Source organism: Ruegeria sp. BF8 (assembly GCF_056538625.1).
On record NZ_JBQFTL010000002.1, the window covers coordinates 389,879 to 445,397 of the forward strand.

At 61.6% G+C, this 55,519-nt stretch carries 60 protein-coding genes and 1 riboswitch (2 of these 61 cut by a window edge); of the genes, 25 read left to right on the forward strand and 35 right to left on the reverse strand.

Translation table 11 applies throughout. From position 1 onward, the window contains the following. Positions 1-1,516, reverse strand: the 5' portion of a protein-coding gene (locus tag ACR0LD_RS09480; RefSeq protein WP_480636612.1) for an adenosylcobalamin-dependent ribonucleoside-diphosphate reductase. It extends 767 nt beyond the left edge of the window; only the first 1,516 of its 2,283 coding nucleotides appear in the window; its start codon is at positions 1,514-1,516; its stop codon lies beyond the left edge, outside the window. Positions 1,517-1,645: 129 nt separating this feature from the next. Here ACR0LD_RS09480 and ACR0LD_RS09485 point away from each other — a divergent pair, with 129 nt between their 5' ends. Further along, entirely contained in the window at positions 1,646-2,077 is a 432-nt protein-coding gene (locus tag ACR0LD_RS09485) for a DUF1489 family protein (protein ID WP_170365387.1), read from the forward strand. A gap of 2 nt (positions 2,078-2,079) precedes the next feature. Here the strand turns inward: ACR0LD_RS09485 and hisG are convergent, their stop codons facing one another. From hisG to hisS, 3 genes are read right to left on the reverse strand one after another with little or no spacing between them, the layout of a single operon-like run. Further along, entirely contained in the window at positions 2,080-2,769 is a 690-nt protein-coding gene (gene hisG, locus ACR0LD_RS09490; protein WP_480636614.1) for an ATP phosphoribosyltransferase, read from the reverse strand. Then, positions 2,766-3,854: an ATP phosphoribosyltransferase regulatory subunit gene (locus ACR0LD_RS09495; RefSeq protein WP_170390873.1), complete on the reverse strand. Its 1,089-nt coding sequence runs from the start codon at positions 3,852-3,854 to the stop codon at positions 2,766-2,768. The genes hisG and ACR0LD_RS09495 overlap by 4 nt, the downstream gene beginning before the upstream one ends. Before the next feature lie 3 nt (positions 3,855-3,857). Continuing rightward, on the reverse strand, positions 3,858-5,345 hold the full coding sequence (gene hisS, locus ACR0LD_RS09500; RefSeq protein WP_480636616.1) for a histidine--tRNA ligase: 1,488 nt from the start codon (positions 5,343-5,345) through the stop codon (positions 3,858-3,860). Between the two features lie 128 nt (positions 5,346-5,473). On the opposite strand from hisS, the gene ACR0LD_RS09505 reads away from it, so the two are divergent. Then, on the forward strand, positions 5,474-5,668 hold the full coding sequence (locus ACR0LD_RS09505; RefSeq protein WP_170357101.1) for a SlyX family protein: 195 nt from the start codon (positions 5,474-5,476) through the stop codon (positions 5,666-5,668). 9 nt (positions 5,669-5,677) lie between these two features. Here ACR0LD_RS09505 and ACR0LD_RS09510 read toward each other — a convergent pair whose 3' ends face one another. The 8 genes from ACR0LD_RS09510 to ychF all read right to left on the reverse strand — a co-directional run bounded on the left by ACR0LD_RS09510 (position 5,678) and on the right by ychF (position 14,448). Then, positions 5,678-6,043, reverse strand: coding sequence for a hypothetical protein (locus ACR0LD_RS09510; protein WP_480636618.1), 366 nt, complete (start codon positions 6,041-6,043; stop codon positions 5,678-5,680). A 41-nt stretch (positions 6,044-6,084) separates the two neighbouring features. After that, the gene (locus ACR0LD_RS09515; RefSeq protein ID WP_244952316.1) at positions 6,085-6,303 is read right to left on the reverse strand and encodes a YMGG-like glycine zipper-containing protein; all 219 of its coding nucleotides are present in this window, start codon (positions 6,301-6,303) and stop codon (positions 6,085-6,087) included. An 85-nt stretch (positions 6,304-6,388) separates the two neighbouring features. After that, positions 6,389-6,910: a thioesterase family protein gene (locus ACR0LD_RS09520; protein ID WP_480636620.1), complete on the reverse strand. Its 522-nt coding sequence runs from the start codon at positions 6,908-6,910 to the stop codon at positions 6,389-6,391. Then, positions 6,907-7,695: a cyclase family protein gene (locus tag ACR0LD_RS09525; RefSeq protein WP_480636622.1), complete on the reverse strand. Its 789-nt coding sequence runs from the start codon at positions 7,693-7,695 to the stop codon at positions 6,907-6,909. Before ACR0LD_RS09525 ends, ACR0LD_RS09520 begins: the two co-directional genes overlap by 4 nt. Before the next feature lie 117 nt (positions 7,696-7,812). Then, positions 7,813-10,596 (reverse strand): formate dehydrogenase subunit alpha, encoded by a 2,784-nt coding sequence (fdhF, locus tag ACR0LD_RS09530; RefSeq protein WP_480636624.1) that lies wholly within the window; start codon positions 10,594-10,596, stop codon positions 7,813-7,815. A gap of 11 nt (positions 10,597-10,607) precedes the next feature. After that, positions 10,608-12,311 carry an NAD(P)H-dependent oxidoreductase subunit E gene (locus ACR0LD_RS09535; RefSeq protein WP_480636626.1) on the reverse strand — a complete coding sequence of 568 codons (1,704 nt, stop codon included), beginning with the start codon at positions 12,309-12,311 and terminating at the stop codon, positions 10,608-10,610. Positions 12,312-12,395: 84 nt separating this feature from the next. Then, positions 12,396-13,277, reverse strand: a complete 882-nt coding sequence (locus ACR0LD_RS09540; protein WP_480636628.1) for a LysR family transcriptional regulator — start codon at positions 13,275-13,277, stop codon at positions 12,396-12,398. Positions 13,278-13,350: 73 nt separating this feature from the next. After that, entirely contained in the window at positions 13,351-14,448 is a 1,098-nt protein-coding gene (ychF, locus tag ACR0LD_RS09545; protein ID WP_170357094.1) for a redox-regulated ATPase YchF, read from the reverse strand. Between the two features lie 195 nt (positions 14,449-14,643). Between ychF and ACR0LD_RS09550 the strand changes: the two genes are divergently transcribed. The 7 genes from ACR0LD_RS09550 to ACR0LD_RS09580 all read left to right on the forward strand — a co-directional run bounded on the left by ACR0LD_RS09550 (position 14,644) and on the right by ACR0LD_RS09580 (position 20,542). Beyond that, entirely contained in the window at positions 14,644-15,129 is a 486-nt protein-coding gene (locus ACR0LD_RS09550) for an acyloxyacyl hydrolase (RefSeq protein ID WP_170340476.1), read from the forward strand. A gap of 78 nt (positions 15,130-15,207) precedes the next feature. Then, positions 15,208-15,999 carry a tryptophan synthase subunit alpha gene (gene trpA / locus ACR0LD_RS09555; RefSeq protein ID WP_480636629.1) on the forward strand — a complete coding sequence of 264 codons (792 nt, stop codon included), beginning with the start codon at positions 15,208-15,210 and terminating at the stop codon, positions 15,997-15,999. A 158-nt stretch (positions 16,000-16,157) separates the two neighbouring features. Then, on the forward strand, positions 16,158-17,324 hold the full coding sequence (locus ACR0LD_RS09560) for an alpha-hydroxy acid oxidase (protein ID WP_480636631.1): 1,167 nt from the start codon (positions 16,158-16,160) through the stop codon (positions 17,322-17,324). Between the two features lie 110 nt (positions 17,325-17,434). Beyond that, a complete protein-coding gene (locus tag ACR0LD_RS09565) occupies positions 17,435-18,091 on the forward strand; it encodes a 50S ribosomal protein L25/general stress protein Ctc (protein ID WP_170369719.1) in 657 nt (218 codons plus the stop codon). A gap of 132 nt (positions 18,092-18,223) precedes the next feature. Continuing rightward, the gene (gene pth, locus ACR0LD_RS09570) at positions 18,224-18,910 is read left to right on the forward strand and encodes an aminoacyl-tRNA hydrolase (RefSeq protein ID WP_170436376.1); all 687 of its coding nucleotides are present in this window, start codon (positions 18,224-18,226) and stop codon (positions 18,908-18,910) included. Positions 18,911-18,988: 78 nt separating this feature from the next. Next, positions 18,989-20,152 (forward strand): serine hydrolase domain-containing protein, encoded by a 1,164-nt coding sequence (locus tag ACR0LD_RS09575; RefSeq protein WP_480636633.1) that lies wholly within the window; start codon positions 18,989-18,991, stop codon positions 20,150-20,152. A 9-nt stretch (positions 20,153-20,161) separates the two neighbouring features. Beyond that, positions 20,162-20,542 (forward strand): DUF2237 family protein, encoded by a 381-nt coding sequence (locus ACR0LD_RS09580; protein ID WP_093964605.1) that lies wholly within the window; start codon positions 20,162-20,164, stop codon positions 20,540-20,542. A gap of 60 nt (positions 20,543-20,602) precedes the next feature. Here the strand turns inward: ACR0LD_RS09580 and trpB are convergent, their stop codons facing one another. From trpB to ACR0LD_RS09625, 9 genes are all read right to left on the reverse strand, one after another. Then, positions 20,603-21,850: a tryptophan synthase subunit beta gene (gene trpB / locus ACR0LD_RS09585; RefSeq protein WP_170365359.1), complete on the reverse strand. Its 1,248-nt coding sequence runs from the start codon at positions 21,848-21,850 to the stop codon at positions 20,603-20,605. Positions 21,851-21,917: 67 nt separating this feature from the next. After that, positions 21,918-22,253, reverse strand: coding sequence for a hypothetical protein (locus ACR0LD_RS09590; RefSeq protein ID WP_170444488.1), 336 nt, complete (start codon positions 22,251-22,253; stop codon positions 21,918-21,920). 48 nt (positions 22,254-22,301) lie between these two features. Beyond that, positions 22,302-22,946, reverse strand: a complete 645-nt coding sequence (locus ACR0LD_RS09595) for a phosphoribosylanthranilate isomerase (protein WP_170404954.1) — start codon at positions 22,944-22,946, stop codon at positions 22,302-22,304. 6 nt (positions 22,947-22,952) lie between these two features. Beyond that, entirely contained in the window at positions 22,953-23,303 is a 351-nt protein-coding gene (locus tag ACR0LD_RS09600) for a lipopolysaccharide assembly protein LapA domain-containing protein (protein ID WP_170340535.1), read from the reverse strand. A gap of 7 nt (positions 23,304-23,310) precedes the next feature. Continuing rightward, positions 23,311-23,595, reverse strand: a complete 285-nt coding sequence (ihfB, locus tag ACR0LD_RS09605) for an integration host factor subunit beta (protein WP_050603110.1) — start codon at positions 23,593-23,595, stop codon at positions 23,311-23,313. Positions 23,596-23,867: 272 nt separating this feature from the next. Continuing rightward, positions 23,868-25,544 (reverse strand): 30S ribosomal protein S1, encoded by a 1,677-nt coding sequence (rpsA, locus tag ACR0LD_RS09610; protein WP_170340458.1) that lies wholly within the window; start codon positions 25,542-25,544, stop codon positions 23,868-23,870. A gap of 271 nt (positions 25,545-25,815) precedes the next feature. Further along, positions 25,816-26,073: a DUF6525 family protein gene (locus tag ACR0LD_RS09615; protein ID WP_244952315.1), complete on the reverse strand. Its 258-nt coding sequence runs from the start codon at positions 26,071-26,073 to the stop codon at positions 25,816-25,818. A 204-nt stretch (positions 26,074-26,277) separates the two neighbouring features. Then, positions 26,278-27,963 (reverse strand): tryptophan halogenase family protein, encoded by a 1,686-nt coding sequence (locus tag ACR0LD_RS09620; protein ID WP_170365355.1) that lies wholly within the window; start codon positions 27,961-27,963, stop codon positions 26,278-26,280. 239 nt (positions 27,964-28,202) lie between these two features. Further along, entirely contained in the window at positions 28,203-28,718 is a 516-nt protein-coding gene (locus tag ACR0LD_RS09625) for a hypothetical protein (RefSeq protein ID WP_480636636.1), read from the reverse strand. A 216-nt stretch (positions 28,719-28,934) separates the two neighbouring features. Here ACR0LD_RS09625 and ACR0LD_RS09630 point away from each other — a divergent pair, with 216 nt between their 5' ends. Next, positions 28,935-29,414, forward strand: coding sequence for a YHS domain-containing (seleno)protein (locus tag ACR0LD_RS09630; protein ID WP_170357085.1), 480 nt, complete (start codon positions 28,935-28,937; stop codon positions 29,412-29,414). Between the two features lie 30 nt (positions 29,415-29,444). Here ACR0LD_RS09630 and cmk read toward each other — a convergent pair whose 3' ends face one another. From cmk to miaB, 10 genes are all read right to left on the reverse strand, one after another. Then, positions 29,445-30,062, reverse strand: a complete 618-nt coding sequence (gene cmk / locus ACR0LD_RS09635) for a (d)CMP kinase (RefSeq protein ID WP_480636638.1) — start codon at positions 30,060-30,062, stop codon at positions 29,445-29,447. Further along, positions 30,059-31,405, reverse strand: a complete 1,347-nt coding sequence (aroA, locus tag ACR0LD_RS09640; protein ID WP_170390863.1) for a 3-phosphoshikimate 1-carboxyvinyltransferase — start codon at positions 31,403-31,405, stop codon at positions 30,059-30,061. Before aroA ends, cmk begins: the two co-directional genes overlap by 4 nt. Before the next feature lie 68 nt (positions 31,406-31,473). Next, the gene (trmB, locus tag ACR0LD_RS09645) at positions 31,474-32,184 is read right to left on the reverse strand and encodes a tRNA (guanosine(46)-N7)-methyltransferase TrmB (protein ID WP_480636640.1); all 711 of its coding nucleotides are present in this window, start codon (positions 32,182-32,184) and stop codon (positions 31,474-31,476) included. A gap of 127 nt (positions 32,185-32,311) precedes the next feature. After that, entirely contained in the window at positions 32,312-33,493 is a 1,182-nt protein-coding gene (gene metK, locus ACR0LD_RS09650; protein WP_170434363.1) for a methionine adenosyltransferase, read from the reverse strand. 5 nt (positions 33,494-33,498) lie between these two features. Then, positions 33,499-33,547, reverse strand: a riboswitch (SAM-SAH riboswitch). 42 nt (positions 33,548-33,589) lie between these two features. Further along, complete coding sequence (gene lnt, locus ACR0LD_RS09655) at positions 33,590-35,095, reverse strand: apolipoprotein N-acyltransferase (protein WP_480636642.1); 1,506 nt, start codon at positions 35,093-35,095, stop codon at positions 33,590-33,592. Next, positions 35,092-35,976 carry a hemolysin family protein gene (locus tag ACR0LD_RS09660; RefSeq protein ID WP_170538011.1) on the reverse strand — a complete coding sequence of 295 codons (885 nt, stop codon included), beginning with the start codon at positions 35,974-35,976 and terminating at the stop codon, positions 35,092-35,094. Before ACR0LD_RS09660 ends, lnt begins: the two co-directional genes overlap by 4 nt. A gap of 36 nt (positions 35,977-36,012) precedes the next feature. Then, complete coding sequence (gene ybeY, locus ACR0LD_RS09665; protein WP_480636645.1) at positions 36,013-36,507, reverse strand: rRNA maturation RNase YbeY; 495 nt, start codon at positions 36,505-36,507, stop codon at positions 36,013-36,015. A 40-nt stretch (positions 36,508-36,547) separates the two neighbouring features. Continuing rightward, positions 36,548-37,570 carry a PhoH family protein gene (locus tag ACR0LD_RS09670; protein WP_093964591.1) on the reverse strand — a complete coding sequence of 341 codons (1,023 nt, stop codon included), beginning with the start codon at positions 37,568-37,570 and terminating at the stop codon, positions 36,548-36,550. A gap of 165 nt (positions 37,571-37,735) precedes the next feature. Then, on the reverse strand, positions 37,736-38,500 hold the full coding sequence (locus tag ACR0LD_RS09675; protein WP_480636647.1) for an outer membrane protein: 765 nt from the start codon (positions 38,498-38,500) through the stop codon (positions 37,736-37,738). Between the two features lie 183 nt (positions 38,501-38,683). Continuing rightward, complete coding sequence (gene miaB, locus ACR0LD_RS09680) at positions 38,684-40,003, reverse strand: tRNA (N6-isopentenyl adenosine(37)-C2)-methylthiotransferase MiaB (RefSeq protein WP_480636649.1); 1,320 nt, start codon at positions 40,001-40,003, stop codon at positions 38,684-38,686. A 122-nt stretch (positions 40,004-40,125) separates the two neighbouring features. Between miaB and ACR0LD_RS09685 the strand changes: the two genes are divergently transcribed. After that, positions 40,126-40,989 (forward strand): glycosyltransferase family 2 protein, encoded by an 864-nt coding sequence (locus ACR0LD_RS09685; RefSeq protein ID WP_480636650.1) that lies wholly within the window; start codon positions 40,126-40,128, stop codon positions 40,987-40,989. 15 nt (positions 40,990-41,004) lie between these two features. On the opposite strand, the gene ACR0LD_RS09690 is transcribed toward ACR0LD_RS09685, so the two are convergent. Next, positions 41,005-41,802 (reverse strand): phytanoyl-CoA dioxygenase family protein, encoded by a 798-nt coding sequence (locus ACR0LD_RS09690; protein WP_170598866.1) that lies wholly within the window; start codon positions 41,800-41,802, stop codon positions 41,005-41,007. Between the two features lie 86 nt (positions 41,803-41,888). Here ACR0LD_RS09690 and ACR0LD_RS09695 point away from each other — a divergent pair, with 86 nt between their 5' ends. Then, a complete protein-coding gene (locus ACR0LD_RS09695) occupies positions 41,889-42,785 on the forward strand; it encodes a LysR family transcriptional regulator (RefSeq protein WP_480636652.1) in 897 nt (298 codons plus the stop codon). On the opposite strand, the gene irrA is transcribed toward ACR0LD_RS09695, so the two are convergent. Beyond that, positions 42,786-43,205 (reverse strand): iron response transcriptional regulator IrrA, encoded by a 420-nt coding sequence (gene irrA / locus ACR0LD_RS09700; protein WP_170340427.1) that lies wholly within the window; start codon positions 43,203-43,205, stop codon positions 42,786-42,788. 188 nt (positions 43,206-43,393) lie between these two features. On the opposite strand from irrA, the gene fabA reads away from it, so the two are divergent. The 4 genes from fabA to ACR0LD_RS09720 are packed head-to-tail and all read left to right on the forward strand — an operon-like array spanning position 43,394 to position 46,219. Then, a complete protein-coding gene (fabA, locus tag ACR0LD_RS09705) occupies positions 43,394-43,903 on the forward strand; it encodes a bifunctional 3-hydroxydecanoyl-ACP dehydratase/trans-2-decenoyl-ACP isomerase (protein ID WP_093964585.1) in 510 nt (169 codons plus the stop codon). Between the two features lie 48 nt (positions 43,904-43,951). Further along, a complete protein-coding gene (gene fabB, locus ACR0LD_RS09710; RefSeq protein WP_480636654.1) occupies positions 43,952-45,181 on the forward strand; it encodes a beta-ketoacyl-ACP synthase I in 1,230 nt (409 codons plus the stop codon). 5 nt (positions 45,182-45,186) lie between these two features. Further along, complete coding sequence (locus ACR0LD_RS09715) at positions 45,187-45,978, forward strand: enoyl-ACP reductase FabI (RefSeq protein WP_480636656.1); 792 nt, start codon at positions 45,187-45,189, stop codon at positions 45,976-45,978. Positions 45,979-46,036: 58 nt separating this feature from the next. After that, on the forward strand, positions 46,037-46,219 hold the full coding sequence (locus ACR0LD_RS09720) for a hypothetical protein (RefSeq protein WP_170357073.1): 183 nt from the start codon (positions 46,037-46,039) through the stop codon (positions 46,217-46,219). Between the two features lie 11 nt (positions 46,220-46,230). On the opposite strand, the gene ACR0LD_RS09725 is transcribed toward ACR0LD_RS09720, so the two are convergent. Next, on the reverse strand, positions 46,231-46,659 hold the full coding sequence (locus ACR0LD_RS09725) for an FKBP-type peptidyl-prolyl cis-trans isomerase (RefSeq protein ID WP_170339858.1): 429 nt from the start codon (positions 46,657-46,659) through the stop codon (positions 46,231-46,233). A gap of 127 nt (positions 46,660-46,786) precedes the next feature. Here ACR0LD_RS09725 and ACR0LD_RS09730 point away from each other — a divergent pair, with 127 nt between their 5' ends. From ACR0LD_RS09730 to ACR0LD_RS09770, 9 genes are all read left to right on the forward strand, one after another. After that, on the forward strand, positions 46,787-47,473 hold the full coding sequence (locus tag ACR0LD_RS09730) for a haloacid dehalogenase type II (RefSeq protein WP_170390854.1): 687 nt from the start codon (positions 46,787-46,789) through the stop codon (positions 47,471-47,473). Beyond that, positions 47,473-48,300: an alpha/beta fold hydrolase gene (locus ACR0LD_RS09735; RefSeq protein WP_480636659.1), complete on the forward strand. Its 828-nt coding sequence runs from the start codon at positions 47,473-47,475 to the stop codon at positions 48,298-48,300. The genes ACR0LD_RS09730 and ACR0LD_RS09735 overlap by 1 nt, the downstream gene beginning before the upstream one ends. Next, positions 48,297-49,271: a threonine ammonia-lyase gene (locus ACR0LD_RS09740; protein ID WP_480636661.1), complete on the forward strand. Its 975-nt coding sequence runs from the start codon at positions 48,297-48,299 to the stop codon at positions 49,269-49,271. Before ACR0LD_RS09735 ends, ACR0LD_RS09740 begins: the two co-directional genes overlap by 4 nt. Before the next feature lie 73 nt (positions 49,272-49,344). Then, on the forward strand, positions 49,345-50,133 hold the full coding sequence (gene pcaD / locus ACR0LD_RS09745) for a 3-oxoadipate enol-lactonase (protein ID WP_170357069.1): 789 nt from the start codon (positions 49,345-49,347) through the stop codon (positions 50,131-50,133). An 11-nt stretch (positions 50,134-50,144) separates the two neighbouring features. Next, a complete protein-coding gene (locus ACR0LD_RS09750) occupies positions 50,145-50,858 on the forward strand; it encodes an alpha/beta fold hydrolase (protein ID WP_170357068.1) in 714 nt (237 codons plus the stop codon). Between the two features lie 124 nt (positions 50,859-50,982). Continuing rightward, entirely contained in the window at positions 50,983-52,182 is a 1,200-nt protein-coding gene (locus ACR0LD_RS09755; protein ID WP_480636663.1) for a TCR/Tet family MFS transporter, read from the forward strand. Between the two features lie 80 nt (positions 52,183-52,262). Continuing rightward, complete coding sequence (locus ACR0LD_RS09760; RefSeq protein ID WP_170365317.1) at positions 52,263-53,357, forward strand: Zn-dependent alcohol dehydrogenase; 1,095 nt, start codon at positions 52,263-52,265, stop codon at positions 53,355-53,357. Positions 53,358-53,388: 31 nt separating this feature from the next. Then, the gene (locus ACR0LD_RS09765) at positions 53,389-54,621 is read left to right on the forward strand and encodes a mandelate racemase/muconate lactonizing enzyme family protein (RefSeq protein ID WP_480636665.1); all 1,233 of its coding nucleotides are present in this window, start codon (positions 53,389-53,391) and stop codon (positions 54,619-54,621) included. A gap of 115 nt (positions 54,622-54,736) precedes the next feature. Then, the gene (locus tag ACR0LD_RS09770; protein ID WP_170340532.1) at positions 54,737-55,024 is read left to right on the forward strand and encodes an ArsR/SmtB family transcription factor; all 288 of its coding nucleotides are present in this window, start codon (positions 54,737-54,739) and stop codon (positions 55,022-55,024) included. Between the two features lie 5 nt (positions 55,025-55,029). Here ACR0LD_RS09770 and ACR0LD_RS09775 read toward each other — a convergent pair whose 3' ends face one another. Beyond that, positions 55,030-55,519 carry the 3' end of a cyclic nucleotide-binding domain-containing protein gene (locus tag ACR0LD_RS09775; RefSeq protein WP_170366023.1) on the reverse strand. It continues 2,507 nt past the right edge of the window, so the window shows 490 of its 2,997 coding nt (coding positions 2,508-2,997); its start codon lies off the right edge, out of view — the gene reads right to left on this strand; its stop codon occupies positions 55,030-55,032.

Sequence of the window (55,519 nt, forward strand, 5' to 3'; positions counted from 1 at the left end):
TCTTGACATGCTCGGCCGGGGTCAGGGTCTGAGCGTTCACGAAAAAGTCGGGCAGTTCGACGTCGCCGAACTTGTCGCGCCACATCTGAACGGCATAGTCCACCACCTCTTCCTCGGTGCGCGATCCGTCTTTCTGCAGCACCTTGCGGGTGTAGGCATAGGCAAAGACCGGCTCGATCCCCGACGACACGTTACCCGCATACAGCGAGATCGTCCCGGTGGGTGCGATCGAGGTCAGCAGAGCATTGCGGATCCCATGCTCGCGGATGGCCTCGCGCACATCGTCATCCATCTGCTGCATGGTGCCGCTGGCCAGGTATTTCTCGGCATCGAACACGGGAAACGCCCCTTTTTCCTTGGCCAAGTCCACCGACGCCAGATACGCGGCGCGGGCGATCGCGTGCAGCCAGCGCTCGGTCTGACGCGCCGCCTCGTCCGAGCCATAGCGCAGGCCCTTCATCAACAATGCATCGGCCAGACCTGTCACACCCAGCCCGATGCGGCGTTTGGCTTGCGCTTCGGCCGCCTGCTCCGGCAGCGGGAATTTCGACGCGTCGACCACATTGTCCATCATGCGTACGGCGGTAGCGACCAGATCCTGCAATGCGGCCTCATCCAGGTGTGCCGCATCCTCAAAAGGTTCAGCTACCAATCGCGCGAGGTTGATCGAGCCCAGCAGACACGCGCCATATGGCGGCAGGGGCTGCTCCCCGCACGGATTGGTGGCGGCAATGGTCTCGGCATAGCTCAGGTTGTTGGCCTGGTTGATCCGGTCGATGAAGATCACGCCCGGCTCGGCATAGTCATAGGTGGCCTGCATGATCTTGTTCCACAGATCGCGGGCCTGCACCGTGTGATAGACCTTGCCGTCAAAGACCAGATCCCACGAAGCATCGGCTTTGACCGCCTCCATGAAGGCATCGGTCACCAGCACCGACATGTTGAACATGCGCAGCCGGGCCGGGTCGGATTTGGCGGTGATGAACTGTTCGATATCCGGGTGGTCGCAGCGCATGGTCGCCATCATCGCGCCCCGGCGCGAGCCGGCCGACATGATGGTGCGGCACATCGCGTCCCACACATCCATGAACGACAGCGGCCCCGAGGCATCGGCGGCCACCCCATGCACATCCGCGCCGCGCGGCCGGATGGTCGAGAAATCATAGCCGATCCCCCCGCCCTGCTGCATGGTCAGCGCGGCCTCTTTCAGCATGTCGAAGATGCCGCCCATGCTGTCGGGGATCGTGCCCATGACGAAACAGTTGAACAGGGTCACTTGCCGCGCGGTGCCTGCTCCGGCCGTGATCCGCCCGGCGGGCAGGTATTTGAAGTCCTCAAGAGCCTCGTAGAACTTCTGTTCCCAGTGCGCGGGGTCCTTTTCCACCCGTGCCAGATCGCGCGCAATCCGCCGCCACGTATCCTCGACCGACTTGTCGATCGGCGTGCCATCCGCCTTCTTGAAGCGGTATTTCATGTCCCAGATCTGCTCGGCGATGGGGGCGGCAAAGCGGCTCATTGGTGATTCCCTGTCTTGAAAGAGGCATCCAGATTAGACCAAACCAGCGCCGAACCACAACAGCTTGATAGCGCGCAACGGTAAGCTACAATATAAAGATGGTCCGTGGGACGACTCTGTGGGAAAGCTGTGGATAAGTACATCAACCTCGTGAAACTCTCGGTCGGGTCCGAGAGCGTTGACAGCCTGATCGCCTGGCAGGACAGTTATCGCCGGCGGTTCGCGGACGGCCTGCCCCGCCACATCACCCGCATGTGGCCCAAGCGCGAGCCCGAGATTCTGAACGGCGGATCGATCTTCTGGGTCATCAAGGGTGTCATCCAGTGCCGCCAGCGCATTTTGCGGCTGGACGAGGTGACGGGTGAGGATGGCATCCGCCGCTGCGCCATCGTGCTGGACCCGCAGATCCACCGCACCCAGGGCGCGCAGAAACGGCCGTTTCAAGGCTGGCGCTATCTGAAACCCGAGGACAGCCCCGCAGACCTGCCCGAAAGCCGCGCGCAGGACGACGCCCTGCCCGAGGATCTGAACCGCGCGCTGGCCGAGATCGGCGTGCTCTGACCTCAGTCCAGACGGCGCATCACTTCTGCCAGAGCAGCCTTTTCAGTGGCCCCGTACTCCGCAACCCGGCTGCGCCACAAAGTGGCCTGCGATTGCAGAATCAATCCATCCGAGAGGATCTTGAGGTGGTTGGCACGCAGGGTCTCACCGGTCGAGGTGATGTCGGCAATCGCCTCGGCGGTTTCGTTCATCACCGTGCCCTCGGTCGCCCCCTGGCTGTCGACCAGCGTATAGTCGGCAACCCCGGAATCGGTCAGGAACTCGCGCACCAGACGGTGGTACTTGGTGGCGATCCGCAGGCGGTGTCCGTGCGCGGCGCGGAAGGCGGCGGCGGCGGCGTCCAGATCATCCAGCGTCTCGACATCGACCCAGCAGGCCGGAACCGCGATCACCAGATCGGCCTGGCCAAAGCCCAGCGGCGCGATTTCTTCGACCTGCTGTTCCCAGCGCGGAAGTTTCTCGTGCACCAGGTCAGTGCCGGTCACGCCCAGGTGAATCCGCCCGGCAGCCAGCTCGCGCGGGATCTCTCCAGCCGACAGCAGGATCAGCGAGACATCCTCGATCCCATCAACCTTGCCGGCATATTCCCGGTCGGACCCGGCGCGCGACAGCTCGATCCCGTGGCGGGCGAACCAGGCAAAGGTTTTCTCCATCAGCCGCCCCTTGGACGGCACGCCCAGCTTCAGGGTCATTGGCCCGCCTCCTCGATTTCCAGCATCAGGTCGGGGCGCAGCACGCCACCCACCGCCGGGATCTCGGCCCCGTTGCCCAGCCGCCGCGTCAGCGCGTCATAGCGCCCGCCGGTGGCGATGGGCGGCAGGTCGGGGCGGCGCTCGGCGTAGAAGCCGAAGACGAACCCGTCGTAATACTCCATCGAGGTGCGCCCATACGAGGCCTCGAAATCCAGCTTGCTGACATCAACGCCACGCGCCTGCAGGGCGGCAATCCGCGCCTCGAGCCGGTCCAGCGCGGGGGTGATCTGGGGCAGATCGACGGCGATGTCGCGCAGATGCTCCAGCGCATAGGGCATGGTCTCGCGCACACCCAGCAGCGAGTCCAGCCCGGCCATTTCCGTGTCGGAAATCGGCGGTGTGTCGCGGTCGGCGCGCAGGGCGTCGATACGGGCGACGATCTCGGCCGGTCGGCGCTTGCCGATCATCGGCGCGTCGCAGGCCATCGGGTCTGCCGCCCCGAGCAAAGCGGCGCGGTGGTCCGGCTCGGGCTTGCGGCCCGCGAACCGGTCCAGCAGAGACCGGAACCGGCGCGGACGCCACAGATGGCGCATCAGCGCGGCCTTGCGTTGGTCGGAGGTGCGCAGGCCTTGTACGGCCGCGGTCAGAATGCCGATGTCGCCGGTCGCCGCGCGCAGCGGCAGGCCCCGCAATTGCAGGGCAAACAGCGAGAACACCTCAGCATCGGCCCCTGCCGGGTCGTCGCGGTCAAAGACCTCATAGCCCACCTGGATGTATTCATTGGCGCGGTCGGGGTCATGTTCCTGACGGCGGAACACCTCGCCCGAATAGGTATAGCGCGCCGGTTCTGCCCCGTCGCGCATGTGCATCTGCACCACCGGCAGGGTGAAATCCGGGCGCAGCATCTGTTCGCCGCGCAGCGCGTCCGAGGTGACATAGGCGCGCGCGCGGATGTCCTCGCCATAAAGGTCCAGCAGCGTTTCGGCCGATTGCAGCAGCGGCGGGTCGACGACTTGCGCCCCGGCGGCCTCGAAACGCACGCGCATCATCGCGGCCCGAGCCTGGATCTGGGATCGGTTGGGCATGGCTCAGTCCTGACTGTCCAGAATCTCGCGCACCTTGGCGACCAGATCACCGCGCGGCACCTCGAGCTGGCTGGGGCGTTCCTTCCATTCCTCGAGCGTGGCGCTCTCGGCGATCTTGGCGCCCAGGATCAGGTCCTTGATCTGAACCACGCCACGGTCCTTCTCGTCCCCGCCCTCGATCACCGCGACGGGCGAGTTCCGCTTGTCCGCGTATTTCAACTGATTGCCGAAATTCTTGGGGTTGCCCAAGTAAACCTCGGCGCGGATGCCGGCATTGCGCAGTTCGGCCACCATCGCCTGATAGTCGGCCATGCGGTCCCGGTCCATCACGGTCACGACGACCGGCCCGGTGTCATGTGACTTGATCCGACCTTTTTCGCGCAGCGCGGCCAACAACCGGTCGACCCCGATCGAGATACCCGTCGCGGGTACTTCCTGTCCGGTGAAACGCTTCACCAGATCATCATAGCGCCCGCCGCCCGAGACCGAACCGAACTGCCGCTTGCGGCCCTTTTCGTCGAAGATCTCGAAGGTCAGCTCGGCCTCGTAGACCGGACCGGTGTAGTATCCCAGCCCTCGCACGACCGAGGGGTCGATCTGGATGCGATCGGCGCCATAGCCGCCCGCGGCCAGCAGCTCGCCGATCTGTTCCAGCTCGGAGATGCCTTCGGCGCCGATCTTGCTGTCGCCCACGGCCGCGCGCAGGTTAGCCAGCGTTCCGGCGGCGTCATCAGCCTTGGATGTCAGGAAGGCGATCACCGGCTCGGCCTGATCGTCGGACAGGCCCACCCCGTCAATGAACGCGCCCGAGGCGTCCAGCCGGCCCTTGGTCAGCAACTCGCGCACGCCCTGCTCGCCCACTTTGTCGAACTTGTCGATGGTGCGCAGAACGTCGTCGCGCGCCGCCGCGTCCGTGCTGAGGCCCATGGCCTCGAGCACGCCGTTCAGGACCTTGCGGTTGTTGACCCGCACCACATAGTCGCCGCGCGGGATGCCCACGGTCTCCAGCGTGTCGGAAAGCATGGCGCAGATTTCGGCATCGGCGGCCATACTAGCCGTACCCACAGTATCCGCATCACACTGATAGAACTGGCGATACCGCCCCGGCCCCGGCTTTTCGTTGCGCCAGACCGGCCCCATCGCATAGCGGCGATAGGGCGTGGGCAGGTCGTTGCGGTGCTGGGCATAGACCCGGGCCAAAGGTGCTGTCAGATCATAGCGCAACGCCATCCAGTCGCCGTTGCCGCCCTCGTCAAACTCCTGCCAGGCGAACACGCCTTCGTTCGGGCGATCGACGTCGGGCAGAAATTTGCCCAGCGCCTCGACCGTTTCCACGGCGCTGCTTTCCAGCGCGTCAAACCCATAGCGATGATAGACGTCCGCAATCGTCCGCAGCATCTCGGTGCGCTGCGTGACTTCCTGGCCGAAATAGTCGCGGAACCCTTTCGGCGTGACGGCCTTGGGGCGGGGCTGTTTCTTGGGCTTGGCCATGTGGGGCGTCCTTGGGATTTCATCACTTGCGCGCGCGGTCTATCCCATGGTCTGGGTCGGGGCAAGCCAGCGCTGGCATTGCGCGCGCCACAGCGGTATGACCGCACCAGATCACAGGAGCCCCAGCGATGCAGCATCTGGAAGAAAAAATTGCCCATCTGACCCGCACCGTAGATGACCTGAGCATGGTGGTCGCCAAGCAGCAGGACGAAATCGACCGCCTGACCCGCCGCGTGGCGATGTTGATGCAGCGCGAAGCCGAACGTGCGCAGGAAGGATCCGGCGGAGTCATTCTGGGCGACGAGCGCCCACCGCACTATTGAGCCCAGCCCCTACAGCCCAAGCGTTGATCTAACGGCATCGTCGACGACACCACCCAACAGGGCATCCTCATCGCCTGCGCAACCTTCGGTCAAGGCTGAAAGAAAAGCCTCACGCAGCTTGGCCTTTTCTTCGTCCGAGGATGCAAACTCTTCGATATTAACCTGACGGTTGTAGAGTGAAAGAGCGGTCATCTTTCTGACGACGTCGAAAACGTATTCATCATTCCCATTAGCCTCTTCGATGACCGAAGCGCAGGTATGGTACATCAGCGGAAGTGCGTCTTGCGCCATCTTGTCTGCGGCTTCGTCCGCCATGCCGATGGACGGAAGAAGGATCAAGCCAGCCAGAACAGGTTTGAAATCAAGCAGTCGCATCAGGGCTCCTTGCTGAGGGCGGTCAATCTTGGACACCCCCGTCACTTGCGGTTTGCCCCAATGATGGCACCGACAACTGCACCTGCGGCCGCGCCTTTGCCATCTCCGATCAACGCTCCGACGCCAGCGCCAATCAGGGCGCCCTTCAGCGCATCTTCTTCCTTTTTCTTGTCCGCCAAAGCAGCTGACGCAGGCAAGACGATCAGCGATGCCGCCAATATACAGGCTGGCGCCTGCGCGCATTTCCTCAAGATCCACATTTGGTTGCCCTCCCGTGACCAAGCCCGAACCGGATGGTCAGCGTAGCCCGCTCCTGGAATTCTGGCAACTAAGGCCATCCCCAGGCTATTTGCGCCGAATGCCGATTGGTCTGCCGATCTGCGGCTCGGGGTGCAATGTGGCATGGTCGGACACCATTCGCGCCAGCCGCGCCGCGGCCCAGTCCGGATAGGGTACCGACCGGCCTGTTGTGTGGCTGACATTCATGACCAGGGCCTCTTGGGTGGCACAGACCACGCCATCCTCGGCCGACACCATCTGCGCAAAATAGTGACCACGCTTGTGATCGGCGTCCAGCATCCGAAACCGGAACACCAGCGCCTCGCCCTCGCGAACCTCGCGCAGGAAATGCAGGTGCGACTGCAGGATGTACGGCCCCTGCTCCAGCGCCGCGACCTGCGGTTCGCCCAAGCCCAGATGATCGACCAGCAGCCGTTCAAAGGCCAGATCGAACACCACGCCATAATACCCCACATTCATGTGACCGTTATAGTCGATCCAGTCGGGCCGGACCGTGAAACCGGTGATTTCGACCGGTGCGGGGTACGGGCCGTCATGGCCTCCCAAAGGCTCGTTTTCCCGGGTCATTCGTCGTCTTCCTCCTCGAAGATCGCCACCGCGCGGATGAACCCGGCCGAGGCGCCCTTGATCTTGAACGGAAAGCACGAGATCTCGAACCCCGTGGGCGGCAGGCTTTCCAGATTGGTCAGCTTCTCCATGTGGCAATAGCCGATCTCCATCGACGCGCGATGCCCCTCCCAGATGATCGAGGGGTCATGGGTTTCCGCGTATTCCTGCGCGGTCAGCGGAAAGGGCGCGTCCCAGCTCCAGGCGTCGGTGCCAGTCACGCGCACGCCGCGCTCGGTCAGGTACAGCGTGGCCTCGCGCCCCATCCCGCAGCCTTTCATCAGGTAATCCGGCTGGCCATAACAGGTGCCGGCCGAGGTGTTGACCACGACGATATCCAGCGGTCGCAGGTCATGCCCGATCCGCTTCAGCTCGGCTGCGACATCGGCGGCGGTGACGACGTAGCCATCCTCGAAATGCCGGAAATCCAGCTTCACGCCCGGGTTCATGCACCACTCCAGCGGCACCTCGTCGATGGTGATCGCCTGCTCGCCCCGGTTCATGGTCGAGTGGTGATGGTACGGCGCGTCCAAGTGGGTGCCGTTATGGGTGGCGATCTGCAGCCGTTCGATGGCCCAGCCCTCGCCGCCGGGCAGGTCCTCTTTCTTCAGACCGGGGAAAAAGGCCATCACCTGCTCGGCCGTCTGGTCGTGGCTCATGTATTCGATCTGAGGCAGCATGATCGGCGGGTCCGACACGATGCCGGATTCCAGCGGGACGGACAGATCGACGAAACGGCGGGCCATGAACTCCTCCGGGATTGCGCGGCCCAAGGGTTGGCTGGCTGCAAGCATCTGTCAAGCCAAGAAAAAGGCGGGCACGCAGGCCCGCCTTTTCAGGGTTTTGGTGAGTGGTGGCAGTCGTTACTCGGCCGCGATGGCGCCCTCGATCTTGTCCACGCGGATGGCCGAGAACTTGAACTCGGGGATCTTGCCATAGGGGTCGATGGCCGAGTTGGTCAGGATGTTCGCCGCCGCCTCGACATAGGCGAAGGGGATGAACACCATGTCCTCGGCGATCGCCCGGTCGGCACGCACCATGATCTCGATCGAGCCGCGCCGGGTGGTCAGACGCACCATCTCGCCTGGCTCGATCCCCATCAGCTTGAGCGTGCGCGGGTTCATCGAACAGTTCGCCTCGGGTTCGACCGCGTCCAGAACCTTGGCACGACGGGTCATGGACCCGGTGTGCCAGTGTTCCAGCTGCCGCCCTGTAGTGGCGATCATGGGGAATTCCTCGTCCGGGGCCTCATCCGGGGGGATGATGCTGGCCGGAGTGAACTTTGCACGGCCATCCGGGCGCGGGAAGCCGTCGCCGAACACGATGGACTGGCCCGGATCGGTCTCGGACAGCGACGGATAGGTAATGCTCTCGGTCTCGAGCCGCTCCCAGGTGATGTTGTCCAGCGAAGCCATCGTCAGCTTCATCTCGTTGAACACCTGCGCGACATCCTTGTAATCCCAGTTCAGCCCGATGCGCTGCGCCAGATCGACGGTGATCGCCCAATCCTCGCGCGCTTGGCCCGGCGGCGGCACCGCGGGGCGCACGCGCTGCACCTGACGGTTGGTGTTCGACACCGTGCCGTTCTTTTCATACAGCGCCGAGGCCGGCAGGATGATGTCGGCATAATTCGCCGTCTCGGTCAAAAAGATGTCCTGCACGATCATCAGATCCAGCTTGGCCAGCGCCTCGCGGGCGTGGTGCACGTCGGGGTCGGACATGGCCGGGTTTTCACCCAGGATGTACATGCCCTTGATCTTGCCCGCATAGGCGTGGTCGATGATCTCGGTCACGGTCAGGCCCTTCTCGTTCGAGAAATCGCCCGAGTTCCAGACCTGGCTGAACCTGGCCCGCACGGCGTCATCGGTGACCGACTGGTAATCGGGCAGGAACATCGGGATCAGGCCGGCATCCGACGCCCCCTGCACGTTGTTCTGCCCCCGAAGCGGGTGCAGACCCGCGCCGGGCTTGCCCACATTGCCCGTCATCAGCGCCAGCGAGATCAGGCAGCGCGAATTGTCGGTGCCGTGGATATGCTGGCTGACGCCCATGCCCCAAAAGATCAGCCCCGCCTTGGCGCTGGCGAAAATCCGGGCCACGCGGCGCAGTTGATCAGGCTCGATGCCGCAGATCGGCGCCATCTTCTCGGGGGTGAACTGGCGCAGGTGCTCCTTCTCGGCCTCCCAGTTATCGGTCCAGCGGTAGATGTACTGGCTGTCATACAGTTCTTCCTCGACGATCACATTCATGATCGCGTTCAGCATCGAGACATCGGCGCCCGGCCGGAACTGCAGCATCTCGGTCGCAAATTTACGCATGCCCACACCGCGCGGGTCCATCACGATCAGCTTGCCGCCGCGCTTGGCGAACTGCTTGAAATAGGTGGCCGCGACGGGATGGTTCTCGATCGGGTTGGCGCCGATGATGATGGCCACATCGGCATTCTCGATCTCATTGAAGGTCGCGGTCACCGCGCCCGAGCCCACGTTCTCGATCAGCGCCGCCACCGAGGAGGCATGGCACAGCCGCGTGCAGTGGTCCACGTTGTTGTGGCCAAAGCCCTGGCGGATGAACTTCTGGAACAGATAGGCCTCTTCGTTGGTGCATTTGGCCGAGCCAAAGCCCGCCACGCTGCGCGGATCCTCATCCCGCAGCTTCATCAGCCCTTTGGCGGCCAGGTCCAGCGCCTCGTCCCAGGTTGCCTCACGGAAATGGGTGCTCCAGTCGGCGGGATCGACGTTCAACCCCTTGGGTGGCGCATTCTCGCGCCGGATCAGCGGCTTGGTCAGGCGGTGCGGGTGGTGGATGTAGTCGAACCCGAACCGGCCCTTGACGCACAGTCGGCCCTCGTTGGCGGGGCCGTTGATGCCCTCGACATATTTGACCTTGCCGTCCTTGACCTTGAGGCTGACCTTGCAGCCCACCCCGCAGAACGGGCAGACGCTTTCGGTCTCGCTGTCGTAATCCTTGCTGTCGCCGCGCTGCTGATCGTCCAGCACGGTGGCCGGCATCAGCGCGCCGGTGGGGCAAGCCTGAACGCATTCGCCGCAGGCGACGCAGGTCGACTCGCCCATCGGGTCGTTCTGGTCAAACACCACCTGCGCGGCATGCCCGCGACCGGCCATGCCGATCACGTCATTCACCTGCACGTCGCGGCAGGCACGGACGCAGAGGTTGCAGTTGATGCAGGCATCCAGATTGACCCGCATCGCCACATGACTGTCATCCAGCAGCGGGATCTTCTCAGGCTCTTTCGCCGGAAAGCGGCTGTCGCTGACATCGTTCAGCTTGGCCATGTCCCAGAAATGGCTGGATGCATCGTGCGGCTGCTCGGGCTGATCGGCCACCAGCAGTTCCATCACCAGCGCGCGGGATTTCTCGGCGCGGTCGGTGTCGGTTTTCACCACCATCCCCTCGGCCGCCGGACGGATGCACGAGGCGACCAGCGTGCGCTCGCCCTCGACTTCCACCATACAGGCGCGGCAGTTGCCGTCAGGGCGATAGCCCGGCGCGGGTTTGTGGCACAGGTGCGGGATAACCAGGCCCTTGCCGTTGGCCGCTTCCCAGATCGTGGTGCCCTGAGGCACGGTCACGTCTTCGCCGTTCAGGTTGAAGGTGACGGTCTTGGTTTCGCTTGCGTCAAGCATGGCTGTCTCCCTCAGATTTCTTCGGCGAAGTGTTTCATGACCAGGCGGATCGGGTTCGGGGCCGCCTGCCCCAGGCCGCAGATCGAGGCATCGCCCATCACCTGACACAGATCTTCCAGCAGGTCGGTGTCCCACTTGTCGGCTTGCATCAGCTTGACCGCCTTTTCGCAGCCCGCCCGGCAGGGCGTGCACTGGCCACAGCTTTCGTCCTCGAAGAATCGCAGCATGTTCAGCGCAGCATCCCGCGCGGTGTCCTGATCGGACAGGACCACCACTGCGGCGGACCCGATGAAGGTGCCGTGCGGTTGCAGAGTGTCGAAGTCCAACGGGATGTCGTCCATCGACGCGGGCAGCAGGCCCGAAGACGGCCCGCCCGGTTGATACGCCTTGAAGGCGTCGCCCTCGGCCATGCCCCCGGCGGCATCAATCACGTCCAGAATGGTGGACCCTGCCGGCAGCAGGTAAACGCCGGGTTTCGCCACCCGGCCCGAGACCGAGTAGCTGCGCAGCCCCTTGCGGCCATTCTTTTCAACTGAATTGAGGATTTCCGGGCCTTCCCGGCAGATCTTGGACACCCAGTAGAGCGTCTCGACATTGTGGACCAGCGTCGGGCGGCCGAATACGCCGACCTGCGCCACGAAAGGCGGGCGGTGACGCGGTAGGCCCTTTTTGCCTTCGATCGATTCGATCATCGCGGATTCTTCGCCGCAGATATAGGCGCCCGCACCACGGCGCAGGTCGATGTATCCTTTCTCGACGATCCCGGCCTGTTCCAGGGCCGCGATCTCGCGCCGCAGGATTTCCAGCACCGCCGGGTATTCGTCACGCATGTAGATGAAGCAGGCCTGTACCTCGACCGCCCAGGCGGCGATCAGCATGCCTTCGAGGAAAACATGCGGCGTGCGTTCCAGGTAGTAGCGGTCCTTGAACGTTCCCGGCTCGCCCTCGTCGCCGTTCACGGCCAGGTAACGCGGGCCGTCATTCATGCGGACAAAGCCCCATTTCTTGCCCGACGGGAAACCGGCGCCGCCCAAACCGCGCAGCCCCGAGGCCAGAACCTGTTCCTGAACCGCTTCCCAGTCTCCGCCCTCGCGCAGTTCTTTCAGCTTGGCGTAACCGCCGTTTTCGACATAGGTCGCGAAGGTCTCATACTCGGCCAGATGCGCATGGGTGTCGCCCGCCGTGATGGCGGCCTGCACCTTTTCAGGGGTCGCGTGGTCGATATGGTTGTGCCCGATTTCCAGCACCGGCGCAGTGTCGCAACGACCCATGCAGGGCGCGCGCAGAATGCGCACTTCGGACGGATCCAGCCCATCCTCCAGCGCCTTCTTCAGCTGTTGCGCGCCTGCCATTTCACAGGACAGGGAATCGCAGACGCGGATGGTCAGCGCGGGGGGCGGAGTTTCGCCCTCTTTGACTACGTCGAAATGGGCATAGAAAGTCGCGGTCTCGTAGATCTCGGCCTGACCGATCCGCATCTCGACGGCCAACGCGGCGATGTGGTCGGAACTGATATGGCCGTGCGTGTCCTGGATCAGATGCAGAAACTCGATCAGCAGATCGCGGCGGCGCGGGCGGTCGCCCAGCAGGCGCTGAATCTCGGCCTGCGCCTCGTCGGTGAATTGCCGTCCCTTGGGCGTGTGTCGCCCCTTGCCTTTACCTGACTTCCAGACGCCCTTTGGCGCGCCTGATGGCTTGGTATCCAATGGTGCCATGATGCCCTCCGATCGAGCCTCGTCTCTCATCAGAGTAGCATATCGTCAAATCGCAAAAACCAATGGCACGATAACGACAGTTTATCACCGCAAAGACGTCACGACCTGCCGCAATGCGCCAACGGTGGGCAATTCCGGATCCCGCGCCAGCGTCGCCAGACAGATCGGCTTGCTGACCACAGGATCAACCAGAGGCAGGACACGTGTGCTTTTCAAATCGCCGAGCGCCCGCACCAGAACCCGTGGCACGACCGTCGCCGCCAGCCCTTCGCGCGCCATGACCATCGAGGCAGTAAACCCGCTGGTTTCGGCCACCACACGCGGATGCAACCCCTGTTCGGCAAATATCCTGTCGAGGATGCGCCTGTTCTGCATCTGGGGCTCCAGCAGGCTGAGCGGGAACTCGGCCACCCGTGCCCAGGGGATCGGGCCCGTGCCCTGCGTCATATGCTCGGGTACGAGCAAAACATAGGTTTCCTCGTACAAAGGCTGCACATAGCGCAGATCAGTGCCGATGCTGTCGCCATAGGTGATCCCGGCATCCAGGCTGCCTTCGTCCAGACGGTGCTGGATTGCCGTGGCCGACATCGTCTCGATCCGCGACAGGATACGCGGATGCGCCTGCTGCAGCCGCTTGACCAGGCGGCCAGTAAACGCGATGGCGGTCGGGATCACGCCCAGGATCAGGGTGCCGGTGATCTCGCCCTTGATCGCCTGCACCTCCTGCTCGAGCGCTTTGGCGTCATCCAGTATGCGGCGAGCGCGGCGGACGATCATCTCGCCCTCTTCGGTCAGGCCCTGAAAGCGGTTCGCACGGCGGACGATGGACACGCCAAGCCGATCCTCGAGGTTGCGGATTCGCATCGAGAACGCGGGCTGCGAAATACCGCACTCCTCGGCCGCCTTGGCAAAATGGCGGTGGCGCGCCAAGGCGCTGAGCAGTTGCAGATCGCGGATTTCGAACACGTGCGGGCCTCGGGCGGATTGGAGCGATACCGTAAGATACCGCCAATGCCCGCCCAGAAAAGCTGTTTCGTGATCAGGTGTTGAACAGGAAGTGCATCACGTCGCCGTCCTTGACGACATAGCTTTTGCCTTCTGCACGCATCTTGCCGGCCTCTTTGGCACCCTGTTCGCCATTGCACGCTACGAAGTCATCATAGGCAATGGTCTCGGCGCGGATGAAACCCTTTTCAAAGTCCCCGTGGATGACACCGGCCGCCTGAGGCGCTGCAGTACCCCTGCGAATGGTCCAGGCGCGGGCCTCTTTCGGGCCGACCGTGAAATAGGTTTCCAGTTTGAGCAGGTCGTACCCCGCACGGATCAGCCGATCGAGGCCCGGTTCTTCGAGCCCCATCTCTTCGAGGAACATCTGCGCCTCTTCAGGCTCCAGCAGACTGATCTCTTCTTCGATCTTGGCGCTGATGATGACATGGGCATTGCCCTGCGCCGCGGCCATCTCGGCCACACGCGCGGAATATTCATTGCCTTCGGCAGCGTCTTCTTCCGAGACATTGCAGACATACAGGACCGGCTTGGTGGTCAGCAACTGCAGCATCTTCCAGGCTTTTGCATCCTCGTCAGACACCTCGACCAAACGGGCGGGTTTGCCGCTTTCCAGCATCTCTTGCGCGGTGGCCAGCAGGCGGTCCTGCTGCTGGGCCTCCTTGTCGTTGCCCTTGAGTTTACGCACGAGGTTGGCGCGACGCTTTTCGATGCTTTCCAGATCGGCCAGCATCAGTTCGGTTTCGATGGTCTCGGCATCGGCCACCGGATCGACCTTGCCTTCGACATGGGTCACGTCGCCATCTTCGAAACAGCGCAGCACATGAGCGATGGCATCGGTTTCGCGAATGTTGGCCAGAAACTGGTTCCCCAGCCCTTCACCTTTTGAGGCGCCTTTTACCAGGCCTGCAATATCCACGAACGTCATCCGGGTCGGGATGATCTGCTTCGACTTGGCGATCGCAGCCAACTTGTCCAGACGCGCATCGGGAACGGCCACGTCACCCACATTGGGTTCGATCGTGCAGAACGGGAAATTCGCCGCCTGCGCGGCCGCGGTCTTGGTCAGCGCGTTGAACAGGGTAGACTTGCCGACATTCGGCAGACCCACGATACCCATTTTAAAGCCCATGACGGCCTCCTGATGCCATTCGCGGGCTGCTTCTATGCGGGTCCGGTGCAATGCGCAAGGCACCTGCGGCTGCTGGCCCTGAGTCCAAACTGCAACATCACGAAAATGTAGGGAAAACGTGTGCTTGTTGACATTGAACACGAGAGAATAGTGTCAAACTTTAACATTTAACGAATATCAACAGCGAACTTCCCCATGAAAAACCTCCTTTCAAGCGCCGCTTTTCTGGCTTTTTCAACAGCCGCGCAGGCGCAGTCGGTGATTTTCGGCGCCGGCTACGCCGACTATTCCGACAGCAGCTCGATTGACCAGGCGATCTTTTCCCTCGAATACCAGCACCGGCCATTTCACGAGGCCACCCGCTTCAGCGCTGCGCTGGGGGCCGCGCTGTCGGTGGACGAGGATGGAAACACACATATCGGCGCCGGGGTGATCGGGGTCTATTCCTTTGCCGACAGATGGTTCGTGGAAGGCAGCGTGATGCCGGGTTTCTACAGCGAAGCCAACGAATTGAACGACCTTGGCGGGAGCTTCGAAATCCGAAGCCTTTTCGGGCTGGGCTACACGTTGAACAACGGCAATGACATATCGCTGGCCGTGACCCACAAATCGAACGCCAGCACGCAAGAGGAAAACCCCGGCGTGAACGCGCTCTTGCTGCGGTATCACCTGAACTTCTGACCCCACCGCTCAGGACGGGATTGATTTTCGGCCAAAGTTTCTGCACATCAGGTCCAAACCTGTATGCAAGGATCGTCCATGACCCGTATCGACGCCAAGTTCGCCGCCCTTAAATCCGAGGGGAAGAAGGCCTTTGTCGCCTATATCATGGCCGGGGATCCCGACTATGACACCTCGCTTGAGATCGTTCGCGGCCTGCCGGGGGCCGGCGTGGACGTGATCGAACTGGGCCTGCCCTTCACCGATCCGATGGCGGACGGCCCCACCATTCAGGCGGCGGGTCAACGGGCGCTGGACGGCGGCATGACGCTGCAACGCACGCTGGATCTGGCCAAGGCGTTCCGGGAAACCGATGACACCACCCCGATCGTACTGATGGGCTATTACAACCCGATCTACAGCCGCGGCGTAGACAAGTTCCTGGCCGACGCCAAAGAGGCCGGCATCGACGGCCTGATCGTCGTCGACCTGCCGCCCGAGGAAGATGACGAGCTGTGCCTGCCCGCGCAGGCGGCCGGGCTGAACTTCGTCCGGTTGGCCACGCCCACTACCGATGACAAGCGCCTGCCGCGAGTGCTGCAGAACACATCGGGCTTTGTCTATTACGTCTCGATCACCGGCATCACGGGCGCGGCCGAGGCCAAGGCCACCGATGTCGGCCCCGAGGTCGCGCGTATCAAGGCGGCGACCGATCTTCCGGTGATCGTGGGGTTCGGCATCAACACGCCCGAGAAGTCGCGCGCCATCGCCAGCGTTGCCGACGGGGCGGTGGTCGGCTCGGCCATCGTCAGCCAAATCGCCGCCGGCAAACCGGTGGCCGAGGTTCTGGACTTCGTGAAATCGCTGTCAGACGGCGCCCACAGCGCCTGACGCCAGAACCCCAAACGGATTGCAACCGCTGCAGGCCGCACGCCTGCGGCGGTTTTTCTTTGCGCCTTCGTCCCACCTGACCACTTGCGCAACTGGCCGTTGCGCCGCGACGGAAGAATTGGTAAAGAAACCTAACCAATCTGCAGAAGGGCGCGGCCATGCCTGTCATTACCAATATCGACGACCTGAAACGCATCTATGAACGCCGGGTGCCCCGGATGTTCTATGACTATGCCGAAAGCGGCAGCTGGACCGAGCAGACCTTCCGCGACAACAGCTCAGACTTCCACGACATCCGCCTGCGCCAGAAGGTTGCGGTGGACATGTCCGGCCGCTCGACCGCGTCGCAGATGATCGGACAGGACGTTGCCATGCCGGTGGCCCTGGCACCCGTGGGCCTGACCGGGATGCAGCATGCGGATGGTGAAATGAAGGCCGCCAAGGCCGCGCTGGAATTCGGCGTGCCCTTCACGTTGTCGACCATGTCGATCAACTCGATCGAGGATGTGGCCGAACATACCGGCGCGCCGTTCTGGTTTCAGCTGTACACCATGAAGGACGAAGATTACGTCCGCCGCCTGATCCAGCGCGCCAAGGATGCCAAATGCTCGGCCCTGGTCATCACCCTGGATCTGCAGATCCTCGGCCAACGGCACAAGGACCTGAAGAACGGCCTGTCCGCCCCGCCGAAACTGACGGCCAAAACGATCGCCAACCTGATGACGAAATGGGCCTGGGGCATCGAGATGCTGGGCGCGAAACGGCGCGAGTTCGGCAATATCGTGGGCCATGTCGAGGGCATCTCGGACGCCTCATCGCTGGGCGCGTGGACCGCCGAGCAGTTCGATCCCAGCCTCGACTGGGAGAAGATCGAGAAACTGATGGAGCAATGGGGCGGCAAGGTGATCCTGAAGGGCATCCTGGACCCCGAAGACGCCAAGATGGCGGCCAAGTTGGGCGCCGACGCCATCGTGGTGTCGAACCACGGCGGGCGGCAGTTGGACGGCGCGCTCAGCTCGATCCGGATGCTGCCGCGGATCATGGATGCGGTGGGCGGCGACGTCGAAGTGCATCTCGACAGCGGCATCCGCTCGGGGCAGGACGTGCTCAAGGCGCTGGCGCTGGGGGCCAAGGGCACCTATATCGGGCGCGCGTTCGTCTACGGGCTGGGCGCGATGGGCCAAAAGGGGGTGACCACCGCGCTGGAAGTGATCCAGAAGGAACTGGACACCACCATGGCCCTGTGCGGCGAGCGCAACGTGGCCGATCTGGGGCCGCACAACCTGCTTGTCCCGCAGGATTTCTGCGGCCGCTGGCAGGAATGACGCGGAATTCGTTTTTACCCCTTTCCAAATGGCCGGATTCGGTCTAAGGACGCCGCTTCACGCGGGGTGACAGCCTTGGAGGCACCCTGCCCTAACATTGGAGATTTATCATGGCTGGTGAGATTCCTGATCTCGTAGCTCTGGAACGGACGGGGACGGGCAAGGGCGCCGCTCGTCAGGCACGCCGCGACGGCATGGTTCCGGGCATCGTATTTGGTGGCGAGAAAGACCCGCTGCCGATCCAGATTCCGTTCAACGAACTGTTCAAGCGCCTGAAGGCAGGCCGCTTCAAGTCGACCCTGTGGAACCTGAAGGTCGAAGGCCACGAAGACGTCCGCGTCATCTGCCGCGACGTTCAGCGTGATGTCGTCAAGGACCTGCCGACCCACCTGGACCTGATGCGTCTGCGTCGCACCACCAAGATCGCCCTGTACATCCCCGTCGAGTTCATCAACGAGGAAGAGGCCCCCGGCATCAAGAAGGGCGGCGTTCTGACCGTTGTCCGTCCCGAGGTCGAGCTGGTCTGCACCGCCGGCGACATCCCCGAAAAGATCACCGTCGATCTGACCGGTCTGGAAATCAACGACGTTGTCACCATCTCGTCGGTTGACCTGCCCAACGGCACCAAACCGACCATCGACCGTGATTTCGTGATTGCGAACATCTCGGCACCGACCGGCCTGGCGTCCAGCGACGATGAAGAAGGCGAAGGTGCAGAGGAAGTCGCAGCCGACGAAGTTGAAGTCGTAGGCAAAGACGAAGAATAAATCCGGATCCTTCGGATTGGAATTTGAAGCGGGGCCTCGTCCAGGGCCCCGTTTTTCTTTGAACGACCGGCTGGCACTGGAAAGGCATCTCGTGCAATTCTGCGCCGGACCGAAACGCACAAGGAATTCGCGATGAAGCTGTTTGTCGGATTGGGCAATCCGGGCGCAAAGTATGCCCGCAACCGGCACAATATCGGTTTCATGGCGGTGGATGCCATCGCCAGGGATCATGGCTTTGGGCCATGGCGTTCGAAATTTCAGGGTGAAATATCCGAAGGAATGCTGGGCCGAGAGAAGGTCTTGCTGCTGAAACCCATGACCTTCATGAACCGCTCGGGCCAATCGGTCGGCGAGGCCATGCGGTTCTTCAAGCTCGACTCAACCGATGTGACCGTTTTCCATGACGAACTGGACCTTGCACCCGGGAAGGTTCGCGCCAAGGCCGGTGGCGGCCATGCCGGGCATAACGGCCTGCGGTCGATCCACGACCATATCGGTGCCGCGTATGACCGTGTACGGCTGGGGATCGGCCATCCCGGACGCAAAGAGCTGGTTTCGCCCTATGTTCTGGGCGATTTCGCCAAGGCCGACGCCGACTGGCTGGACGATGTTCTGCAAGGTGTTGCAGACGGGGCGGTCCATCTGGCTGCGGGCGATGCGGCCAAGTTCATGAACGCCGTGGCGCTGCGAACAGCGCCACCGCGCAGTTCCACCACGACGCCCAAATCCGAAACCAAGACCTCTCCTGCCCCGCAAGCCGAGACGCAAACGCCCGATGACCGCACGGCGATGCAGAAGCTGTTGGACAAGTTCCGATAGCGGCAAAGACCTTCCGCAACGTAGCAATTGCAGAATTTCCGTCATCACGATCCAATGCCGCCAAACGGGAGTAAAATCATGAAAACAGGTCTGAAGTGGCTGCTGCGAATCGTCCTGACGCTGGTCTTGGCCGCTGCAGTTGTCGGTTTCTGGAAGCGCGAGGAAATCCAGCGCCTTCTGGCGGTGAACTCTCTGTTTTCCGAAGAAAAGATCGTTCAGAATTTCTCTCACATGGACGCGGCGTTTCTGACCGTCGACCTCCCTCGCGGGAATGGTCCCACCTGGGACCTGCCCTATGGCGCTGAATTCGACCTGCCCGCCAAGACGCAAGACTGGATCGAAGAGCGCGCCGTCACATCCCTGCTGGTGATGCAGGACGGGCAGATCCGGTTCGAGGAGTATTTTCTGAGCACGTCGCCGGAGGACCGCCGGATCTCGTGGTCGATGGCCAAAAGCTATTTGTCCGCTCTGTTCGGCATCCTTCTTGAGGAGGGCGCCATAGCCTCGCTGGATGATCCGGTCATCAAATATGCCCCCAAGCTGCAGGGCAGCGCCTATGAAACAGCCACGATCCGCAACGTGCTGAACATGGCCAGCGGTGTAACCTTTGACGAAGACTATCTGGACCCGAAATCCGACATCAACCGGATGGGTCGGGTCGTCGCCCTGGGGGGCGAGTTGGATGACTTTGCGGCCTCGTTGAAGGACAGTTTCGCGGCACCTGGCGAGACCTGGCAGTATGTTTCCATCGATACCCATGTCATTGGAATGGTGATCCGAGGGGCGACGGGTCAAAGCGTCGCCGCGTTGCTGGACGAAAAGATTCTGCAGCACCTCGGTCTTGAGCGGGACGGATACTATATCACCGACGGCGCCGGCGTCGCCTTTGTTCTGGGTGGCTTGAATTTCACGACGCGGGATTACGCCCGTTTTGGCCAAATGATCCTGCAGAACGGCATGCGCGATGGACGCCAGATCGTTCCGGCCGACTGGATCAAGGAATCCACCTTGCCAAGCGCGCCGACCGAACCCGGAAAGATCGGCTACGGATATCAGTGGTGGATCCCCGTTGGCGCCCATGACGGTGAGTTTCTGGCACGCGGTGTTTATGGCCAGTACATGTATTTCGACCAGTCGCGCGGCGTGCTGATCGTAGCCACGGGCGCTGATCGGAAGTTCCGCGAGCCCGGGGTCAATGAGCAGAACATCGAAATGTTCCGCAAGATCGCGCAGAGCCTGTAAGGTAGCTTCATGCAAAAGCAGGACAGCATAAATGTTCTGGGCGGCGTGCTGGCTCCGTGTTCACGAAAGCCCCTGACCGGTTTTTTCCGCGACGGGGCCTGCAACACCTGCCCTGAGGATCGCGGCAGCCACACGGTCTGCGCTGTGATGACGGCCGAGTTTCTGGCCTATTCGAAATATGTCGGCAACGACCTGAGCACGCCCCGGCCCGAATTCGATTTCCCGGGCCTCAAGCCCGGCGACAGCTGGTGCCTGTGTGCCGCACGGTTCATGCAGGCCCATGACGAGGGCTGTGCGCCAAAGGTCCATCTTGAGGCGACTCACCAGCGCGCATTGGAAATCGTGCCGCTGCACGTTCTGACCAGCCACCGCGCAGACTCCGGACAGTGAACCGCGAATGAAAAACCCGGCACGGTTGAAGCGTGCCGGGTCCTGTACTTTGGGCCGCGCTCAGGTTGCGTCGCGACCCTCGGTATCAGACATGTCGAAGTTCAGATACTTGGCGACTGTTTGAACATCCTTGTCGCCGCGTCCGCACATGTTCATGCAGATGATGTGATCCTTGGGCAAATCCGGCGCGATCTTCATGACATGCGCCAGCGCGTGGCTGGGTTCGAGCGCAGGGATGATCCCCTCGGTCGCGCAGCACAGCTGGAACGCCTCAAGCGCCTCTTTGTCGGTGACCGAGACATATTGCGCGCGCCCGATATCGTGCAGCCAGGAATGTTCGGGGCCAATGCCCGGATAGTCCAGCCCGGCCGAAATCGAGTACCCCTCGAGGATCTGGCCGTCGTCGTCCTGCAGCAGATAGGTACGGTTGCCGTGCAGAACACCCGGCCGGCCGCCGGTGAGCGAGGCGCAATGCTCCATCTTTTCGTTGACGCCCTTGCCGCCGGCTTCGACCCCGATGATGTTGACCGATTTGTCGTCAAGAAACGGATAGAACAGCCCCATGGCGTTCGAGCCGCCACCGATCGCCGCGATGATCGTGTCCGGCAGGCGACCCTCGGCCTTCATCATCTGTTCCTTGGCTTCCTTGCCGATGATCGACTGGAAGTCGCGCACCATCGCCGGGTACGGATGCGGTCCGGCCACCGTACCGATGCAATAGAAAGTGTCGCGCACGTTTGTTACCCAGTCGCGCAGTGCGTCGTTCATCGCGTCCTTCAGGGTGCCGCGGCCCGAGGTCACCGGAATCACCTCTGCCCCCAGCAAGCGCATGCGGAACACGTTGGGCGCCTGCCGCTGGACGTCATGCGCGCCCATGTAGACCACGCATTTCAGACCGAACTTGGCGCAGACCGTCGCGGTGGCGACACCGTGCTGCCCGGCCCCGGTCTCGGCGATGATCCGGGTCTTGCCCATGCGGCGCGCCAGGATGATCTGGCCCAGCACGTTGTTGATCTTGTGCGCGCCGGTGTGGTTCAGCTCGTCGCGCTTCATATAGATCTTGGCGCCACCCAGATGCTCGGTCAGGCGCTCGGCGTGATACAGGGGCGACGGACGGCCAACATAATTGGCCCACAGATCGTCCATCTCGGCCCAGAAGCTCGGGTCGGTCTTGGCCTTCTCGTATTCCTCCTCCAGCGACAGGATCAACGGCATCAGAGTCTCGCTGACGAACCGCCCGCCGAAAATGCCGAAGCGGCCGTTTTCATCCGGGCCGGACATGAAGGAATTGAATAGATCATTGGCCATGGTGGTCTCCATCGTCGTGCCTGTTGTTATTAGGAGGTGCCGGCGGGATTTGCCATCGCAAATCGCACTATTCCGCAGCGCTACTGCCGTTCATCCAGACAGTCAGCGCCTGGTCCCGGGTCGGAATGGCGATGCAGGCAAAGTGACGGAAGTGGTAGGTATTGGTCAAACGTGGGGCAGCTTGCATCACCCCTCGGTGCGGGTTCGACTGGGCAAAGGTCAGCATGGCTTCGACGTCGTGCCAAACGCTGAGCGAGAAATACGCGCCCTCATGCGAAAACACTTCGGCATGGAGGCACAAGGGATCGCCCTTGGCCTGGCGCAAGGCCTTGCCCGCGCGCCAGAAGAACTCGGGCCCATGGTACCATCGCTTCAGTGAAACCGCGCCAATTGCAGCCAGCATCCCGCATCCTCCCCTTTGAGAAGAATACGCAAGCGCGTTCTGGTCAGATCACCGTGCCGCTTCAATAAATGAGCGGATCAGGCCCGGATCCTTGACGCCCGGGGCGCTTTCCACGCCCGATGCCACGTCCACCTGCTTTGCACCGGTCATACGGATCGCCTCGGCTACGTTGTCCGGGTTGAGCCCCCCCGACAGCATCCACGGCGTCCGCCAGTATTTGCGACCGGCGAGCAGACGCCAATCAAAAGGCAAACCGTTGCCGCCGGGCAGATCAGAGTTCTTCGGCGGTTTGGCGTCAACCAACAACTGATCGGCCACGTCCGAATACAGGTCTATTGCGGCCAAATCCTCGGCTTCCGCCACTCCAATCGCCTTGATCACCGGCAAGCCGAAGCGTGATTTGACCTCGGCCACGCGCTCGGGGCTTTCGGCGCCATGCAGCTGCAGCATGTCCAGTGGAACCCCCGCGACGATTTCATCCAACTGCGCGTCGCTGAAGTTCACCGCTAAGGCCACCTTGGCTACGCCCACCGGCACGTCACTGGCCAGCGCCGCTGCCTGGGCAATCGGTGCATAGCGTGGAGACTTGGGAAAGAAATTGAACCCAATGTAACGCGCACCTGCTTCAACGGCGGCACGCACATGCTCGGGTGCGGTCAAGCCGCATATTTTTACGCTGATCTCGGAAGACATCGGCTCTCAGCTGGCCTCGTCCAGAAGGGCAAGCACATCGTCCTGACCTTCGTTCTGCTTCTTCTTGAGCTTCTTGACCTCGCGCTCGAGCTTCTTGACCTCGGTCTTTTTGACGGTGGCGTCCTTTCGGTGCTTATGCTCACGCAGCCATTCCCACAGAAAACCGATGACAAGGCCGGCCACGATCCCGCCAAGAACTACAAGAAACAACGGCAGCGAAGTGGCCAGATTGAAGCCAAGCAAGTCAGACAAGGCGTCCGGCATCAACTGCAACTGAACCATCTGGCGATTGGCCAACGAGACCGAGACAAGGACGATCCCCAGGACCGCAAGAAAACCGTATCGAATGTAGCGCATCATGAGATCACGCTTTACCGTTCAAACGATCCCTTAGCAACTTGCCGGTCTTGAAAAACGGCACGCACTTTTCCTCGACTTGAACCGTCTCGCCAGTGCGTGGGTTCCGGCCGACCCGCGCATCCCGTTTCTTGACCGAAAAAGCTCCGAAGCCCCGCAGTTCGACACGGTCACCGCGCGCCATTGCGTCTGTGACTTCCTCGAATACGGTATTCACGATCCGCTCGACATCACGTTGGTACAGATGTGGATTTTCGTCGGCGATTTTCTGAATCAGTTCTGAACGGATCATGCGTGCTACCCTCCCAGGTCACCGTGTCATCTCGTCTACTGGTTTGGTCAGTATAGGAAAAAACGGTGCCGGGTGGAATGTAAACTCTGTGTGTCCGGGGTGCATTTTCCAAGAAAGCACCGGAAATTCGCCTGTAGAGACGCGAATCCGGCGGTTCATGCCTGCACCTATCACCGAATAACTCGCAAAACCGGAACACATTGATTCGCAAAAGAAACGGCCCCGCTCGGGATGAGCGGGGCCGTATGAGTGTTCAAAACTGCAAGTCTGGCTTAGTCGCCGGACTTCAGCGCTGCGCCAAGGATATCGCCCAGCGATGCACCCGAGTCGGAGGAACCGTACTGTTCCACGGCCTCTTTCTCTTCGGCGATTTCGCGCGCCTTGATCGACAGGCCCAGACGGCGGGTCTTGCTGTCCACGTTGGTGACGCGGACGTCGACCTTGTCACCGACCGAGAAACGCTCGGGGCGCTGTTCGGCACGGTCGCGGCTCAGGTCCGAACGGCGGATGAAGGACTTCATGCCTTCGTACTCCACCTCGATGCCGCCATCTTCTATCGCGGTCACTTCGACGGTGATGACCGAGCCACGCTTCACGCCGCCCACGGCTTCGGCGAACTTGTCACCGCCCAGGGCTTTGATCGACAGCGAGATCCGCTCTTTTTCGACGTCAACTTCCGAGACAACCGCCTGAACGACGTCGCCCTTGCGGTAGTTCTGGATGGCATCTTCGCCACGCTCGTCCCACGACAGGTCGGACAGGTGAACCATGCCGTCGATGTCGCCTTCCAGGCCGATGAACAGACCGAATTCGGTGATGTTCTTGACTTCGCCTTCGACCTGCGTGCCCTCGGGGTGCGTTTCTGCAAACACTTCCCACGGGTTGCGCTGGGTCTGCTTGAGGCCCAGAGACACGCGACGCTTGGCGCCGTCGATTTCCAGAACCATGACGTCGACTTCCTGGCTGGTCGAAACGATCTTGCCGGGGTGGACGTTTTTCTTGGTCCAAGACATCTCGGACACGTGCACCAGACCTTCGACACCGGGCTCCAGCTCGACGAACGCGCCGTAGTCGGTGATGTTGGTGACGCGACCCTTGTGCACCGAACCCAGCGGGTACTTGGCGCCAACCAGATCCCACGGATCTTCCTGCAGCTGCTTCATGCCCAGGCTGATGCGGTGGGTTTCCTTGTTGATCTTGATGACCTGAACCTTGATGGTCTCGCCGATCGTCAGGATCTCGGACGGGTGGTTCACGCGGCGCCATGCCATGTCCGTGACGTGCAGCAGGCCGTCAACGCCGCCCAGGTCAACGAATGCACCGTATTCGGTGATGTTCTTGACGACACCCTCGACGGTCTGACCTTCGGACAGGTTGCCGATGACTTCGGCACGCTGTTCGGCACGCGATTCTTCAAGGATTGCACGACGCGAGACAACGATGTTGCCACGGCGGCGGTCCATTTTCAGGATCTGGAACGGCTGCTTCAGACCCATCAGCGGGCCAGCGTCGCGCACGGGGCGAACGTCAACCTGGCTGCCGGGCAGGAACGCAACTGCGCCACCGAGATCCACGGTGAAGCCACCTTTGACGCGACCAAAGATAGCGCCTTCGACGCGCTGGTCGTCGGCATATGCTTTTTCCAGACGGTCCCATGCCTCTTCACGGCGGGCCATCTCGCGCGAGATGACGGCTTCGCCACGGGCGTTTTCTGCGGCGCGCAGGTAGACTTCGACCTCGTCGCCAACAGCGATTTCAGGAGCTTCGCCGGGATTTGCGAATTCTTTCAGATCGACACGGCCTTCCATCTTGTAGCCTACGTCGATGATGGCCTGGCCCGCTTCGATCGCGATGACCTTGCCTTTGACAACCGAACCCTCTTCGGGGGTGTCCATTTCGAAGCTTTCGTTCAGGAGGGCTTCGAATTCCTCCATGGATGCGTTAGCCATGTGGCGTTGTTTTCCTTTACATAACGTTTTTGCTGGCCGAGCGGTTGTCTCCGCCGGTCTTGTTTCATGATGTCCTCTGGCGTGACCCGGTGCGCATCTGGCTAAACAAACACAAAGGGCCGAGGAAACCCGGCCCTGCTCAGATACGTCGTCCGGGCGTTGACCGCCCTTGTTCAGACAGCGCGCGTATAGGCGGATTCTGGGCACAGCGCAAGCAGAAAGGCCCTTGTTGCAAGCCGACGCGGGATTCCGCTTGCGTTTTCCGGGCCAGCTACTCCTCCCAAATCCGGGCATCCCTCAGCAGCATGGCCTGCTCGATCGCATTCAAACGCGCCAGTGCGTCGGCCGGGGCCTTTGCCCCACCGGCTGCCTTCCAAATCTTGAGGGCCGAGTTCGGACTCCAAGGCAAGCAGGCATTCGCAAGCCACTGACGCAACTGAGGCGGAAGGGTGTCATAGGCCTGCATCGCGGGACGTTGCCGTCTCCGGCGGTTCAGGCGGCTGCGCAGATTGCGTCTTTGATTGGTCATGGGCATCGACTGTACCAATGCGAATTTTCAGAGCGGGAACTGGACCGGACGGAATGGGTTGGGGAAACGTCCCAACTGGTATGTTATGTTATTACGTAACATACTTTTGTTGCGCAACCCCGGATTGAGGTCAAAAAAGGCAGGGTTCTGCAACCCTGCCCTCAACCATTTCGAAGCTCTCAATATTAGCCGAAGCCGAGAGACCTAGAACAGTTGCAGGTCTTTCTTGCCGCTTTGAATCTCGGCCAGGTTCGGCATGTTCTGGATGACCACCGGTTCGGGCGCGGCACCCGGCATCGGAACGGTCGGCTGTGCCGCCTTGGCCATCGCAAAGGTGGGTTGCTTGAGCTCTCCGCGAATGTCGCGCAGAAGGGTTTTGTGATCCGGCATCGCTTTCAGGATCTGCGCAAGGTCCACTTTCGCGCCCTTCCACCATTGGAACCAAATGTCCTTCCGCAATGGTCGAATGCGATCACGAATTCCAGTGCCATACCCCGTATCATAGACCTGCTTGCCCAGCAGAACCGTCTGATAGACGCGATGGTCAAACAGCGTTGCAAACTCGACATCGTGCTGCATCGGAAGGCGGTTCTTCCAAAGCTCGAGGTTTTCAGCAAGCCTGTCCGGCACCTTCATCTCGGTCCGCGCGTCGATCCAGTATTGATCATCGGTGCGATTGTTCAGCTTGTAATGCAGGCAAATGAAATCCAGCACTTCGTCATAGAGCTTGTTCATCTGACGATTGTACCTGTCCCTCAATGAGGGTTCGATATCGCGGGTCGGCAAATGCTCGGCGAACCAGCGCACAGCATGGTCGACCATATGGATCGCAGTGCTTTCAAGCGGCTCGATGAACCCACCGGCCAGCCCGATTGCAACGCAGTTCTTCACCCACGCATTGCGAACGCGCCCGATCCGCATGGGGATCACCCGCGGCGTCACGCCTTTGCCGCTGTCACCCAGCCACTCCAGATATTCGTCCGCCGCTTGATCATCCGTCCGGTGCGCGGATGAATACACGTATCCCGTACCCACCCGGTTGTAGAGAGGCACGCGCCATGTCCAACCAGCGCCAAGTGCAGTCGACCGCGTGACGCTTTCGATCTTCCGCGGATTGGGGTGCTCGATCTGCAACGCCATGGCACGGTCGTTCGGCAGATAGTCCGAATAATCCATGAACGGCTCGCCCAGTGCCTGATTGATGATCAGGCCGCGGAAACCGGTGCAGTCCACGACCATTTCAATATCGTGGCGGCCTGCACGCTCAAGCATCAGATGGCTGACATTGCCCTGTTCATTTAACTCGACCGACTGCACCTCGTCGCGGATATGTTCGACGCCACGCTGCGTACAGACCCTTGTCAACATGCCTGCGAATTTTACGGCGTCCAGGTGATAGGCATAGCCAAACCGCTGCTCGAATTCGGGTTGCCCCAGAAGCCGCGCGCCCTTGCACAGCCGGGCCAGATCATCATGCGGCGAGATGGACTGAGTGAAATCCCGGTCCCCGTTGCCAAACCGAAGGAAGTATTCGGCAGCCTCGAGGCCCTCCAGCATCTGGCCATGGGCAAATGGGTTCACGTAGTCGATGCGCTTTCCCTTTGCGTCCTTGTTCCAGTTGCAGAATTTGACGCCCAGCTTGAACGAAGCATTGGTTTCGCGGAAAAAGTCTCGCTCGGAAATTCCAGCCTGACGGAGCGTGACTGGCATACGTGGCACGGTCGCTTCACCAACGCCGACCGTGGCGATGTTCGGGCTTTCGATCAGGCAGATCCGCGGACGGTCCTTGGGTGCTGACGTGCGCGAAAACACCATCTCGAGTAGCAGCGCCGTCATCCAGCCGGCCGTACCGCCACCCACGATGGTGATTTTTTGCAAACGATTATTCATGTTGTTCTGTCCCTGTTGGCTGTGAGGATTATGCGGCCGCCTGCCCGTTTTGCCGGGCCTCGGTGGCGACCTCCCCTTATCGCTGAGGGAAACTATAGCAGCTTTCAGGCATCCAGCTAGGGCCAATGGCGGCATCAAGTGGGCCCAAACGGGCGCCTTTGCCAAAGCAACGCATGGTCACGACCTGCTTCCCTTGCACTGAACGGCCAGCGATGACGGATGAGCCTTTCGAGGCAACCTCAGATGTCCTCGCCTTTCTTCAGAAGATCGTCGATCAGTTCGCGTTGCAGATCATGGCTGTCGCCACCGCCGAACTCGGCCGCACCCCCGGAATAGAGAGTGCCATAGGTCCGAGCGATATTGACGGTCTGCGCCAGGCCCGAGATCAGTTGATCCCTGTTCAGCCGTGACAGCGGGTGGATGAACACGGCCCACAAGGTACCGTTGGCGATCGCGTAGCGCGCGTCCAGCGTACTGTCGAAATTGGCCTGCATCATGCGCTGCAAGTCTTCGGCCGAAAGCTCTGAGGTGCCGCTGATCGCAACCATCGCCCGCATCCGGTCTGCATGCACATCAGTAACAACCAGCACCGGCACATCGGAAATCGTCATGGTAAAGCCCGGACCCTGCGGCTCGGCATCGGGGTCGAGAGCAAAGATGATCTTGCCCAGTCTCTCGTAGGTCATCGGTGGCTCGACTTCCTGTGCCAACGCATGGCCGGCCAACAAAACCCAAATCAAGGCAAATCGGATCATCCGTTCTCTCCACCATAGACGCGTTCAGCCTAAGCGGGGACTGATCAACTGGCCAAACACAGCTTGGTGAGCCGGTTTGGCAGACTCTCGGCAAGTGCGAACGATCTGCAAGGTTTTCCGTTCGCCCTGCGATTACGCGTCCGCACGCCCGCATTTATCTGTTCAACACGGGTCGGCGCGAGTGCCGGCCACAACTGAACACGAAAGGAACACACAATGAAATCTGTTGTACTCAGCGCCCTTGTCGCCGTCCTGCCGATGATCGCCGCACCGGCTTTTGCGGCGGATGAGATCAATGTTTCGAACGGGATCTCGGCCGGCGGTGCGCCGCTGGCTGCTCACGGGGTCGATCTGGTTGCGCTGGTCACCGACGGCAACCCGGTCGAAGGGTTCGCCACGCATTCGGCCACCTATGACGGCGCGTCATACTACTTCACCTCGGCCGAGAACCGCGAAGCTTTCGAGGCCAACCCCGAAGCATACCTGCCGCAGCACGGCGGCTTCTGCTCGTATGGTGTTTCCGTGGGCAAGAAGTTCGATGGCGATCCGGATCAGTACCTGCTGGCCGATGGCAAGCTGTACCTGTTTCTGAACGCGGCAACTCGCGCCAAGTTCCTCGAAGACGTGTCCGGCACCGCCAAGACCGCGGATGACCAGTGGGCGAATATCAAGTCGATTGCGGTCGGCGAACTGTAATCGGACTGTCGCCAAGCGCTGTCCGCGGTCTCACCTTGCCGCGGGCAGCTTTCCTTGAATAACCGCGACCGCCTTTTCCAGCGCGGCCTCGATGCTCAGGTTCGAAGTGTCCAGAATTACGGCATCGTCGGCCGGTTTCATCGGGGCCGTGCTGCGCTCGGCGTCCCGCGCGTCGCGCTCGCGGACATCGGCCAGAACCTGCGCGCGGGTTACATCCGCGCTTTTGTCTGCCAGTTCCAGATAGCGTCGCTCGGCGCGCACTTCAGGGCTGGCTGTGACGAACAGCTTCACTTCGGCCTCGGGGCAGATCACCGTGCCGATATCGCGCCCGTCCAGCACCGCGCCGCCGGCCCGCCGGGCAAAGCTGCGCTGGAAATCGACCAGAGCTGCGCGCACCTCGGGGATCACCGCCACTTTCGACGCCGCCTGCGCGATTTCGGCGGTGCGCAGGTCGCCCTGCTCCAACTCCTCGGCCGTGAGGGACCGCGCCGCCTCGACCGGGTCGGTGCCGTCCAACGTGCGTCGGCCGACCGCGCGATAGAGCAGCCCCGTATCCAGATGCGCCAGCCCGAAATGCGCAGCCACGGCCTTGGAGATCGTGCCCTTGCCCGCAGCGGCCGGGCCGTCGATGGCGACGGTAAAGCTCATGTGCGCTCGACCTTGGCACCCAGGCCCTTCATCAACGGCTCGAAGATCGGGAACGAGGTCGCGATGGGGCTGCCGTCATCGACCGAGACCGCCTGTTGCGCGCCCATGCCCATCACCATGAACGACATGGCGATGCGATGGTCCAGAAAGCTTTCGCAGGTGCCGCCGCCGGGAACACCGCCGATGCCCAGCCCGTCGACCGACCACCAGTCATCGCCCTCGTCAACCGTGACGCCGTTGGCCCGCAAGCCACGCGCCATGGCGTCGATGCGATCGCTTTCCTTGACGCGCAGTTCCTTGACGCCGCCCATCATCGTCTTACCGGTGGCGTTGGCCGCAACCACCGACAGCACCGGATATTCGTCGATCATCGAAGCCGCGCGTTCGGGCGGGACGTCGATGCCCTTCATGTCGGGCGAGTAACGCGCGCGCAGGTCGGCGACCGGCTCGCCGCCTTCCTCGCGCATATTCTCATAGGTCAGATCGGCGCCCATCTCGCGCAGCGTCGTGAACAGGCCGGCGCGCGTGGGGTTCAGGCCGATGCCCGGCACCAGAACGTCCGATCCCGGCGAGATCAGCGCCGCGCAGACCGGGAAGGCCGCGCTGGAGGGATCGCGCGGTACGGCGATCACCTGTGGTTTCAACTCAGGCCGGCCGGTCAGGGTGATGACCCGGCCTTCGTCGGTGTCCTCGACGGTGATTTCGGCGCCGAACCCTGCCAGCATCCGTTCGGAATGGTCTCGGGTGGCTTCCTTCTCGATCACCACGGTCTTGCCGGGCGCGTTCAGGCCGGCCAGCAGAACGGCGGATTTTACCTGAGCCGAGGGCACCGGCACTTCGTACCAGATCGGCACCGGATCGGCCGCGCCGACGATGGTCATGGGCAGACGCCCGCCCGAACGGCCCACGGCCTGTGCCCCGAACAGGGCCAACGGATCGGTCACCCGCGCCATCGGGCGTTTGTTCAGGCTGGCGTCGCCGGTGAAGGTCGCGCTGATCGGGCTGGTCGCCATCGCGCCCATGATCAGGCGCACGCCCGTGCCCGAGTTGCCGCAGTCGATCACATGATCCGGCTCGGCAAAACCGCCCACGCCGACGCCATGCACCGTCCATTCGCCATTCCCGTGCGAGATCACCTCGGCCCCGAAGGCGCGCATCGCCTTGGCGGTGTCCAGAACGTCTTCGCCTTCCAGCAGGCCCGAGATACGGGTCTCGCCCACGGCCATCGCCCCAAGGATCAGAGAGCGGTGCGAAATCGACTTGTCGCCCGGCACTTCGGCTGTGCCGGTCAGCGGGCCGCAGGGATGCGAGGTCATCGGGATGGGCGTGCCGTGTCCGGACATGAGGGCTCCTTTTGCGCTATCGGTGCCCCTGCCGATTAGCGAATTGGCGCCGCAGCGTCCAGCCGCAATCACCCGTTGCGGCGGAAGGTCAGGTAGTGCGGCTTGCGGCCTTCACGCAGGGCCTTCTGCTCGTAGCGGGTAGAAATCCAGTCGTCCCACGGCTTGCGCCAATCCTCGGGGCCCTCGGCCAGCCATTCGAAACCGGCGCGGGGCACCTCCTCGAGCGTCTGGCGGACATAGTCCGGGATGTCGGTCGCCACGCGGAAAATCGCGCCGGGTTTCAGCACACGCGCCAGCGGGTCCAGATGCTCGGGCGTCACGAAGCGGCGGCGGTGGTGCCGCTTTTTGGGCCACGGATCGGGATAGAGCAGAAACGCGCGCGAGATACTGGCATCGGGCAGCACGTCGAACAGGTCGCGCACATCGCCGGGATGTACCGCCAGGTTGGTCACTTCGGCCCGGCGGATCTTGCCCAACAGCATGGCCACGCCGTTGATGAACGGCTCGGCCCCTATGATGCCGATATCGGGGTTCTGCTGCGCCTGATGCACCAGATGCTCACCACCGCCGAACCCGACCTCAAGCCATACCGGCTTGCCGCCGAACAGCGGGTCCAGGTCGATCGGGGTGCGGTCGGGGTTGCTGTCCCAATCCACCGCGCCCGGCGACAGGGCGGCCAGGTCCTCGGACAGATAGGTCTTTTGGCTGGGCTTCAGGGTCTTGCCCTTGAAGCGGCCATAGAAGTTTCTGCGGGGGCGTTCGGGTGACTGGGTGCTCATGCCGGTGCCCTTACTGCGGTGGGGTTTGCGTTGCAAGGGGAGGGCCGTGCCGGAGGGGCGACCTTCGAAACGAAAAAGGCGCGCCACATCGGACGCGCCTTGCCGTGTTTGATTTCCCGGTGCTGGCTCAGACAGCCTTTTTCAAGGCCTCAACCAGATCGGTCCGTTCCCAGCTGAAGCCGCCGTCCGCATCCGGCTCGCGCCCGAAGTGCCCATAGGCCGCCGTGCGCTGGTAGATCGGCTTGTTCAGTTGCAGGTGTTCGCGGATGCCGCGCGGGGTCAGGTCCATCACCTGTCCGACCGCCTTCTCGATCTCGGCGTCGGCAACCTGTCCGGTGCCGTGGGTGTCAGCGTAGATCGAAAGCGGCTTGGAAACGCCGATCGCATAGCTCAGCTGGATCGTGCAACGCTCGGCCATGCCGGCGGCCACGACGTTCTTCGCCAGATACCGCGCGGCATAGGCCGCCGACCGGTCGACCTTGGTCGGGTCCTTGCCCGAGAACGCCCCGCCGCCGTGCGGGGCCGCACCGCCATATGTGTCGACGATGATCTTGCGCCCGGTCAGACCAGCATCCCCGTCAGGGCCGCCGATGACGAACTTGCCGGTAGGGTTCACATGCCATTCCGTCTGGTCGCTCAGCCAGCCATCGGGCAGAGATTCGCGGATGTAGGGCTCGACGATCTGGCGAATATCGTCCGAGGTCAGCGCCTCATCCAGATGCTGGGTAGACAGCACGACCGAACTGACACCGACTGGCCGCCCGTCACGATAGATCACCGACAGCTGCGATTTGGCATCGGGACCCAGAGCGGGCTCAGACCCGCTCTTGCGCACCTCAGCCAGACGGCGCAGGATGGCGTGTGCATATTGGATCGGAGCCGGCATCAGGGCTGGGGTTTCGGTAGTGGCATATCCAAACATGATGCCCTGGTCACCGGCGCCTTCATCCTTGTCAGCAGACGCATCGACCCCTTGGGCGATGTGCGCGGACTGTTCGTGCAGCAGGTTCGTCACCTCGACCGTTTCGTGGTGGAACTTGTCCTGCTCGTATCCGATGTCCTTTATGCAAGCGCGGGCGATCTCTTCGATCTTGCCCATGTAGTCGTGCAGTTTTTCCTGATCCGACAGACCGACCTCGCCGCCGATGACCACCCGATCAGTGGTGGCAAATGTTTCGCACGCGACACGCGCTTCGGGCTCTTCATTCAGAAAGGCATCCAGGACCGCATCTGAAATTCGGTCGCACACCTTGTCGGGATGCCCTTCGGAAACGGATTCCGAAGTGAAAATGTAGTTCTGTCGGGACATGAAAGCGCTCCATTAAGATTTCCCCGTCACGCCAGGAAGCCGTTGTGACAGGCATTCGACGGGATACGCCCGAAGAAACAGGGGGTCAATCGATAATTATGCCCTGCCAAACCGAACGTTGCGCCCAAACAGCAGCAGAAGCACCAACAATAGCCCAAGCGTCGGCCCGTCGCCGGTTCGCGCATACAGTGTCGGAGGCAATGGCGCCGGAAGGTTAGCATCCACGAAACCCGCCTGACCCAAAGGCAGGGAGGCGATTACGTTGCCATAGGGATCGACCATCGCCGAAACACCGGTATTTGCCGACCGCGCCAGCGGCAGACCCTGTTCGATGGCCCGCATCCTTGCCTGCGCCAGATGCTGGAATGGTCCTGTACGGGTCCCGAACCAGGCATCATTGGTTATCTGCAGAAGGAAATCCGGACGCTGCGGCGCCGCCGAAACATCCTGCGGAAAGATCGCCTCGTAGCAGATCAGCGGCAGCGCCAGACCCAGCTTGCCGGCGTTCAACATCGCCGCTCCGGGCCCGGCGCTGAAGCCGCTTCCCGTGGTCGCGGCCATACCGTGTATTCCGAACCTGTCCATCAGATCGCCAAGGGGAACATACTCGCCGAAGGGCACCAGATGATGCTTGTCGTACAGGCCGGTCTGACGCCCCTGCTCGTCCAGGTAGATCATCGAGTTGTAGATGCGCGGCCCGTCTCCGCGTTGGATACCGAGGATGACGGGCGTTCCCTGAGCGGCATCGGCAATCGCTTCCAGATAGGGACCCGCACTGCCCAGCCACGCCGGAACCGACGTCTCGGGCCATACGATCAAGTCCGGACGGGGTTCGGCGGCAGTGAATTCAATCTGTCGAGCAAAAAACAGCGGGGCAAAAGAAGGGTCCCATTTCTGCTCTTGCGGCGCGTTGGGCTGGACCAGACGAACGATGTGACCGGTCTCTGCAACCCTCGGGCGGTTGCTGGCCTGAACCAGCGCCAAACCGGCAAAGATGACAACTGCAACGACGGGCCAAAGTAAAGCCTTGCCGTTGCGAGGACCGGCGACGGCAGCGCCCAACGGCAGGGCAAGCAAAAAGGTCGCGGTCCCAAGGCCATATGGACCAACCCATGCCAGGAGTTGCCCGGCCGGGGCATCCACCCAAATCTGTGCCAATCCCGCCCAGGGAAACCCGGTCAGAACGTAGCCCCGCGCCATTTCAACCAGCGACAGGGTCAGGGCCAGAACGATGACCTGCCGCGGCCCCACCTCTCGGGTTCCGCGCGCGAGCCAGAAAGCAAACGCCCAGAACAGGGCCAAGCCAGCAGCCATGAACACAAGCGCAAAAGGGGCCATCCAGGCATAACGCTCAGCGTCGATCTGAAAGGGCTCGATGATCCAGCTCAGGGCATTGGCGAAGTAACCGGTTGCAAAAGCCCAGCCCACCCATGCCGCGCGAGCGCGCGTGGAACTGGCCAGAAACAACGGCGCGACGGATGCAAGCGCAATGCAGGTGATTATCCAATAGCCATACGGCGCCAAGCCAAAGGCCGCCAACGCGCCGAGTATCGCGGCCAGTACCACGCGCAGCCAATGCGGCCACCGCAAGGCAGGATTCATGCAGCCATATCCGGCAGCATCACCCGCAGGCGCTTGATGCGCCGCGGATCCGCGTCGATAACCTCGAACTCGGGGCCTTCGGGGTGCAAAACCACCTCGCCGCGAGCTGGAACCCGCCCAGAAAGCATGAAGACCAGCCCGCCCAGGGTCTCGATCTCTTCCTCGTCCACATCCTCGTGGCTGGTCAGCGACCGGCCGATTTCGGCCTCGAAGTCCTCAAGCGGCGCCTTGGCCTGAACGATATAGCACCCGGGCTTTTCTTGCACCCACAGCTGATTTTCGTCGGCGTCATGCTCATCGGCGATTTCGCCGACGACCTGTTCGATCAGATCTTCGATCGTGACAAGCCCGTCGACGCCACCATATTCATCGATCACCAACGCCATGTGGCGACGCTCGGTCTGCATCTTGGTCAGCAAAACACCGATCGGCATCGAAGGTGGAACGAACAGCAGCGGGCGGAGCATCGAGATCAGATCGAATTCCGCCGACCCACCGTTGAACCCATGCGTCAGGGCAAAATCCTTGAGGTGAACAAAGCCCAGCGGCGTGTCCAGCGTCCCCTCGTAGACCGGTATTCGGGACAGACCGCTATCCCGGAAGACCTGGGCCAGTTCCTCTTTGGTGATGGTCGAAGGCACTGACACAATATCGGCGGAAGGAATTGCCACATCCTCGACCCGCATGCGCCGCAGATTGATCATGCCGCGTGGCTGAGGGGACACGGCCTCATTCCCGTTCACGACGACTTCGGCGTCATCCTCGGCGGAAGAAAAAGCATCAAGAATACGAGAGAAAAGCCCGCTTTTCTCTTTGGTTTCATCGCTGCTCTGCGAGTGCGCGCTCTGCGCCGCTCCAGAACTGCCGTCAATATCGCCCATTTTCCTGTTCCAATAGATCGGGCACCAAGGCCCACATTACCCATTATATGGGTCATCAATACCCATTTTGCCAAGTATCTCGACCTCGGCACGTTCCATCAAAGTGGCGTCAAGGTCACGAATGTGATCATAACCCAGCAAATGCAACACTCCGTGAACCAGCAAATGGGTCACATGGTCATCCATGGGTTTCCCGGCCTCCTGAGCCTCGCGCCAGCAAGTGTCATACGAGATCGCGATGTCACCAAGCGCGATGTCACCCGTGAAATCCGGCTGGGGCACCAGCGGTGTGCCACCGGGCTGATCCGCAGCAAGGTCCTCAGCGGGCCAGCTCAGCACATTCGTCGGCGCAGGTTTTTCACGAAATTCAGCGTTCAACTCGGCAATCCGGGCGTCGTCGCAGCCCAGAACGCTGACTTCGCACAAATCGGCATCCACACCGCAATGCGCCAGCGTCGCGGCCACGGCCCTGCGCGCCAACGGCTCAAGACCCTGCCAGCGCGGGTCTTCGATCGTGATTTCCAAGTTCATCTCGTGACGCTCCGAGGCCGATTTGCCCAGGTCCGACGGTTCAACCCGTTTCCCGGCCCGAGTCGGCCTCATACGCCTCGATGATCGCTGCGACAAGCGGATGGCGCACCACGTCCTTGGATGTGAAGTAGTTGAAGCTGATATTCGGGATCGTCTTCAGCAGCCGCTCGGCATCCGCAAGCCCCGAAGCCACGCCGCGCGGCAGATCCACCTGCGATCGGTCGCCGGTGATCACCATCCGGCTACCCTCGCCCAAGCGCGTCAGGAACATCTTCATCTGCATCGTCGTGGCGTTCTGGGCCTCGTCCAATACAACGAAGGCGTTGGCCAGTGTCCGCCCGCGCATGAACGCCAGCGGGGCGATTTCGATCCGCTTCTCCTCGATCAGCTTGGCCAATTGCTTGCCTGGCAGAAAGTCATTCAACGCGTCGTATAGCGGCTGCATATACGGATCGACCTTGTCCTTCATGTCACCAGGCAGGTAACCCAGCTTTTCGCCGGCTTCGACGGCTGGGCGGCTGAGGATGATTCGATCCACGTGTCCGCCGATGAACATCGACACACCCACGGCCACGGCAAGGTAGGTCTTGCCCGTTCCCGCCGGGCCGATGCCAAAGGCGAGTTCGTTGTTGAACAGCGACTGCACATAAGCCTTTTGCGCGTCAGTACGGGGTTCGACCAGCTTTTTGCGGGTCTTGATTTCGACAGTTCCCCCCTTGAACATTTCAAGCTGGTCGCCATCACGCGAGCCGGTTCCGGCCTCGGAATTGCCCATCCGCAATTCGCGATCAACGTCAGCAGCTTCGACGTCGCGCCCGCCTTCCAGCCGGGTGTAGAGAGCCTGCAAAACCTCGATCGCCTGCTTCTGAAGCTCGTCTTCGCCCATGACGACCAGTTGGTTGCCGCGGCGCACGATCTGAACGGACAGTTTCCGCTCGATCTCGGCCAGATTGCGGTCGTATTCGCCGCAAAGATCAATCAACAATCGGTTGTCAGGGAATTCAACAAACGCCTCGTTCGCGGGCATTTCATCTTGCGGTGGGGTAAGGGCACCGATGGCCAATCCGTTCTCCTGTCTTGGCGTTGTCACCCCAAGCGTAGACAACAAGAGTCGGTCGGCGCAAGCCACAGATTCAAAAAATCTGAGCAACTGATCGCAAATCGGTCAGGCGGAAAGGAATTCACGGCCCGGCGCAATGAAATCTCAGGCCGGAATCCGCCCTTGGGATCAGAACTTGTAGTTCAACCCGACGCGAATCCCCTGGTAGCTGGGCGTGGATTTGGTCGAGAACCCCGAGCCAAAATCGACGACCCTCGACTGGAACTGCACATATTCGAATTCGCCGGTGACGGACCAATTGTCGTTCAATTGATGCTCGGCCCCGATGCTTGCAACGAATCCGTTGCGTCGGTCATCGCTTGCGAAAGGCTGAGTGGTGCCGCCGCTGGACAGGCTGTTGGTCGTTTCAATTTCACCCTGAACGAACCCGACGGTAACGAAATACAGAACCGAACCGCTGGGGTTGGTCAGCCCGTTCTTGAACCGCAACGACAGCACATCCGATATCTCAGAACCGCCCTGAACGGTCGTGGTGCCTATCTGCGTGGTGACACTGTCATCCAGCGAAGCGAAATCGTACCCGATCTCGAACCCGTAGACGTAATCGCGCCCGCCACGCGCAGGCAGAACACCGCGCCAACCGCCCCGTATTCCGCCATAGGCACCGCTCAGGTCAAGTTTGCCGATAGGAAAGGTGCCCGCATTGGTAGCGAGCCCGAACTGGTCTGTTCCGCCTGATCCATACCCGGTGCTGAACCCCAGATAGAAGGCGCTGACGTCTTTGGAATAGCGCTCCGGCCCCAACACGACCGGATCGGAAACGGCGCCGTCCAAATCCCCCGCATGAGTGGGAATACCTGCGCTGGCGGCCAGCAATAGGCCGGCCAGAACACGGCCCACCCCTGTTTGTCGAATACCTGCCTGACGTGTCACTCGTACCCTCCATTGCGGTGCCCGGACGACCCGAAGCCCCGCCGATGTAAAGCCCGAAGGCCACCTGAAACACGGCCCCGAGAAATCTGGCTATTCTCCGACCATAGTTCCAAGCGATAAATCAAGGGTAAATTTTGGAAACAAACGCCACGAATGTTGCGTGAGCGGTGAAACGCAGCCCTGTCACAGCACCTCGCCGGCCAGTGAATTGGCGCCCGAGGCCGTGATCCGGACGTTGCGAAGATCTCCCGCCGAAAGATCGGCTCCGGAAACGTGGACAGCATGCAGATACTCGGACTTGCCAACCATCTGTCCGGCCAGACGCCCGGGTTTCTCAAACAGAACCCGGACTGTCCGACCAACCATCGCATCCTGGATCTCGCGCTGGTGCCGGGTGATCAAAGCCTGTAAGCGTTGCAGACGGTCGTCAGCTTCCTGCGGATCGACCTGCGGACGCTCGGCCGCGGGCGTGCCTGGCCGTGTCGAATACTTGAAGGAATACGCATAGCCATAGCGGACCTGCTCGACCAGGTCCAACGTGGCTTGGAAATCCTCTTCGGTCTCTTCGGGGAAGCCCACGATGAAATCACCCGACATCAGGATATCGGGGCGCGCCTCGCGGATCCGCTCGATCAGACGCAGATAGCTTTCGGCGGTGTGACTACGGTTCATCCGCTTGAGGATCTTGTCCGACCCCGACTGCACCGGCAGGTGCAGATAGGGCATCAGCTTTTCGCAGGTGCCATGCGCCTCGATTAGGTCGTCGGTCATGTCGTTGGGATGCGAGGTGGTGAAGCGGATGCGTTCCAGCCCGTCGATCTTGTTCAACTCCCAGATCAGCCCGGCCAGGGTCATGTCGCCATCGGGTCCGGCCCCGTGATAAGCGTTGACGTTCTGGCCAAGGAGCGTGATCTCGCGCACGCCGCGCTCGACCAGGTCCTGCGCCTCGCGCAGGATACGATCGGCGGGGCGGCTGACCTCGGCCCCACGGGTGTAGGGCACGACGCAGAAGGCGCAGAATTTGTCACAACCTTCCTGCACGGTCAGAAACGCCGTCGGGCCGCGTTTGGCCTTGGGACGGTCCTTGAGCTTCTCGAACTTGTCCTCTTCGGGGAAATCGGTGTCCAGCGCCTTTTCGCCGGCACGCGCCTTGGCTTCCAGTTCGGGCAGGCGGTGATAGCTCTGCGGGCCTACAACCAGATCGACCAGCGGCTGCCGGCGCATGATCTCTTCGCCCTCGGCCTGCGCCACACAACCGGCCACGCCGATCTTCAGATCGGGCTTTTCGGCCTTCAACCCCTTGAAGCGGCCCAGTTCGGAATACACCTTCTCGGCCGCTTTTTCGCGGATGTGGCAGGTGTTCAACAGGATCATGTCCGCATCTTCGGGCGACTGCGTTTCCACATAGCCCTGCCCGCCCAACGCCTCGGACATGCGTTCGCTGTCATAGACGTTCATCTGACAGCCATAGGTCTTGATATACAGCTTTTTCGGTTCGGACATGGGCTGGGCCTTTTGCGTTCGCTGGACCGGCGTCGTCTATACGCATCGAACGCCGCTTGCAATGCTGGCGCAATTACCCGAATTTGACGGATATTTCCAGCAAGGCAGGCTACACGCGGGCAATGAAATACGAATCCCTCGACCACTTTCTGAAATCGGGCCGGGCAGCGTTGACCAAGGGGCCGGTCGCATTGGTTTTTGCCGAAGACGATGTCGAGCTTGATGGGACCTTGCGCCATCACTTGGACTTGGGGTTCAAATCCGTGATCGTATTTGCACCGGCCCAGTTTTCGATCCTGCCTGAAATCCTGGACCGGGTGCACCGGGTCACGATGCGCTGCTCGCCCAGAAACGTGGTGTTCGACACCATAAACCGCGTCATTCAGGCGGCGCCAAACATCTGGCTGTTCTACTGCTACAACTCGGAATACCTGTTCTTTCCGTTCTGTGAAACGCGCACAGTCGCAGAGATGCTGGCCTTTCACGCCGAGGAGCGGCGCGACGCGATGCTCTGCCACGTGATCGACATCTACGCCGACGACCTGTCCGCCTATCCCAACGGTGTGGCCCCGGATCATGCGATGCTGGACAGCACTGGATATTATGCTCATTCCCGGCACGACCGATCGGGACAACCGCTGGAGCGTCAATTGGATATGTCGGGTGGCCTGCGTTGGCGGTTCGAGGATCACATCCCGTATGAACGGCGCCGGATCGACCGGATCGCGCTGTTCAAAAGCTGCAAGGGTCTGACCCTCCAACCCGATCACACCTTTAACGAGCCCGAGTACAACACCTATGCCTGTCCCTGGCATCACAACCTGACGGCCGCAATCTGTTCGTTCCGCGCCGCCAAAGCGCTGAAAAGCAACGCGGGATCGACCTTTGATATTCCCAGTTTCCGCTGCCCGTCCTCGGTTCCTTTCCAATGGAACTCGCACCAGTTGCTGGACCTTGGCCTGATGGAACCTGGCCAGTGGTTCTGAGCGGGCCGGAACGGCTCAGCGATTGAGCAGAACCGGGAACCAGTCCTCGCGCAACCGTTGTCCAGCCCGCATGTCATGCCCCGGAAACGGCGGCGACGTCCGGCCCGGACGCTCGACATACCGGGCGTCATCCCCGACCAGCCGCAGCGAGAAGGCGCGGCGCCGGCTGTTCGACTGGTTTCCTCGGGCACCATGCAGGGTTCGAAAGTTGAAGGCGACCGCATCGCCGGGTTCCATGTCGAACTCAACGATCCGCATCCCTTCGGCCTCGGGGTCTGGTACCGCGATGTACTGGCCCTCGTCAGGAAAGAAACCCTCCTCCGAAACCCAGCGCGTCGGCAACACTTCCTTTTCCCACAGGTGAGACCCCGCCACGCACCGCAGAGTCGCCTGCGTCACCGGGTCGAGCGGCGACCAGAAGCTTATCGTCTGACGCCCTTCCACAAAGTAATAGGGCCCATCCTGATGCCACGGCGTGGCCATCGAGGTGCCGGGCTCCTTTACCAGAACGTGGTCATGGAAAATCTGGACCGAACGGGACTCCATCAGGTCGGCAGCGACCTCGGCAACCGGAGAGGCTTGAATGACCTGCCGAAACTCGGGGATGCGAGACCAGTTGCAGTAGTCGTCAAAGAAACGGCCGGTTTCGCCTTCTTTCTTGTTTTCCGACGCATATGGCCCGGGATCAGCCATGTTGCGAGCCACCCCTTCTCGCAAGGCATCGACGTGATCGGCGAACAGGCCCTTGACCAGAACAACCCCGTCATTGCGATAGGTTTCGATCATCTCCGGTGAAACAAGAGGGTGTGGCATTTCGGTCTCCGTCATTTGCTGAGGCCGATTTGCACATGTCCGGCACCCCTGTTCAAATCATATCTTTCAAAATAAGCATTAACTCCATGTTATATATCACCTTGCGCCAATACGAATATGTTTGCGCCATTGGGCGACACGGAAGCCTGTCCGCCGCGGCACAGCACCTGAACGTTTCGCAACCTGCGCTTTCAAACGCGCTGACCCGGGTCGAAGAACACCTGGGCCATCCGCTGTTCTCGCGCCGACGCGGCGCGGCAATGTCGCTGACGCCTCAGGGGCGCAAGTTCATCGACAAGGCCGAAGCCTTGCTGACGAGCGCTGCCCGGATCGAAGAGGCGAAAGCCCTGGTTACCGGAACAAGCCGTTTGAAGTTGGGTTGTTTTGTAGATCTTGCACCGTTCCTGCTGGCGCGGGCAATGCAAACGATCAGGGACACCCTTCCCGATATCGTTCTGACCAACGGTGTTGACACTTTCGAAGGCTTGATCAGCGGATTGACCGACGGCCGTTTCGATCTGGCGCTCACCTATGATCTGGGCCTCGATGCCGGTTTCTCACGCCACAAGCTGCTGGACAGTAGGCCAAACGCGCTGGTCAGTCCCGCGCACCCTTTGGTCGGGCAAGGCAGCGTTTCACTTGCCGAGCTTGAGCAATACCCGCTCATACTGTCCAAAGAAGGTCTGTCAGCGCAGCATGTCCTGGGCTTGTTCCGGCGTCATGGGCTGCACCCCAGCGTGTCCTACCGCGCGGAATCGCTCGAGATCCAACGCAGTCTTGCGGCCCATGGCGAAGGGGTGGGCATCAGCTATGCCAGCCCGCAAAACGGCCTCAGCTATGATCGGATGCGGCTGCTGAGCCTGCCGATCAGCGACCCCGATGCCACCGAGGCCGTGATTCTGGCTCGTCACGGCACCGGCCCTGCGGACACGACAATCGCTGCTGCTGAACAGGCTCTGGTTAGGTCGCTTGGGAAACTGTGATCAGCGCTTTTTGCGCAGCCGGATGACAACGTCCACCGACGCGATCTCGACCCCGGCCGGCGCTTCGGGCAGACGCTGGATAACCAGTTGCTCGGACGGCGCATCGCTCAGGCGGCCCTCGTCCTCCCAGAAGAAATGCGGGTGGTCATGGGTGTTGGTGTCGAAATAGCTTTTTGAGCCGTCCACGGTGATTTCCTGCAGAACGCCGGCATCGCAGAAGGCGCGCAGGGTATTGTAGACCGTTGCAAGGGAAACAGCATCGCCCTTGTTCTTGGCCGACTCGAACAGGCTTTCGGCGGTGACATGTCGGTGACGGCCATCGCCCACCAGCAATTCGGCCAAGGCAACACGCTGGCGCGTCGGGCGCAGCCCGGCGTCAACCAACCAGTTCGTAGCGATGTCCCGGCTTTGAGCTGTCATGAAACCATTACCCAATTTCCCCTGCCCCAATATATAAGTGCCGACCACCACCAATTTCAAATGAAATTCATTCGCAACCAACGGCTCCGGCGGGCCGGATGTGTTCGGGTGGTCTTGCAGGACCTTGCAAACGGGTGATAGACGAGGCCAGATTGAATAAACAGACCCCTGGCAGGAGACGCGGCAGAATGGCCCAATTCCCAAGCAGCTTTGACAAGGACGACCTGCTGAAATGCGCCCGCGGCGAACTCTTCGGCCCCGGAAATGCTCAGCTTCCGGCTCCCCCGATGCTGATGATGGACCGCATCACCGACATTTCAGGCGACGGCGGCGCGCACGGCAAGGGGCATGTCGTGGCCGAATTCGACATCACACCGGACCTTTGGTTCTTCGATTGCCACTTTCCCGGAAACCCGATCATGCCGGGTTGTCTGGGTCTTGACGGACTGTGGCAGCTAACCGGTTTCAACCTCGGCTGGCGTGGCTGGCAGGGTCGCGGCTATGCGCTGGGTGTGGGCGAAGTGAAACTGACAGGCATGGTGCGCCCTGACCGCAAGATGTTGACCTACTACGTGGACTTCACCAAGGCAGTCCAGACCCGCCGCCTGACCATGGGTGTGGCGGATGGCCGGGTCGAAGCGGATGGCGAAGTCATCTATCAGGTCAAGGACATGAAGGTTGCATTGTCGGAAAGCTGAACCCAGCTGACTGACAGTCAACAGGGAATGGAACACAGGAGAACGCAAATGCGTCGCGTCGTCGTCACCGGTTTGGGGGTTGTCTCTTCCATCGGGAACAATGCCGAAGAGGTTCTGGCCTCGCTCAAGGCGGGTAAGTCCGGCATCGAGGCCAGCGAGCAGATGGTCGAGCACGGCTTCCGCAGTCAGGTTGCAGGGACGCTCAAGATCGATGTGTCGGAACAGGTCGACAAGCGCACTTTGCGGTTCATGGGACCAGGCGCCGCGTATGCCCACATCGCGATGAGCCAGGCAATCTCTGACGCGGGGCTGAGCGAAGATCAGGTCGTCAATCCGCGTACCGGTCTTGTTGCCGGGTCCGGTGGACCGTCCACCAGTGCCATGCTGACCGCACACCAGACTGTTCTGAAAACCGGCGCAACCAAGCGCATCGGACCGTTTGCCGTTCCGAAATGCATGTGCTCGACGATCTCGGCCAACCTGGCGACTGCGTTCAAGATCAAAGGCATCAACTACTCGATCACCTCGGCCTGTTCGACGTCGTTGCATTGCATCGGAAACGCGGCCGAGCAGATCATGCTGGGCAAACAGGACGTGATGTTCGCCGGTGGCGGCGAAGAACTGGACTGGACCTTGTCCTGCCTGTTCGATGCGATGGGCGCGATGTCGTCGAAATACAACGACACCCCCGAAAAAGCCTCGCGCGCGTTCGATCAGAACCGCGACGGATTCGTGATCTCGGGCGGCGGCGGCATCGTCGTTCTGGAAGAGCTGGAACATGCTCTGGCCCGGGGCGCGAAGATCTATGCCGAAGTGACGGGCTATGCCGCAACCTCGGACGGGCACGACATGGTCGCGCCCTCGGGAGAAGGTGGAGAGCGCGCGATGCGCCTGGCTTTGTCCACCCTGCCCGAAGGCCGCAAGGTCGGCTACATCAACGCGCACGGGACCTCGACACCGGTCGGGGATGTGGGCGAAGTCGAAGCCGTCCGCCGGATTTTCGGCGAGGGCAATGTGCCGCCGATCTCCTCAACCAAGTCGATGACCGGCCACGCTCAGGGTGCTGCCGGCGCGCTCGAGGCGATTTTCTGCCTCTTGATGCTGCAGCATGATTTCATTGCGCCGTCGATCAATGTCGACACGCTGGCCGAAGGCATCCAGCCCGGCGAAATTGCTACTGAGGTTGTTGAAAACGCAGGTTTGGACAGTGTCATGACCAACAGCTTCGGCTTTGGTGGCACCAACGGTTCCATGATTCTGTCCAAGTATAACGGGTGATTATGATGTCGGATTCTATGAAGGGTAAGCGCGGGCTGATCATGGGCGTCGCCAATGATCGGTCGATCGCCTGGGGCATTGCCAAGGCCATGCACGAGGCAGGCGCCGAACTGGCATTCACCTACCAGGGCGAGGCTTTCGGAAGACGGCTGGAACCGCTTGCACAGAGCTTGGGCAGCGACTTCATGGTCGATGCGGACGTGACCGATGACGCTTCGCTCGACCGGGCCTTCGACGAACTGGCAGCCCGTTGGCCAACGATTGATTTCCTCGTCCACGCCATCGCCTATTCGGATAAGGCCGAGCTGACCGGGCGGTTCCTCAACACCACGCGGGCGAATTTCAAGCACTCGCTGGATGTCTCGGCCTATTCATTCATCGAAGTGGCCCGTCGCGCCTATCCGATGATGAAAGAAAACGGCGGGACGCTGCTCACCCTGACCTATCAGGGTTCGAACAAGGTCGTGCCGAACTACAATGTCATGGGTGTCGCAAAGGCTGCACTGGAATCGGCGACGCGCTATCTTGCAAACGATCTGGGCCCCGACGGGATCCGGGTCAACGCCATCTCGCCCGGACCTATGAAAACCCTGGCCGGCGCGGCCATCGGGGGGGCTCGCAAGACCTACAAGTTCTGCGACCAGAACGCCCCGCTGCGATCGAATGCTACGCTCGAAGCGGTTGGCGGAACGGCCGTTTACCTTGCGTCGGACGCAGGGGCCTGCACCACCGGTGAAATCATTCGCGTAGACGGCGGTTTCCACATCTTGGGAATGCCTCAGCCCGACTTCATGTGACGCGATCTTTCCCTGTCGTTGCCAAGATTTTACCAAACTTCCGCGGCAGGGATATCACATGAGCAAACTAGACCGGATAATCGCGACCAATTCGCGTGCATCTCACTCTCGTCGCAAGACCGGAGTGCTCAGCAGCCGCGCGCGTACGCTGCTGCTGACCCTGACGACATTGTTGGTATTGTGGATCTTCTATACCCAACCGCAGCTTCGTGAGGCGGTTGGGTCATTGTTGGGCGGCTGAACGCGCGCTGATCAGTTGATCGAAACGACCTCGATGTCGAAGATCAGATCCTGGCCCGCCAGCGGGTGGTTTGCGTCCAGGGTCACGGTTTCTTCGTTGGCGTCCACCACCGTCACAGGCAGCGCCTGACCATCGGGGGTCTGCATCTGTAGCTGGGTGCCGGGGTCCAGCGGGATGTCGTCCGGGATGCCTTCGCGCGGGACGTCCTGGCGCATAGCGGGATTGATCGGCCCATAGGCGTCCTGACAATCCACTTCGACCCGCTTCTTCTCGCCGATTTCCATACCCGGCAGAGCGGCGTCCAGACCGGGAATGATCTGGCCGGACCCCACGGCGAACTCAAGCGGATCGCGTCCTTCCGAGCTGTCGAAAACGTTGCCGTCCCGCAAAGTTCCAGTGTAGTGAATGCGAACTGTGTCGCCTTGTTTGATTGCGGTCATGACTGTCTCCGACCTGAGTTTGGAATGAGCGGTCCAACCTAGAGACTGACCCGGCAATGTAAACCCTTTTACGCTTTAACCCGCGCATGGCCTGTGCCAACCTGCCCCGAAAGATGGGGAGAGGCAGATGGCGATCACAACCTGCGTTTTCGATGCGTATGGAACCCTTTTCGACGTGGCCGCAGCCGCACGTCAGGCGGCCGCCGAACCGGGCCAGGATGCGCTGCGTGACAAGTGGCCTGAACTGGCCAACCACTGGCGGTTGAAGCAGCTGCAATACACGTGGCTGCGTGCTGTGGCGGACGCACATGCCGATTTCTGGGACGTAACGCAGGATGGCCTGGACTGGGCGCTCGAGGCGACAGGCTTGCAGAGGGACCCAGCGCTGCGGCAGAGACTGCTGGACCTGTATTGGGAACTGCAGGCCTATCCCGAGGTTCCCGCCATGCTGAAGGCGCTCAAGGATGGCGGGATGCAGACCGCGATCCTGTCCAACGGATCGCCGCCCATGCTGGAAGGCGCGGTCAGATCTGCGGGTATCGGCGGCGTATTGGACGACATTCTGTCAGTCGAAAGCGTCGGCGTCTTCAAACCGCATGCACGGGTCTATGATCTTGTGTGCGACCGTTTCGGGTGCGAACGATCGAACGTTCTGTTCGTCAGCTCGAATGGTTGGGACGCCGCCGGAGCCAGCGGATACGGGTTCGTTACGGCCTGGGTCAACCGCGCCGGCGAGCCGATGGACCGATTGCCGTGGACCCCGGCGCATGTCCTCTCCGACCTGACCTCGATTCCGGAACTGGCAGGCGTTTGATGCCACAATTCACGACGTCTGACGGTCTGCGCCTGGCCTACGAAGATACAGGCAGCGGCAAGCCACTGCTGTGCCTTGCCGGCCTGACCAGAAACAGCCGGGATTTTTCCTTCTTCGCGCCGCACGCCAACGGACTGCGTGTCATTACGATGGACTATCGGGGGCGCGGCGACTCGGATTTTGATCCGGATTATCGCAACTATTCCGTTCCGCGCGAGGCACAGGACGTGATCGAGTTGCTGGATCACCTCAAGCTAGATCGGGTCAGCATCCTTGGCACCTCGCGTGGCGGGTTGATTGCCATGACCCTCGCCGCAATTCGCCCCGAACGTCTGAGTGCCGTCATTCTGAATGATGTGGGCCCCGAAATCGAACCGTCGGCCATCGGGCGCATTATGGATTATGTCGGCAAGGCTCCTGCCGCAACAACGCTGGAACAGACCGCTTTTGCGCTGAAACAGGCAATGGACCCGCAGTTTCCGGGCGTATCGATTGAAACCTGGAGAAGGCAGGCCGAATTCCAATACGAAGAAACCGGCACCGGCCTACGGTTGCGCTATGACCCCGCATTGAGAACCGCGTTGAAAGAACAGATTGCAGCGGGCCCGCGCGCTGATTTGTGGCCATTGTTCGAAGCCCTGAACCCGCTTCCCACCGGAGTGATCCGTGGAGCGAACTCGGACTTGCTGAGCGCCGAGACCCTTGCAGAGATGCACCGGCGTCACGCGGGGCTGATTTCGGCTGAAGTGCCCGACCGGGGCCATGTTCCATTTCTGGACGAACCGCAGTCCATTACCGTCATTCGCAAAGTACTGGATTTGATATGAGCACAATTGACCTGATCGAAGCCGCTGCCGTGCGCCTGCAAGGGCACGCGCGCGAAACCCCGATCCTCACATCGCCGTTTCTGGACGACCTTGCCGGGCGGAGCGTTCTGGTCAAGCCCGAGTGTCTTCAACACACTGGAAGCTTCAAGTTTCGCGGCGCGTGGTCTGCGATTTCCGCCCTGGATTCCGAGGCTCGCAAACGCGGGGTGATCGCGTATTCATCAGGCAACCATGCGCAGGGCGTGGCGCATGCCGCTACGCTTCATGGTGTTCAGTCCGTCATCATCATGCCATCCGACGCACCGGCTCTGAAAATCAAAAACACTCGCGCGTTGGGCGCCGAGGTCATCCTATATGATCGCGCCAATGAAAGCCGCGAAGAGATCGGCGAGGCGTTGTCCCGGGAGCGCGGTCTTACGTTGATCCGCCCGTATGACGAACCGCAGGTGATCGCCGGTCAGGGCACCGTCGGCCTCGAGGTGGCGCGGCAGGCGCGCGATCTCGGTGTGACCGACGCCGATGTTCTGGTATGCTGTGGTGGCGGTGGACTGACCTCAGGCGTGGCACTTGCCCTGGAAAAACATGCGCCGGGTCTCAGGGCGCGCCCCTGCGAACCCGAAGGATTCGACGATGTCAAAAGATCCCTGGCCTCGGGGTCCGTTCAGACCAACAACGCAGCCGCAGGCAATATCTGCGACGCGATCCTGACACCGCGGCCCGGTGATATTACCTTTCCGATCGTCCGTCGCCTCTGCGGACCGGGATTGGCGGTATCGGAAGACGAGGCTCTCCGCGCCATGGCCTTGGCGTTCCTGCGCCTCAAGGTCGTTCTGGAACCGGGCGGGGCAGTCTCGTTGGCGTCGGCGTTGTTCCGCAAGAACGAGATCCAGGGCGACGCCGTTATCGTCGTGGCATCGGGCGGGAATGTCGATCCGCAGGTCTTTGCCCGCGCGTTGGAATTCCTTACCTGACAACGGGTTAGGACAGATGCAATAAATCGCGGCGTAAACTGTCGGAATGATCGCAGCAGAAAAGGCTGACCAGATGCACATCGCTGATTTCGGAGATGTTCAGATTCACTATCGCCTGGACGGTGACCCGGATGGTCCACCTTTGGTTTTTGCCAATTCGTTGGGCACCGACATGCGCTTGTGGGACCCCGTGCTACCTCTGCTTCCCAAAGGTCTGCGCATCATCCGCTATGACAAACGGGGGCACGGCCTGTCTTCGCAACCGGATGGTCCCTATTCGATGGGAAGTCTGGTGCGCGATGCCGAGCGGCTTCTGGACTTTCTCGAGGTGCGGGATTGCGTCTTCGTCGGCCTGTCGATCGGCGGAATGATCGCGCAGGGACTGGCCGTCAAGCGGATGGATCAGATCCGGGCGATGGTCCTGTCAAACACGGCCGCCAAAATCGGGACGCCCTCTATGTGGGCCGATCGGATGGCCGCCGTTCGTGCAGGTGGGATCGAGGCGCTGGCCGACGCAACCATGGAGCGCTGGTTTTCGAAAGCATTTCGGGATACCCCCGATGTCGAGCTATGGCGCAATATGATGGTACGCCAACCGGTGCAGGGGTATCTGGGCTGCTGTTCCGCCATCTCCGGCACGGATTTCTATACGCCAACCAGCGGGCTCAGACTGCCGACGCTGGGAATTGCGGGCTCGGAAGATGGCTCGACCCCTCCCGATCTGGTGCGCGAAACCGTCGACCTGATCCCCGGCTCCCGGTTCGAGCTGATCCGCAAGGCCGGGCACCTGCCCTGCGTCGAGCGGCCCGAGGTCTACGCCGAGCTGCTGAACGCTTTTCTGCGAGAAACCGGACATATCTGAAGGAGGTCACGGTGGCGGAATTTCTTCTTGTTCACGGGTCTTGCCACGGCGCATGGTGCTGGCGCGATCTGATACCGGAACTTGAGAATCTGGGGCATTCGGTCCGTGCGATCGACCTGCCCAGCCATGGATCGGACCCGACCCCAGTATCCGAGGTCACGCTCGAGACATGTCGAGATGCGGTTTTGAATGCCACGACCCCGCAAACGATCCTTGTCGGCCACTCCTGGGGCGGCTACCCGATCAGTGCGGCCGCCGAATTCGCCCCAGACCGGATGCGGGCCCTGATCTATGTCTGCGCCTACGTGCCGGTCCCCGGGCTGTCGATGATAGAAATGCGCCGGCGTGCACCAAGGCAGCTGATTGGCGATGCGGTCGAGAAATCGGCAGACGGACTGTCCTACAGCGTGTTGCCGGACCGGGTGCAATCCCTCTTCTACCACGACTGTCCGGCCGACGTTGTCACCTATGCCCTGGCCCGCCTGTGCCCGCAGGCGATCCGCCCGCAGGACACGCCGTTGGTTCTGAGCGAGCGTTTTGACGGAATTCCCAAGGCCTATATCCTCACCATGGATGACCGGACGATTCCAACTGAATACCAGGAAGAGATGAGCCATTGCGCGCCGCCCGAATTGCGCCTGACGATCGACAGCTCCCATTCTCCATTCTTCTCGCATCCGGCGGATCTGGCCCGCCAATTGGACGCAATCGCTACCCGCGTCTGAGATCCGGCCGGGTCAAAGCTGACGTACCGTCAGTCGAGATTTTCGCCTCGATCACAAAAGACCGGGTTACAACACGACAGGCTGACGACTAAGGTCCTGCAAAATAAGTCATTCGTGCGGTTTCATGCGTCTTCCTTTTCTGTTCGTCCTCGGCACTGTTATGATCGATGCCATGGGCATCGGACTGGTCATGCCGATCATGCCTCAGCTGATCGTCGAGGTTCAGGGCGGCTCTCTGGCATCGGCAGCCATCTGGGGCGGGATCCTCAGCACGGCCTTTGCCGCGATGCAATTCCTGTTCGGTCCGGTGCTGGGCAACCTGTCGGATGCTTACGGACGCCGCGCGGTCTTACTGGTTTCCCTGTTTGTCATGAGCTTGGACTACGTGGTCATGGCCATGGCCGGCAGCATCTGGCTGCTGCTGATCGGCCGCATCGTGGGTGGCATCACCGCGGCCACCCACTCTACCGCAGCGGCCTTTATGGCGGACGTTTCGAAACCTCATGAAAAGGCCGCCAATTTCGGTCTCATCGGAGCAGCTTTTGGTGTGGGTTTCGTCCTCGGCCCTTTGATGGGCGGATTGCTGAGCGAATACGGAACCCGCGCCCCGTTCTGGGCGGCTGCCGGATTGTCATTTGCGAATTTCCTGCTGGGCCTCGCGGTCATGCCTGAGACGGTGACCGACAAGAACCGCCGCGGATTCCGCTGGCACCGCGCGCGTCCTGACAGCGCATTACGTGCCATCGCCGCCCTGCCCGGCATCCGACCGTTGCTATGGGTATACTTTTTGTACTCGGTATCGATCTACGTCTATCCCGCCATCTGGTCATACTTCACGAACGAGCGTTTCGGTTGGTCACCGCAGATGATCGGGTTGTCACTCGCGGTCTACGGATTGGGCATGGCGGCAGTTCAGGGCGGCTTGATCCGCCCCGCTACCCGCCACTTGGGAGAGCGGACCACGATCGTTTGGGGCATGATCTTCGAGATCGTCAGCTTTCTGGCCCTGGGTTTTCTCACAAACGGCACAATTGCGTTGATGCTGATTCCGATCACCGCACTGGGCGCCGTCGTGACGCCGGCCCTTCAGGCACAGATGTCACGTGCAACCCCGGATTCGCAGCAGGGAGAGCTTCAGGGGGTTCTGGCCGCGCTCCACGCGCTGTCGATGGTGATCTCCCCGTTGGTGATGACCACCGTTTTCGCCCAATTCGCGCGCGTTGATGCAGCATTCTACCTTCCAGGGGCCCCGTTCCTGTTGGCATTGCTGCTGATGCTGGCCGGATTCGTCCTGTTTCTGCGCGCACATCCCAGCGAAACGTAACAACGACACGGGAATGACGGTTTCAGCCTTGCGGACCGCAGATTCCCGCGTCACCGTGGCCCAAACCAAACGAGGGATCCATGCAGACCATCAAAGCCGCCGTATGCCGCGCCTTCAACGAACCGCTTGTCATCGAAGACATCCAGATCGCGCCGCCCGGCATGGGCGAGGTCGAAGTCACGTTGGATGCGGTGGCGATCTGCCATTCTGACATCACCTATGCCAGCGGCGCTTGGGGCGGGTTTCTGCCCGCCGTCTACGGGCACGAGGCCGCCGGTGTGATCTCGGCCGTCGGAGAAGCCAGCGGAGGATTCAAGGTTGGCGATGCGGTCGTGGTGACCCTGATCCGCGCCTGCGGGTCCTGCCCGTCCTGCGCCAGCGGCAAGCCGGTGATCTGCGAAACGCCCTATGACACAGTCAAGGGCCCGCTGCGCACCGCGGATGGCGGGCCGCTGGAACAGGCGATGGCCTGTGGCGCCTTTGCCGAAAAGGTCGTGATCAGCCACCGCCAGATCGTCAAGATACCCGACGCGATGCCCAAGGACGTGGCCAGCCTGCTGTCCTGCGGGGTGATCACCGGCGTGGGGGCGGCGGTCAACGCCGCGCAGTTGCGCCCGGGTCAGGATGTCGTGGTCATCGGCGCGGGCGGTGTGGGCCTGAACGCCATCCAGGGCGCGCGGCTGGCCGGGGCCCGGAGGATCGTGGCCGTCGACATGACCGAGGAAAAGCTGGAAATCGCCAAGGAATTCGGCGCCACGCATGGGGTTCTGGCCACGCTGAAAGAACCGTGGAGAGCAGCCTACAAGGCCCTTGGCGGTCGCGGGGCCGATGCGGTTCTGATCACCGTCGGTGCGATCCCCGCCTATGATCAGGCGCCCCGCTATCTGGGTCGCGGTGGCAAGGCGGTGATGATCGGCATGCCGCATTCCGGCGCGCAATCCAGCTATGAGCCGGTCATTCTGGCGGCCCTGGGTCAGGGCATGGTCGGGTCGAAGATGGGCGACGTGGTGATCCAGCGCGATATTCCGTGGATGATCGATCTGTATGAACAGGGACGTCTGAAGCTGGACGAGCTGATCTCGGGTCGCTGGACGCTGGAACAGATCAACGAGGCCATCGAGGACACCAAGACCGGTTCGGCCAAGCGCAACGTGATCGTATTCGACCGGGGCTGACGGCCCCGGACCACCGGCGGGAGGAGACCGGATGAAACTGCAGGATCTCGACATCATCGTGACCGCTCCGCCCGCGCCGGGCTGGGGCGGGCGCTATTGGATTCTGGTGAAAGTCACCACCGATACCGGCATCACGGGCTGGGGCGAGTGTTATGCCTCCTCGGTCGGTCCCGAGGCGATGAAACACGTCATCCGTGACGTCTTCGACCGCCACATGGCCGGCGAAAACCCCGAGAATATCGAGCTTATGTTCCGTCGCGCCTATTCCAGCGGCTTCACCCAGCGCCCCGACCTGACGGTGATGGGCGCCTTCTCGGGGCTGGAAATTGCGTGTTGGGACATTCTGGGCAAGGACCGGAACCGCCCGGTATACGCTCTGATCGGCGGCCGGATGAACGACCGCATCCGTGCCTACACCTATCTGTACCCGCTGCCGGAACACAATCTGACCGATTTCTGGACCTCGCCCGAACAGGCCGGGGAAAGCGCCGCCGAAATGGTCCGGCGCGGCTTCACCGCGGTCAAGTTCGACCCCGCCGGCCCCTACACGATGCGCGGCGGGCATATGCCGGCCATGTCCGACATCTCGATGTCGGTGGCCTTTTGCAAGGCGATCCGTGACGCCGTGGGCGACAAGGCCGACCTGCTGTTCGGCACCCATGGCCAGTTCAACACTGCAGGCGCCATCCGTCTTGGGCAGGCAATCGAGCCCTACTCGCCGCTGTGGTTCGAAGAACCCACCCCCCCGGACATGATCGAGGACATGGCGCGCGTCGCCCGCAGTGTCCGCATCCCCGTGGCCACGGGCGAGCGGATGACGACCAAGGCCGAGTTCGGCGCGGTTTTGCGCGCCGGCGCGGCCGAGATCCTGCAGCCCGCCCTGGGCCGGGCCGGTGGGATCTGGGAGATGAAGAAGGTCGCCGCCATGGCCGAGGTCTTCAACGCGCAGATGGCGCCGCATCTTTATGCCGGGCCGGTGGAATGGGCCGCGAACATCCATCTCGCGGCCTCGATCCCGAACCTGCTGCTGCTCGAGACCATCGAAACGCCGTTTCATGACCGGCTGATCAAGGGCTCGATCCGGGTCGAGAACGGCTTTGTCGAGCCGCCTTCCGCCCCCGGCCTGGGCATCGAGGTCGACGAGGAACTGGCCCGTGCCCACCCCTATTCCGGCGACGGTCTGCACCTGCAGATGCAGGAAGACCCCTGCGACTATGTCAACGGCAATGCGTTTCAGGGCGGGGCCCCGGCAACCGAGGGATGACAATTTCAGACAAGTTGGTGCATACTGCGTCTACCCCTTATTTCCATCCCCAAGGTACCACGTGACTTTCACTGACGCCGAATTGACGACCCCACAATCCGAATTGCCCTCGGAAATGGAGGAAAGCGCCGCGCAAGCTGCGGCATTCCTCAAGACGCTGGCGCATCAGGGCCGCTTGATGATCCTGTGCCATCTCGCGGCTGGAGAACGCTCGGTGGGCGAGCTTGAAGCCTTGCTCAAATTGCGCCAGGCCGCTGTCAGCCAGATGCTGGCGCGTCTGCGAACCGAAGGCCTGGTTTCAACCCGCCGAGAGGGCAAGACGATCTACTATTCGCTGCGCGACGGCAAAGCCAAGCAGGTGATCGAGTTGATGCATTCCCTGTTCTGTAGCCCGCAGGCCTGAACCTGTCAGCGTGATACATAGCCAGCGATCACCTGCAACAGCTTGAACGCGGTCGCAGCATCGTTTTCTACCACGGCCAGGAACTCTTCCTCGCCGATACGCAGGCAGGTCAGATCGGTTTCGGCCACCATGCTGAGTGCACGGGGCTCTTTGCGGATCAGGCCCAGTTCGCCCACCAGGGTGCCGCTGCCGACGCGGGTCACCAGCCGATCCTCCTCGGGCGGCTGCGGCAGGTACAGGCCAGCTTCGCCGTCGATGATCATGTAGGCACCATCGGTCGGCTGGTCATCCTTGAGGAACACGACTTCGCCGGCCTTTGCCTCGTACCAGCGCGCACCAAAAGCCAGCAGTCGAAGCTGGCGACGATCCAGCCCCGAAAACAGCGGTGTCTGTTCCAGGGCACGCAGCTTTCGCGTGAGGTCCGCCGAGGCTGCACTGTCACCTTCAACATCCGACGGAACCTGATCGGACACTACGCGCCCCTGTCGGATCTCG

Bases quoted from the DNA above. Each gene is read 5' to 3' on its own strand.
- hisG (WP_480636614.1), bottom strand. From the start codon at position 2,769: ATGACCCTGAAGCTGGGCGTGCCGTCCAAGGGGCGGCTGATGGAGAAA.
- ACR0LD_RS09495 (WP_170390873.1), bottom strand. From the start codon at position 3,854: ATGCCCAACCGATCCCAGATCCAGGCTCGGGCCGCGATGATGCGCGTG.
- hisS (WP_480636616.1), bottom strand. From the start codon at position 5,345: ATGGCCAAGCCCAAGAAACAGCCCCGCCCCAAGGCCGTCACGCCGAAA.
- ACR0LD_RS09505 (WP_170357101.1), top strand. From the start codon at position 5,474: ATGCAGCATCTGGAAGAAAAAATTGCCCATCTGACCCGCACCGTAGAT.
- ACR0LD_RS09510 (WP_480636618.1), bottom strand. From the start codon at position 6,043: ATGCGACTGCTTGATTTCAAACCTGTTCTGGCTGGCTTGATCCTTCTT.
- ACR0LD_RS09515 (WP_244952316.1), bottom strand. From the start codon at position 6,303: ATGTGGATCTTGAGGAAATGCGCGCAGGCGCCAGCCTGTATATTGGCG.
- ACR0LD_RS09520 (WP_480636620.1), bottom strand. From the start codon at position 6,910: ATGACCCGGGAAAACGAGCCTTTGGGAGGCCATGACGGCCCGTACCCC.
- ACR0LD_RS09525 (WP_480636622.1), bottom strand. From the start codon at position 7,695: ATGGCCCGCCGTTTCGTCGATCTGTCCGTCCCGCTGGAATCCGGCATC.
- fdhF (WP_480636624.1), bottom strand. From the start codon at position 10,596: ATGCTTGACGCAAGCGAAACCAAGACCGTCACCTTCAACCTGAACGGC.
- ACR0LD_RS09535 (WP_480636626.1), bottom strand. From the start codon at position 12,311: ATGGCACCATTGGATACCAAGCCATCAGGCGCGCCAAAGGGCGTCTGG.
- ychF (WP_170357094.1), bottom strand. From the start codon at position 14,448: ATGGGCTTTAAAATGGGTATCGTGGGTCTGCCGAATGTCGGCAAGTCT.
- ACR0LD_RS09550 (WP_170340476.1), top strand. From the start codon at position 14,644: ATGAAAAACCTCCTTTCAAGCGCCGCTTTTCTGGCTTTTTCAACAGCC.
- trpA (WP_480636629.1), top strand. From the start codon at position 15,208: ATGACCCGTATCGACGCCAAGTTCGCCGCCCTTAAATCCGAGGGGAAG.
- ACR0LD_RS09560 (WP_480636631.1), top strand. From the start codon at position 16,158: ATGCCTGTCATTACCAATATCGACGACCTGAAACGCATCTATGAACGC.
- ACR0LD_RS09565 (WP_170369719.1), top strand. From the start codon at position 17,435: ATGGCTGGTGAGATTCCTGATCTCGTAGCTCTGGAACGGACGGGGACG.
- pth (WP_170436376.1), top strand. From the start codon at position 18,224: ATGAAGCTGTTTGTCGGATTGGGCAATCCGGGCGCAAAGTATGCCCGC.
- ACR0LD_RS09575 (WP_480636633.1), top strand. From the start codon at position 18,989: ATGAAAACAGGTCTGAAGTGGCTGCTGCGAATCGTCCTGACGCTGGTC.
- ACR0LD_RS09580 (WP_093964605.1), top strand. From the start codon at position 20,162: ATGCAAAAGCAGGACAGCATAAATGTTCTGGGCGGCGTGCTGGCTCCG.
- trpB (WP_170365359.1), bottom strand. From the start codon at position 21,850: ATGGCCAATGATCTATTCAATTCCTTCATGTCCGGCCCGGATGAAAAC.
- ACR0LD_RS09590 (WP_170444488.1), bottom strand. From the start codon at position 22,253: ATGCTGGCTGCAATTGGCGCGGTTTCACTGAAGCGATGGTACCATGGG.
- ACR0LD_RS09595 (WP_170404954.1), bottom strand. From the start codon at position 22,946: ATGTCTTCCGAGATCAGCGTAAAAATATGCGGCTTGACCGCACCCGAG.
- ACR0LD_RS09600 (WP_170340535.1), bottom strand. From the start codon at position 23,303: ATGCGCTACATTCGATACGGTTTTCTTGCGGTCCTGGGGATCGTCCTT.
- ihfB (WP_050603110.1), bottom strand. From the start codon at position 23,595: ATGATCCGTTCAGAACTGATTCAGAAAATCGCCGACGAAAATCCACAT.
- rpsA (WP_170340458.1), bottom strand. From the start codon at position 25,544: ATGGCTAACGCATCCATGGAGGAATTCGAAGCCCTCCTGAACGAAAGC.
- ACR0LD_RS09615 (WP_244952315.1), bottom strand. From the start codon at position 26,073: ATGACCAATCAAAGACGCAATCTGCGCAGCCGCCTGAACCGCCGGAGA.
- ACR0LD_RS09620 (WP_170365355.1), bottom strand. From the start codon at position 27,963: ATGAATAATCGTTTGCAAAAAATCACCATCGTGGGTGGCGGTACGGCC.
- ACR0LD_RS09625 (WP_480636636.1), bottom strand. From the start codon at position 28,718: ATGATCCGATTTGCCTTGATTTGGGTTTTGTTGGCCGGCCATGCGTTG.
- ACR0LD_RS09630 (WP_170357085.1), top strand. From the start codon at position 28,935: ATGAAATCTGTTGTACTCAGCGCCCTTGTCGCCGTCCTGCCGATGATC.
- cmk (WP_480636638.1), bottom strand. From the start codon at position 30,062: ATGAGCTTTACCGTCGCCATCGACGGCCCGGCCGCTGCGGGCAAGGGC.
- aroA (WP_170390863.1), bottom strand. From the start codon at position 31,405: ATGTCCGGACACGGCACGCCCATCCCGATGACCTCGCATCCCTGCGGC.
- trmB (WP_480636640.1), bottom strand. From the start codon at position 32,184: ATGAGCACCCAGTCACCCGAACGCCCCCGCAGAAACTTCTATGGCCGC.
- metK (WP_170434363.1), bottom strand. From the start codon at position 33,493: ATGTCCCGACAGAACTACATTTTCACTTCGGAATCCGTTTCCGAAGGG.
- lnt (WP_480636642.1), bottom strand. From the start codon at position 35,095: ATGAATCCTGCCTTGCGGTGGCCGCATTGGCTGCGCGTGGTACTGGCC.
- ACR0LD_RS09660 (WP_170538011.1), bottom strand. From the start codon at position 35,976: ATGGGCGATATTGACGGCAGTTCTGGAGCGGCGCAGAGCGCGCACTCG.
- ybeY (WP_480636645.1), bottom strand. From the start codon at position 36,507: ATGAACTTGGAAATCACGATCGAAGACCCGCGCTGGCAGGGTCTTGAG.
- miaB (WP_480636649.1), bottom strand. From the start codon at position 40,003: ATGTCCGAACCGAAAAAGCTGTATATCAAGACCTATGGCTGTCAGATG.
- ACR0LD_RS09685 (WP_480636650.1), top strand. From the start codon at position 40,126: ATGAAATACGAATCCCTCGACCACTTTCTGAAATCGGGCCGGGCAGCG.
- ACR0LD_RS09690 (WP_170598866.1), bottom strand. From the start codon at position 41,802: ATGCCACACCCTCTTGTTTCACCGGAGATGATCGAAACCTATCGCAAT.
- ACR0LD_RS09695 (WP_480636652.1), top strand. From the start codon at position 41,889: ATGTTATATATCACCTTGCGCCAATACGAATATGTTTGCGCCATTGGG.
- irrA (WP_170340427.1), bottom strand. From the start codon at position 43,205: ATGACAGCTCAAAGCCGGGACATCGCTACGAACTGGTTGGTTGACGCC.
- fabA (WP_093964585.1), top strand. From the start codon at position 43,394: ATGGCCCAATTCCCAAGCAGCTTTGACAAGGACGACCTGCTGAAATGC.
- fabB (WP_480636654.1), top strand. From the start codon at position 43,952: ATGCGTCGCGTCGTCGTCACCGGTTTGGGGGTTGTCTCTTCCATCGGG.
- ACR0LD_RS09715 (WP_480636656.1), top strand. From the start codon at position 45,187: ATGTCGGATTCTATGAAGGGTAAGCGCGGGCTGATCATGGGCGTCGCC.
- ACR0LD_RS09720 (WP_170357073.1), top strand. From the start codon at position 46,037: ATGAGCAAACTAGACCGGATAATCGCGACCAATTCGCGTGCATCTCAC.
- ACR0LD_RS09725 (WP_170339858.1), bottom strand. From the start codon at position 46,659: ATGACCGCAATCAAACAAGGCGACACAGTTCGCATTCACTACACTGGA.
- ACR0LD_RS09730 (WP_170390854.1), top strand. From the start codon at position 46,787: ATGGCGATCACAACCTGCGTTTTCGATGCGTATGGAACCCTTTTCGAC.
- ACR0LD_RS09735 (WP_480636659.1), top strand. From the start codon at position 47,473: ATGCCACAATTCACGACGTCTGACGGTCTGCGCCTGGCCTACGAAGAT.
- ACR0LD_RS09740 (WP_480636661.1), top strand. From the start codon at position 48,297: ATGAGCACAATTGACCTGATCGAAGCCGCTGCCGTGCGCCTGCAAGGG.
- pcaD (WP_170357069.1), top strand. From the start codon at position 49,345: ATGCACATCGCTGATTTCGGAGATGTTCAGATTCACTATCGCCTGGAC.
- ACR0LD_RS09755 (WP_480636663.1), top strand. From the start codon at position 50,983: ATGCGTCTTCCTTTTCTGTTCGTCCTCGGCACTGTTATGATCGATGCC.
- ACR0LD_RS09760 (WP_170365317.1), top strand. From the start codon at position 52,263: ATGCAGACCATCAAAGCCGCCGTATGCCGCGCCTTCAACGAACCGCTT.
- ACR0LD_RS09765 (WP_480636665.1), top strand. From the start codon at position 53,389: ATGAAACTGCAGGATCTCGACATCATCGTGACCGCTCCGCCCGCGCCG.
- ACR0LD_RS09770 (WP_170340532.1), top strand. From the start codon at position 54,737: ATGGAGGAAAGCGCCGCGCAAGCTGCGGCATTCCTCAAGACGCTGGCG.